Below are 57,671 nucleotides of genomic sequence, written 5' to 3' on the forward strand. Positions count from 1 at the left end.
GCGGTGGGGCTCACCTGTTCCCATTCCGAACACAGAAGTTAAGCCCACCAGCGCCGATGGTACTGCGACAAGCGGGAGAGTAGGTCGCCGCCAGTTTTTATTTAAAAGTCTCATACATTTATTTGTGTGAGACTTTTTTTGTTATATATACTATAGGTAATAGGTTGAAGGGATTAGGGATTAGGTTAAAAGGGATTAGGGAAGTACCTAGTTGGCTGTTAACCATCAACCATCAACAGACAACTATTTTCTGTTCTTTGCCTTATTAAATGTTATTATTTATCACTATAAAACCTTATCCCATAACATATAGACACAAACTCTCAACTTTCATCTGCGTTATCTGCTTAATCCGCGAGAGAGAATAAAACCATCAATAGAGGTGGGCTTTAGCCCGCCTTCAATAATAAGATCCCAAATCCAATCGGCTTTAGCCAAAACTTAAAGCTCTCCCTATACACTTTCAATTTTCCACTCTCAATTTTCCACTCTTACTCGTATTTATCAAACGACTTCTCCACAATTTCTTTCGCATTCTTTTCTACATTCTGATAAGAATAGAAACCATAGATCGTATCATAATTGATTTCTTGAAAACGCTTTTCAATTCTTCTAATTTCATGTAGGGGAAGAGGGATTCTGTTTGGATAGCTCCTCATGGTCGCAAAATGCTTCATTGAGGGTGACAAATACATTGTATCTCCTATTAAAAGTGTCCCATTTTCACTCATCCATGGTATTTCGATAATAGAGCTTCCTTCGAAATGCCCGCCTATATTGTGAAGTTTTAATTCATTCCACAGCTTAAGGTCATTACCATTCCAATATTCTACAAAATCTCCATGGTTTACAACCCATTCTTTGTCTTTTTCATGGATATAAATTTTACAATTAAAAGCATCTGCCCACATTTTCATATTTGAATAGTAATGAGGATGAGAAAATGCAACGGCTTTTAAACCACCTTTACCTTTAATAAATTCTATTGCAGCTTCATCCAGTACTGGAATGCAGTCCCATAAAATATTCCCATCTTTTGAAAGTACAAGTAGTGCTCTTTGCCCAATAGAGAATTTGGGATTGACTACCAATTCATATAGATTGTCATTGATCTTTTTAATTTTTACACTGTGATTTTCTAAAAGCTTTTCGTGCGTAGTCCACGACTGTCCACTTTGAGGGACTGCTTGTCTTTCGTCTTCACAAATAATGCAGATATTTTCAGTATAGTTTTGAGGATATTGGATGCCACACTCACTGCACATTTTAAGTTGATTATCGTTCATATAATAGTTTTCATTAAAGTTACATAGATAAAAACTTTCTTTTAATCTATTTTCTATAGATTTTAACTATTCATATTTCTGAGAAAGATTGTATTGTACTTAAAAGAAAAAACCTATTTAATTAATTAAATAGGTTTTTAAAAATGGTATTTTATATTTATTATTTTATAATTTTCATTTCATCAATTAGCCATTTTGAATCGGCAAATTTATCGATGATAAAAAGAATATATTTGGTATCTACCATAATGTTTCTACTGAAACGAGGGTCGTAATTAATATCACTCATTGTTCCTTCCCACTGTCTGTCGAAATTTAATCCAACCAAATTCCCGTAAGCATCCAGAGCTGGGCTTCCTGAGTTTCCTCCAGTTGTATGATTGGTTGCTGTGAATCCTACTGGAACATCACCACCTTTGTCTTTATAATTCCCAAAATCTTTTTTGTTATAAAGATCAATTAGCTTTTTAGGAACATCGAATTCATAATCACCTGGAACGTATTTTTCGATAACCCCTGCTAAATGGGTTTGATAACCATATGAAACAGCATCTCTTGGAGATGATCCTTTTACTTTACCATACGTTACACGAAGAGTAGAGTTGGCATCAGGGAAGAATTTTCTTTCCTTATCTGTCGTGATCTGCTGTTGCATGAATTTTTTCTGCAAAGCGTCAATTTTTGTCTGAAGAGATGAGAACTGAGGATCAGCTGTTTTGGTATACGTATCTTTTATGTTAGCAAATAGTTGGTAAACAGGATCTTTTTTAAGCGTTTTAACCAATTTATCCTGATTGGAAAATGCTTTATCAATATCAGCACTCAGAGATGCTCCATTTACAGCTGCTCTACCAGTGATCACAGAGTTTTTAGAAATTTCTTCTATATTCTGAATGTTCTGGGTTTCATTTTTAAATTTATCAAATCCTGCGGGCAAGAATTGAGGTGCTGTTTTGTTAGCATATAAAGCAAGCAATTTAGCTGTTACCTTTGCATCCAATTCAGGGCTATAATCTTTGTAGAAAGAGGTTAGTTTGCTTTTTAATGCAGCAATTCCTTTTTCATCCATCCTGCCAGCTTCTACAGCAGTAATATAATTAGAATAGATGTTTGCTAATGCCAGAGTTTCTGCATTTCTAATTACTTCAGAGTAATAAGCATTATTTAAAGCATAAGGAGCCTGCTCAGTATATAATTTATTCAACTGATCTAAAGTCGTTTTGATTTCAGAATTTTTGGCAACCAAAGAACCTTCATACATTACTTTTTTCTCAACGGCATTGGATTTTCTAAGACCTTCTACCTCACCAATCCACTTTTTCCAGTAATTGGCCACAGAAGCATATTTGGAAGCATATTTAATACGTGTTGCATTATCTACACGCATTTTTTCATCCAATGTTTTTAATGCAACATCACGAACAGCAATTTTTGCCGGGTCTATTTCAGTCATAATTTTCTCAACTGCAATGGCTGGAAGATATTCTGTTGTTTTTCCAGGGAACCCAAATACAAATGTGAAATCATTTTCATTTTTATCTTTAATTGAAACCGGGAGAAAATGTTTTGGTACATAAGGGACATTATCTTTTGAGTATTCAGCTGGTTTATTATTTTTATCAGCATAAATTCTAAACATAGAAAAATCTCCGGTGTGTCTAGGCCAAACCCAGTTGTCCGTGTCACTTCCAAATTTACCAATACTTTGAGGTGGAGCCCCTACCAAACGAATATCTTTGTAAGTCTCTATTGTATATGCATAATATTTATTACCATAATACATCGGTTTTACCGAAATGGATTGGTAGTTTTCTATTTTTTGAGAGTTTTTATAAACTTCAATATTGTTGCTTATTTTCTTTGAAAGTTCAGGCTCTGTGAGGTTGTCCGTTCCTTCTAAAATTTGATCTGTTGCTTCTTTAATATCCACTATGAAATCGACAGTGACTCCTGGATTAGGAAGTTCTGCGCTCATATTGGTAGCCCAGAAACCATTGGATAGTAAGTCATTCTGAACTGTAGAATGAGCTTGAATCTGCCCAAAGCCACAATGGTGATTGGTTAATAACAAACCTTTTGGAGAAATAATTTCCGCAGTACAACCACCGTTGAATTGAACAACGGCATCTTTAATACTAGCCTTTTGAGGATTGAAGATGTCTTTCGCAGAGATTTTCATTCCGAGGTCTTTCATTTCCTTTTCATTCAGCTCTGTTGGAATCCACATCCCTCCATATTGCTGAGCAAAAGCCATAGCCGCAGGCAGTAGAAATGCAGATAAAAGTATCTTTTTTATCATAATCAAAAATTTTGTCCAATTTACGAAGAAAAATAAAATTATTTACCACGAAATATGCTTAAAAGCTGTTGAAATTTAATTTAAAGCATATTTGATAATACCCTAATTAGGGAAATATTATTTTATTATCTTCGTTAAATAAGAACAATTATAAAATAACATTTTATGAAAAGTAACAAAGAATTGATAGCGGTTATGAGTATTATGTTTTTAGCTTCATGTTCTCCAAAAGAAACGCAAAAAGAAAAGTCTCCAGATACAAAATTGGATTCTGTTGAAATGAAAACAACTGTTGATTCTAGTGCTACACCTGTTGTCGTAGATGAGCATAATTCCCAAAATTCTTTAGATTGGAAAGGAACTTATGAGGCAATACTTCCTTGTGCAGATTGCCCGGGAATTAAAACTTCTCTGACCTTGAATAATGATAATACCTTTAATATAACCGAAGAATATATAGACAGAAAATCTAAGAGTGAAGATAAAGGGAATTTTGAGTGGGATTCCAAAGGAAGTATGATTACTTTAAAAGGAAAAACAGCTCACTATAAATATAAGGTAGGAGAGAATCAATTGATACAACTTGATCTGGAAGGTAAAGAAATTACCGGACCGAATGAAGATCTCTATGTTTTCAAGAAAAAGTAGAGGCTACAATCTCTTTTTTTTTATTTAAAATTGATATGACATAATTTTAGGGTCATTCATCATTTGCTTGATTAGAAGTTCATGCTGTTTGGTATTTCCGGTCAGTCTCCACGTAGTGGTCAAACTTTCCTGGGAATATTGTTGCCTCATAATAAGAAACTTTAAATGATTGTTTCTGAATAATTCTTCACAATGACTGATATGATCAGAAGCAGAAATGGATATTTTATATTCCCTTATTTTGTGATTGTTATCAATGAAATTTTGAAGATAGCTTAGTGAGCTTAGTACCAAAAGTACCAATGCGGTGCCTAACAAGGAAAAATAAACATATCCTGAACCTACAGCCATTCCTATTGATGCAGTTGCCCAGATGGTGGTGGCAGTTGTAATTCCATCTATTTTGTTGTCTCCCTTAAAGATAACTCCAGCCCCCAGAAAACCAATTCCGGTAATAATATTAGCAGCTAAACGATCCGGGTTCTGAACCCCTATTTTGATGGACAAAATAGTAAATAAACAGGAGCCAAAACAGACAAGGATGAACGTACGAAGTCCTGCAGATTTATTTCTGTATTCTCGTTCAGCACCTATAAAAAGCCCAAGTATTACTGAAATAAATATAAGTAACAGTTCATTTTGAACAGAGTAATGATCTTGCAGAAAGTCCATTTGTGTAAAATTAAAACATCAAATAAAAATACAATAAATTCTTATGCGATAATTAAAGCAAATGAAAAAAGACTGTTTGTTAAAACAATCTTTTAGTTTTATGTGAAATGTTTTTAATTTTAATGAATTTCTGAATCGTTATCTGATCTTTTGTAAACAGCTTTATGACTCTTTATTTGAAAGCAAAAGTAAACCATTGAATGAGGATATCAATGGTTTTTTACCGATTGTTTTTAAAAAATATAATACTTATTGTTTCTCTATCAAATCTAAAAACTGCTGTTCATCAAGAATCTCAATAGTTCCAATATCCTGAGCTTTTTTCAATTTACTTCCGGCCTTTTCTCCAACAACAAGGAAATTTAAATTTTTAGAAACGGCTGAAATATTCTTTCCACCATGTTTTTCTACCATGTCTTCTGCTGACTCTCTTGTAAATAAAGATAGTTTTCCAGTAAATAGAAATGTCTTTCCATCGAGAACATTAGATAAAACTTCATTAGTGTTTTCCCCTTTTTCCAGTTGAACACCATAAGATTTTAAACGTTCCAGCATTAAGATGTTTTCAGAATTATTAAAGAAAGCTTCAATACTGTAAGCTATTTTAGATCCGATATCTTCTACCTGACAAAGCTCTTCAGCAGTTGCATTTTTCAGGTCATCAATAGTAGGGAAGTTTTTGACTAGTTTTTTGGCAACAGTTTCCCCAACATGTTTAATTCCTATCCCATATAGTACCTTTTCGAAAGGAATCTCCTTTGACTTTTCGATTCCTGAGATAATATTCTGGGCAGATTTTTCAGCCATTCTTTCTAGAGGAAGTAATTGTTCTTTTGTCAAGGCGTAGAAATCGACCGGATTTTCAATCAGTTTTTCTCGATACAATTGCTCAATAGTTTCACTTCCCAGGTTTTCTATATTTAAAGCCTTTCTGGAAACATAATGAATCATTCTTCCGACTACCTGAGGTGGACAATGCAGCTCATTCGGGCAGAAATGGATTGCCTGATCTTCAACTTTTACAAGTTCAGTACCACATTCAGGGCAATGTTTGATGTATTCAATTTCTTTACTTTCCTTAGTTCTTTTATCGGTGTTGATTCCAACAATTTTAGGAATAATTTCACCTCCTTTTTCTACATACACAAAGTCATTTTCGTGAAGATCCAGTTTCTTAATGATGTCCTCGTTGTGAAGAGATGCTCTTTTCACAATGGTCCCGGCTAATAAAACAGGTTTCAGATTGGCAACTGGAGTAATGGCACCTGTTCTTCCTACCTGATAAGAAACACTTTGTAATTCTGTTTCTACCTTTTCGGCTTTAAATTTATAAGCCATGGCCCAACGGGGTGATTTTGCAGTATATCCAAGCTGTCTTTGCTGTTGCAGAGAATTAACTTTTAATACAATACCATCAATTTCAAAAGGTAGGTTGTGACGTTCCGTATCCCAGAAAGTAATAAAATCCTTTACTTCATCTAAGGTTCTGCAAAGCTTTGCCTGCTGAGATGTTTTAAAACCCCAAGTCTGAGCTTTTTGAAGCAATTCCCAATGGCTTTCTGCAGGGACTTCTTCAGAAATAAATTGATATAAAACAGAAGATAGTCCTCGTTTTCTAACCTCACCACTATCCTGCATTTTCAAACTTCCACTTGCTGTATTTCTTGGATTCATAAAAGGATCCAATCCTTCTTCTTCACGAAGCTTATTGATTTTATTGAAATTTTTTCGAGTCAAATAGATTTCACCACGCATAAAAAAACGATAAGGAAAATCTCCTTTTAAGGTTAAAGGAATATCTGAAATAGTACGTACATTTCCGGTGATCTCATCTCCCTGAAAGCCATCCCCACGAGTGACTCCCTGTACTAATTTACCATTTTCATAGAGTATAGAAATAGAAGCTCCATCATATTTTAATTCAGCAACGAATTCAACAGGATCATTGATCGTTTTAATGATACGTTTTTCCCAATCTTCAAGATCATCGAAATCATAAGAATTGTCTAAAGAATACATTCTGAACTGATGGAGAATTGTAGGGAAAACTTTGGTAATTCCACCACCTACACGCATAGTTGGAGAGTTGGCATCATGGAATTCCGGATGTTTTGCTTCAAGATCTTGTAGTTCCTTTAATAACAGATCAAATTCAAAATCTGAGATGGTAGGTTCATCCAGTAAATAGTAATTCTCATTATGCTGATGAAGCTCCTTGCGAAGCTGTTCTATCTTTTGTTGAATGTTTTCAGACATTGCTATTTTTTCTTTTAAGCAAAAATAGCTAAAACAAATCTCATTTAAAAAATAAGATAATTAAATAATATAGGAAAATTAAAACTTTGTAATATGGTTTAATTGTTTGATATTTAGTGTTTTGTGTAATTTGTTAGTGATTATTTAACATAACGTTCCAATTTAATTAAAGAAATGTTAAAAGTCTCTTAAATAGGAAGGTGCATAAGACCCAATACCTTTGCCCCTAGCTAATTTGAAAAGATGAGAAAAGTAAAGATTGTACTAGGATTATTGTTTTTGAGCTTTGGAACACTGGCTTATGCGCAGACTACACAGGCTTCTATTGTTGGTAAGATTACAAATACGGGGAACAATGCACAGGGGAAAATTAAAGTAACTATCGTTAATGAATCAACAGGTTTCAAAACAGAAACAGAAACCAATTCGAAGGGAGAGTATATTTTTAAAGAAATTCCTTTGGGTGGACCTTACACCGTTATCGTAAATGATGAAAAAAGAGAAGGTTACAATGTAAACTTTGGTGATCAGGTTACTGTCAATATGGATTTGGGCAGCGAAAAGACCATCGAAACAGTAGTGATAACCGGAAATCTAAAAAATAAAATCGGAAACTTAGGAGCTGCTACGGCTATCTCTGCTAAGAATATCGGGATCTTACCGGTAAATGGAAGAAACTTTGCCAGCCTTACAGAGTTATCTCCTTTAAGTGGAAAAGGGGGGAACCTTTCAGGACAATTAGGATCTTCTACCAACTTTACTATTGATGGGATGACAGCAAAAAATCCAACTTCTGCTGGATCTACCACAAGCCGAAGTGGGGCACCTTATTCTATTTCAATTGAGGCAGTACGTGAATTTAAAATTACAACAAACCAATATGATGTAACACTGGGTAGAAGTGGTGGTGGAACAGTAAGTGCTGTGACAAAATCAGGAACCAATACCTTTACGGGAAGTGCCTGGGAATATCTTAGAACAGGTTGGCTATCCAGTAAATACGATATTAGAGGAAATAAAAGAGTCAACGACTTTTCAACTTCGCAGTTCGGAGTATCGTTAGGAGGACCGATTATCAAAAATAAATTACACTTTTTTGCTGCATGGGATCACCAATTAGATTCCAGACCTTTGATTATTGCAGATGTAAGAACTAATGATGACGCTCTGAGATTTAATGTTACCAATGAAACACTTAATCAGGTTTTAAATATAGGAAGAGCTAAATATGGTGTTGGAAACACACCACAGTTTGGTAGTTTTGATAAGGTAAGAAATTCTGATGCAGGTTTTTTACGTTTGGACTGGCAGATTAATCCTAAAAACTTATTGACTTTAAGGAATAATTTCACGTATGACTTCAATAAAAATGGGTTAGCAGATAATACTGCGATCAATTTTTTTGAATCCTATGGAAATGACAAGAACTTAGATAACAGTTTATTGTTAACCTTAAGATCAAACCTAAAGCCTAATCTAACCAACGAATTAAAAGCACAATATCTATATACTTACCAAAATAGTTTTCAAAATAGTGAATTGGGGCATGCTGTTCCAAGAGCTATCGTAGAGCGTGTACCATCTACTATTGATGGAAAAGACCTTACCACTAATATTCAGATAGGCGGACATCGTTTTGGGCAGGAAAGTTTTAGAAACAATGTTTTCCAAATCGTTGATAATTTATACTATAATACAGATAAGATTAAATATACTGCTGGTATAGATTTAATGTATACCAAATCAAAATCTATTTATGGTAGTGAGGTGAACGGAAGGTTTCAATTCTTAGGAATTGATAATTTTAATAACCTTACGCCTTACAGGTTTTACAGAGAAGTTCCTTTAATGGATGATCCTTCAGTAAAATCAAATATCTGGAATATTGGGGTATATGGACAAATTCAAACAAAAATTGCCAAAGGACTTGACTTAATGGCAGGTTTAAGACTAGATTATGGCGGATACCCGAAAGCCGAGCTTAATCAAAAGCTATATGATCAAATGGGAATCAGAACCGATAATCGTATTAAGTCATTTGTTATTCAACCTAGATTTCAATTTGAATGGAATATCAATGAAGAAAGTAAAGACTTCTTGAAATTTGGTGCAGGAATCTTCTCTTCCGATATCAATAATTACATGGTGATCAATAACCTTGTATTTGACGGAAGACACTTGGCAACAGTAGATGTGACCGGTAAAGATGTTCCTACCCCGAACTTCAATAATTATAGAAATGATTATGGAACTGTTCCTACTTTATCACAATATCAGATTCCTACGATTAATTACACCGGTAAAGATGCTAAAATACCGATCGTTTATAAGGCAAATATCTCTTATACCCACTTCTTTAACGAAAGATTCAGAGCTGGGGTGGCTGCTTATGCTGCTTTAGGAAGAAATAATTATTTCTATTATGACAGAAACATGGTAGCTAATCCTTATTTTACATTGAATAATGAAGGGGGAAGAGGTGTTTTTGTTCCTTTGAATACAGTAAATGCCAACGGAACTGTTGATTGGAAAGCAGGCAGAATTAATAATAATTTCGGAAGGGTGCTTGAACTTGTAAGCGACGGGAAAGTAAATCAATTCTCGTTTGTATTTGATACAAGTTATCGTTATTACAAAGATGGAGAAATTACCGCAAGTTACACATGGTCTGATATCAAAGACAATACCTCTTACAATGGGAACGTAGCTAACTCAGCAACATTATCTACAATGGTAGAGAGTGATCCGAGAAATCTAAGAATGACATATTCAGATAACCAGTTCCGTAACAAAGTGGTGTTATACGGGAACTCTCCGACATTCTATGGATTTACAGTGGGGATAAGATATTCAGGAATAGGTGGAACGCGATTCTCCCTGACTTCTGGAGGTAACACGAATGGGGACTTTGTAGACACGAATGACCTTGCCTATATCTTCCCAAATCTTACTCAGACTTTAATTGATAACCCTGAAGTAGGAAAAGCATTAAAAAACTATATCACTGATTACAACAACAAGATTGCTGAACGTAATGGAGGTAAGAATGGTTTCTATGGAGTATGGGATATCCGTATTGCTAAGAAAATCAAGTTTGAAAAAATTGGTGGATTTGAGCTTTCTGTTGATATTTTTAACGTAGCTAATTTACTTAACAAAGAATGGGGTGTAAATAAATCTTATGGAAATACAGCACTCTACAGAATTACAGGATTTGACCCTGCGACACAGCAGTATCAATATAAATTGAATACAAGTGGTTTAGAGCCTTTATCAGGGAATCCTTACCAAATTCAATTAGGAGCAAAATATACTTTCTAAAATTTTAATACTACCTTTATGTCAAAGTCCTGGACTTTGACATTTTTAATTATCTAATTATATTATGAAAAAATTTATCTTAGGGTTAGCAGTTTTAAGTACAGTTGTAATGAAGGCACAAACTCAGATTATCGCACACAGAGGCTATTGGCAGACGCAACCTCCAACCACAGAAAATTCACTGAAATCATTGGAAAACGCACAGAAGCTGAAAATCTACGGTGCTGAATTCGATGTGAGAATGACTAAAGATGGTGTTTTGGTCGTTAACCATGACGAGCATCATGAAAAAATGGAAATTTCTGAAACGGATTTCAAAGAATTAGAAAAGGCAAAATTGTCAAATGGTGAAAATTTCCCAACATTAAAAGATTACCTGAAACAAGGGAAGAAAGATAAGTCTCTCAAACTAATTGTAGAGATCAAACCTGCAAAAACAAAAGAACTGGAAGATGAGTTGGTTCAAAAGACCATAAAAGAAATTAAAAGCATGAAGCTGGAATCTCAAAGTGAATTTATTTCATTTAGTTTAAACATTTGCAAAGAGATTAAAAAAGCGGAACCAAAATCTAAAGTTCAATATCTTAATGGAGAGTTGTCCCCTGAACAAATTAAAAGTGAGGGACTAGACGGAATGGATTATCATTACAGTGTTTTTGACAAAAATCCAACCTGGATTTCTGAAGCTAAAGTATTAGGCTTAATTACCAACTCATGGACGGTAAATGATGTTGCTGTATATGAAAAATTAAAAGGCCAGGGAATCGGATTTATTACAACCAATATTCCTGATCAGTTAAAGAATAAATAGCCGTTAAAATTATTTGAACGTAGATATTTTTAGCAGCTTGCACAAGGGGCAAGCTGTTTTTTTTATACTATTCAGATAAGAATGATTTTGTTGTTTAAGTAGTTGATTGTTAGTTTTTTGTCGTTGTGTGGAATTAATGTATCACAAAAAGACAATAAAGATAATGAAATAAGTTATGCATATCACATTAAATAATATTCATCAGTTTAATGTACTGTTAACCAGAAAAGTATAAATCCTTGTTGATAATGAGTTCACATTGTGTTTAATATTTTTTTAATAAATGTTAAAATAGTATTAAAACCTTCTTCACCAGTAGCTTTTACTTTTGCGCAAACAAAAAGATATGCGTAAACAGAAACAGAAACTATTGTTTTTATCATTTTTGGGATTAGTCAGTTCCAGCCTGACAGCCCAACAGAAAGCCAGGAAAGATACCATTAAAAATATTGATGAAGTGGTTGTTACTGCCTTAGGTATTAAAAGACACGATAAATCTTTAGGATATGTTGCTGAAACCATCAAATCTGAAGAACTGTTAAAAACCCAGAATAATAACTGGGCGCAAGCTCTTGAAGGTAAAGTTGCCGGTTTGAAGATCCAAACAGCAGGAGCGGGGCCTTTAGGGAGCTCACTGATCAAACTGAGAGGTGACATTTCAATGAATATGGATCAGAATAATGCACTTATTGTAGTGGATGGTGTTCCATTGAGCAATTCAACCACAGGTACCGGATTTTCAGCCTATGGAGCAGGAGCAAAAGCTGATTTACCCATTGATTACGGGAATGGAATCAACAGCATCAACCCTGATGATATTGAAACAATAACAGTTTTAAAGGGATCTACGGCAGCAGCTTTGTACGGATCAAGAGGTGCAGGTGGTGCAGTAATGATCACAACCAAATCCGGAAAGACCAAAAAAGGAAAAATACAAGTTACTTTAAATTCCTATTCAAGCTATGATACAGTCTTAAAATGGCCGGACTATCAATATGAGTATGGTCAGGGAACTATGCAAAAGGATTCAAAGGGAAATTATTTCTATTCGTATGGAGCTTCACCGGATGGAGTAAATACCGGTGGTACTAGTAGTGCATTCGGGCCGAAATTTGCAGATCAATATTATTTTCAATATGATCCAACATTGGAAGGTCAGAGTGCGGAACGACAATTATGGAGACCATACAAAGACAATATCAAAGGCTTCTGGCAAACGGGTAGCACATTTTCAAACAATATTGCTGTAGAGGCATCCAATGAAAATACTTCTTTCAGGTCCTCACTAACCTATCTTAAAAATGAATGGATGATGCCTAATACAGGTTTCGACAGATTTAATGCAGCGATTTCTTTTGACCATAAGATCAATGAAAAATTAAAAATAGGAGTTAAATTCAACTATAATAAAATGACAAGTGATAACCTGCCTGCGACAGGTTACAGCAATCAATCGATTTCCTATTTCATGATTTTCCAGAACCCGAATGTGGATCTTGCCTGGTATCAACCGATATGGAAAAAAGATAAATACCAGGTGGATCAGATCCACCCCTTCAGTTCCTATATTGATAATCCATACCTGATTGCCTACGAAATGTTAAACGGGGTGGATAAGAATTTTATCACAGGAAACATCAATCTTAATTATAAATTGGCTAAAAATTTTGAGGTCATGTTCAGGTCTGGTATGGAGCTGACCAATGAAGAACGTACTCAGCAAAGGCCATGGAGTTCTGCCAACTACCTTCAGGGAATGTACAGGGAACAGCATATTAAACAGATGGACCTTAATAACGATTTATTATTTACTTATAAAAATACATTTAAAGATTTTGATTTCAGTGCGTCAGTAGGAGGAAATATCCGTTATTCCGAATACACGATGTATGACTATCTCGCTGATGGTCTTTTGAAGCCGGGAGTTTATACACTACCAAATGGCATTGCCAACATTACAAAATTTGCAACTCCAAATGATAAGCAGGTCAATAGTGCCTATGGTTTGGTGACTCTGGGGTATCAGAATAAGATCTTCCTTGATCTTACGGCAAGAAATGATTGGAGCAGCACACTTCCTAAGAATAACAGATCCTATTTTTACCCTTCAGCGGGACTTTCTTTTATTCTTTCAGATATATTCAAACTAAGCTCAAACCAGTTTAATTACTGGAAATTAAGGGCTTCCTGGTCAAAGGTAGGAAATGACACAAGTCCTTATAAACTTATAAAATATTATAACAACAGTATGTTTTCCGGATCAGTAGAGGCTCCCTCTTTATTTCCTAATCCTAACCTGAGACCTGAAATGCTTACAAATATTGAAGCCGGAATGGATTTCAGTATTATTAAAAACAGGATCAGCTATTCCATTACCGCATACCAGAACAATTCTAAGGATCAGATCGTTGATATCCCGGCTCTGTATGAAACAGGATATAGTAAAAGAACCATCAACGCTGGGGAGGTACGAAACAGAGGATTGGAAATGACTTTAAATACCTTTCCCGTTAAAAATAAAAATTTCTCGTGGAGTGTAAATGCGAACTGGTCAATGAACAGAAATAAGATCCTTTCACTTCCGGATGAATTTCAGGGGCAGCCTTATACTTTAGGCAGTGTAGGTGGAGTGGTATACTACAATGCAGTAGTTGGTGGATCATTGGGAGATATGTATGGCTATGGACTCATGTATTCACCTGACGGACAGGTTGTATATGGAAGTGATGGATTAACAGCGAAGCCAACTGAGATGAAAAAGATAGGAAATGCATATCCGAAATGGAGGGCCGGTCTTCAAAACGAGTTCAGATACAAGAATTTTACCATTAGCTTTTCTTTTGACGGACAATACAAAGGAATGGCCTATTCCCAGTCGCATCACAAAATGACTGAACAGGGTAAATTAACGCATACCCTGATCGGAAGAGATAATCCGAATGGTCTTATCATAGGAGAAGGAGTGGTACAAAATCCTGACGGATCGTATTCACCAAATACCAAAGGTGTTGTTGTTTCCGCTTATTATGCTGATTATTATAGAAGAGCCAATGTAGAAACCAACTCATTTGATACCTCTTTTGTCAAATTAAGAGATGCAAGAATATCTTATACTTTTTCTAAAAGTGTAACGCAGCAGCTTAAGCTGACCGATCTTACAATAGCATTATTTGGAAGAAATCTTTGGATGTGGACAAAGTTCCCGTTATTCGATCCTGAAGCGGCGACTCTTAATGACAGTCAGATTACACCGGGAGTGGAAATGGGACAGCTGCCTACGGCCAGAACAGTGGGAATTCAGCTTAACGTTAAATTTTAAAATTGAAAATCATGAAAAAATTATTACTCAACATATTATTAATTTCGGGAATAGGTCTTATTCCTGTTTCCTGCAGCAGAAGTCTTGATGAAGTAAATATTGACGAAAGCAGGATAAGTGATCCGGTAGCGGCTAAATTACTTGTTCCTATTCAATATAACATGGCTTCCGTTAATTATATGCGGGCCAATGATTTTACGTTTGATATTATGCAGGTATCACTTGATTTTCCGAATGAGGGAAATTCGTTGAGCCGGTATTATCTTACCGAAAATACAGGAGCCGGATTCTGGAACAATTCCTATAAATGGCTGAAACAGGTAAAAGATCTGAAAGAGGCAGCAATAGTAGAAAAAGATCAGAATTATCAGGCTATTGCTATGGTATTAAATGCCTGGATTTATTCCAACCTTACGGATACCTATGGAGATATCCCCTTTACTGAAGCTTCAAGATTAGACGATGGGATATCACAGCCTAAATTTGATAAACAAAAAGACATTTATGTTCGACTGCTGGATGATCTGAAAGCAGCCAATGCACTTTTTATTACCAATAAGCCATTGACAGGGAATGATCTTTTTTATAAGGCAGAATCGGATGCCAATGGGATTATAAACTGGAAAAAGTTTTGTAATTCTTTGTCGTTGAGGTTGCTGACAAGAATTCTGAAGAAAAACGGAGAAGTAAATGTTCATCAGCGAATTCAGGAGATTGTAAATGATCCTGCCACATATCCTCTTTTTCAAAACAATAATGAGACAGCAAAGCTCAATATTACAGGGGTATCACCACTTCTTCCTCCCATTGCAAGACCTCAGGATTTTACTACAGGAAGAGCGGCTTCGGAGTTCTTTGTAGAAGCTCTGAAAGCTAATAACGATCCACGTCTGGCTATGTTTTTCGGCCAGGCTAAAGATATTGCCAGTCAGCAGAATATCGGGTATAAAGGTGCTCCATCGGGTTATGCGTATGGAACGATATTCAGTTATCAACCGTCCAATATGAATCAGAATTTAGCAAAAGCTCCCCTGAATATTCTGATTTATCCTTATGCAGAACTGCAGTTCATCCTTTCGGAATTAGCAAATAAAGGAATCATTCAGGGAAATGCCCAAACCTTTTATGAGAATGGGGTAAAAGCTGCAATAGAGCAATGGGGAGCTGTTGTACCCGCAAATTATTTTGCGAATCCGAATGTCGCTTATAATGGAAATATCGACAGGATTATGCTTCAGAAATATATTGCATTGTTCTTTGTAGATCAGCAACAATGGTTTGAAAAGAGAAGAACCGGTTTTCCTGTACTTCCCAATAATGGAGGTCTTCTTAACAATGGAAATCTGCCCCAAAGGTTGATGTATCCACCTAATCCAAAAGTTTTAAATACAGCAAATTATCAGGCTGCTGTTCAGCAGATGGGAGGAGATAATATCAATATTAAAACCTGGTGGAATAACTAATAAAAACCTGAAGTAATACATTTTAATAAAAATAAATCATCCTATGAATATTAAATTATTAATGCCATGCCTTCTGATTTCAGCAATGGCATTGTCACAAACTTCCGTATCCGGCTATGTGTACGAAGACATAAATAAAAATCAAAAAAAAGAAAGCCGTGAGAAAGGAATCGAGGGAGTTGCGGTATCTAACGGCGCCCAGGTTGTTTTAACAGATAAAAATGGAAGATATAGTTTACCGCTTAGTGAAAATCAAACCATTTTTGTGATCAAACAATCTGGCTATATGACACCTGTTAATAGTAATATTTTGCCTCAATATTACTATCAGTACAAACCAAAAGGATCTCCTTCGGATTTTAAATATAAAGGAACGCTACCGACAGGAGAGTTGCCAAAAGAACTCAACTTTGCATTGTACAGACAAAAGGAGGATAAAAACTTTGATATCCTGGTTTTCGGGGATCCTCAGCCTTATACGGAGAAAGAACTGGATTATTTCAAAAGAGGAATTGTAAATGAAGTAAAGAACACAAAAAAGAATGCTGTTCTGGGAATCAGTCTTGGAGATCTTGTGGGAGATAATCTGAGTCTTCAGAAACCGTATGCAGATGTCATGAAAGAGATTGGTTTACCATGGTATAATGTGATGGGAAATCACGATATGAATTATGATGCAAAGGAAGATCAGTTTTCAGACGAAACTTTTGAAGCTAATTTTGGCCCTGCCAATTATTCATTTAATTACGGGAATGTACATTTTATTATTTTAGACGATATTCTTTATCCGGATCCGAGAGACGGAAAAGGATATTGGGGAGGATTCCGAAATGATCAGCTGCAATTCATTGAAAATGACCTGAAGCTGGTGGATAAAAACAAACTGATTGTGATCTCTTTTCACATTCCGTTGGAACATACTAATGAAGATAATTTCAGAAATGCGGACCGTCAGAAATTGTTTGATTTTTTAAGTCCTTTCCCTAACGCGCTTCTTTTATCAGCACATACTCATATTCAACAGCAGATCTTTTATGGCAAAAAAGCAGGTTGGAATGGAGCCAAAGACCTTCATGAATATAATGTAGGAACAACCTGTGGTGACTGGTATTCCGGAACTCCTGATGAAATGGGATTGCCTACTTCTACGATGAGAGACGGAACAGCCAAAGGATATTCATTCATAAGCTTTACGGATAACCAATATAAAGTTAAATACAAAACAGCCGGTAAACCTGACGACTATCAGATCAAGTTGTATGTTCCGAAGGCTATTCCTTATCCATCAAAAACATCGGCTAAAATTCTTGCCAACTTCTTTATGGGGAGTAAAAAAGATAAAGTGGAGTACAGGATAGATAATGCGGAATGGAAAGATATGGAGTATGACGAAACGATCGATCCTAATTTTGCTTTGTCCGTATTCAAATGGGATACGACACAGAATCTTTTTCCGGGAAGAAGACCCTCAAATCCTGAAATGGCAAAACACATATGGATCGGTGGATTTACTAATAAATTGGCACTAGGGAAGCACAAGGTGGAAGTGAGAGCTATGGATATGTATGGAAACCAGTTTTCAGCTTCTGAAGAATTCGAAGTGAAAGAATCTGTGCTTATTCCTTAATTTATTCTTTTTTTATTATACTTTCTGAGAACCGGCTTCTATGAGCCGGTTTTATTTTAGAGAATGTCATGGAAAAACATTCACATGATTCATCTTTAAACAAAATATGCTTTCGTAGATTTGTATGACGAAAAAGTATTATTATGAATATAAAAGGAAAAAATGCCATTGTAACAGGTGGTGGAAGAGGCTTAGGAAAAGCGGTTGCTTTAGCTTTGGCGAATGAAGGAGTGAATGTTGCCATTACAGGCAGAAATGAAGCCAACTTAAAAGCGACTGTTGAAGAAATTAAAAATATAGGGGTAAATGCTGCGTATGCTATTTTCAGTGTTGATGATGAGTCAGCGGTAAAAGCAGGAATCGAATCATTAGCGAAAGAGCTTGGTGGTGTAGATATTTTGATTAATAATGCAGGGATCGGAGACTTTGGAACGATTGAAGAAATGCCTTCCGAAACCTGGGAGCAAGTAATCAAAACCAATCTTTTTGGAGTTTATTATGCAGCTAAAGCCGTACATCCGTTTTTGAAAGAAAAAGGTCAGGGAGATATTGTAAATGTAGCTTCAACAGCAGGTTTAAAAGGCGGTGGAAACATGTCTGCCTATGCTGCTTCTAAAGCTGCTGTAATTTCTTTATCGCAATCAATGATGGCTGAGTGGAGAAAACAAAATATCCGTGTGATTACTTTAACTCCTAGCACCATCGCCTCTGACATGAGTATTCAGGGAGGATTAACAGATGGAAACCCAGAGACTGTTTTACAACCAGAAGACTTTGCAGAATGGGTAAGAGATATTTTGAAAATGAATAGAAGAGCATTAATTGCGAATGGTTCGATATTTTCAACCAATCCTTAAGAGTATAGACTCTGGGATTTTATTTTAAATGATTTATTTTATATTAATAGAGGCGGGTTTTAACCCGCTTTTCTTTATTTTTGTACCAAATTGATCACATGCAAAATTATTTAGAATTCAACTTCAAAATTTCCCCACTTCAACCTTGGAACGAGATATTAATGGCAGAACTTATTGAAATAGGTTTTGACAGTTTCACAGAAGAATTGGAAGGAATATTAGGATATATTCAAAAGGACTTATTTAATGAAGAAGAACTTAAAGCATTACCTCTTTTTGAGAATGAAAATGTAAAAATCGAATATACCTTTGAAGAAATGCCGAATATCAATTGGAATGAGGAATGGGAAAAGAATTTCTCACCCATTAATATTGATGATAAAGTATTGATCAGAGCTGAATTTCACGATTCAGTACCAGGAATGCATGAAATTATCATTCAACCTAAAATGTCTTTTGGAACAGGGCATCACCCAACAACCCATTTGATGATCCAGCAGATGATGGATTTTGACTTCAATGGTAAGAAGGTTTTGGATATGGGTTGTGGAACATCTGTTTTGGCTATTTATGCAAAACAGCAGGGAGCTGGTGCAGTGAAAGCGATTGACATTGACGAATGGTCCGTTGAAAACTCTAAAGAAAATGCTGAAAGAAATGGTGTTACCCTTGATATTGAACAAGGAACTGCTGATAATTTAGGAAAAGAAAATTATGATATTATTTTGGCCAATATCAACCGAAATATTTTGATATCAGATATTCCTACTTATGTGTCTGTTTTAAATGATGGGGGGAAGCTATTGCTATCAGGATTGTGTTTTTTTGATGTTGATGATATTCTGGAAGTATGTAAAGAAAATAATCTTGAATTAAAGAAGCAGTTACAGAGAGAGGAATGGGTAAGCTTATTACTAGAAAAATAGAAATACAAAATTGTTCTATGAAATCTTTATTTACTATTTTATTCTTATTTGCACTCCAACTTTTTTCTGCGCAGGAAGAGGCTTATGCCAATGGAGTTTTTGGGTTTGAAGAAAATAAAGCGCAAAAAATATTCACCAACTGGACAAGGGTAAGACAAGAGCCTAAAGTGGATGCTCAAATAGTCGATTCATTACAAACGAATCAACAAATTCTGATTCTTCAAAAAGATGAAACTATTTTGAAATTGGGAGAGAGGCGCTCTAACTGGTACAAAATCTCCTGTCAGAAAGGAGAACAGACTGCAGAAGGTTATATATGGGGTGGAAATCTTTGTGTTGGATATAGAAATAAAAATGGAATCGATTTTCTTTTTGGTCTTTCAAAAACGGAGAAAAGAAAAGATAAAAAATCTGGAGAGAATCTTGAGCAAAACATAGCTAGTATAAAAGCACTTGAAGGAAACACTCTGATTGATGAAGTCTTTTTTGATACGGGACGAGGTGAGGAGCTTAGCTATGGAACATTTACTGTAGAAAGTAATCATAAGCTGCAAAATGTAGAATTGACCTTAAAAGCAATGGTTTCAGGAGAGGCCTGTGGGATTGCAAGCTATGATCAATATGTATTATTTAAGGATAGAAAATTAATTATACTGCCACAGCTCACGAATGTTGGAGATGCTGATGTGTACTATCATAGTGAAAGCTTTGTATTTCCAAATGATAAGGGTGGCATTCCTAATGCTTTTATTTTTAAAATGGAAGAAATGGAAAAGGATGATCATGATAAAGAAAAGAAGAAACACTCTTCCAAGACCTATCTCTGGAATGGAACTTCTTACCAATTAAAATAATAATCCCGCTGGTTTACAGCGGGATTTTTTGTTTTTTTATCCAAATATAGATAAAACTGTAAAAAGACTTTCTTATTTTTAAGGTGCAGTTTTTACTGCATTATACATCATTGAGTCTTTCTGCTGGTCAGTATAATCATATTTGTAGTGATAAAATGAAGATTCCCAATCACCATAACCAACATTTGGAATGATAATGAATTTTTTTCCGAAATCCTTTGCGGAATTCTTTACTGCGGCAGACCTTTCTGTTTCTGTTTTTTTGTCGAATATGCCGGAGAAATCAGAAAGATTATCTCCCAACAACAAAACAATATTATAATTTTTAGCAATATCAACTCTTCGGTTTTCTTTACTGCTTTCCTTTGAGCGGAGGATAAGGTTGGTATCATTTTGAAGCGGGAAATTGTATTTCTTCAAGTTTTTCACTGTTCCTGCGCGTTCCTGCTCCAGACGATTGGTTACATAAAATACCTGAACGCCCTTCTCAGCTGCATATTGGTAAAATTCCTGAGAGCCTGTAAGCGGTTTTGCAATTCCCTTAGCGGTCCATTCCTCCCAGGTGGTCTGATCATAACCCTTTCCCATCTTAGAACGTTCAACGGCATAATAAGAATTATCTAAAAAAGTCTCATCAATATCCGAAACAATGGCTAAAGGCTTTTCCGATTTTTGTACTAAAGCTTCATCCAAACGGAGCCTGGCTATATTGTAAGCCTGGAGGCAAAGTGCTTGGTATTCTGCTGCCCGTTGCTGATAAAAGGCAGCGTATATTTTTCCGTCACGCCCAAGATTTTGATAAGGACTATCCTGAACAGAAACTTTTGAAACCGGAACTGCTGTTTTGCAGGATAATACCAAAACAAATAAGCAGTTTGCGATAATGAATTTAAAATTTTTCATTGAATTAATATAGAGAAAACAAATTTAGGACTATTTGGTTCTTGCTGCAATTAAACAGATAGATTGCTCGAGAAATATCTGTCTCTTTGAAAATTTCAGAATGTTAAATAGTATGTAATCAGTGTTTTTCTTGGATAACCTGATATGTTATTCAATTACAACTTTGCTGTACGGGAGAAGATGTAGGTGAGCATACCTGGAACATTGATATGTGTATTTTTAAAATGGTCCGGAGCTATTCTGAATCCCAGTTTTTCAAGCAATCTCACAGAAGACATGTTTTCACTGGAAGGGAATGCAATTATTGTTTCAACATCCATGACTTCGAACGCGTATTTGAGTATTTGGACAATAACCTCTCCCATGATCCCTTTACCTTGAAATTCTTCGAGAAGTTCATATCCGATTTCTACGGTTCCTTTTGGTATATCAAAGTTCCAGAGACAGATTGCTCCAATCAAAGCAGACTCATCCCGAAGGGAAATCGCCCAAAATATACATTCATTTTTATTGATCAGGATATCAATCTTATCAATATACGCAATGGCCTCGTTGACATCTACAAATGGTGTCTTTCCTGTCAGCGTAGCAACTTCGACATTCGATCGCAGCTGATAAATTTCTTCTGCATCATTCTTTGAAAGCCTACGAAGAATCAATCTATCGGTTTCTAATTCGGGGAAATTTGAAAAGTCTGGTTGGTGCATCTGATATTCTCTACTGATTAGGGATTCGGTTTTTTATAAAGTTATTCAATAAAATCCGGATAACAAAAACAAAAAGAGGAGTTCAGCTTTTAATAATGTTATGTCCTAAATCAGCACTATGATCTTCAAATGGTCAGGCATGATCCATATTTTATAACATAAAAGTATTGTGAATATAGAGCACAATTATTTAAAAGTGAGCGCTAAAGGATTCGAACCTTTGACCGTTCCGATTAAAATCGGAATGCTCTATTCTTTGTTGTGTATTAATTGAAATTATAAGGCATAAAAAAACTCACAATAAAAATTGTGAGTTTTGAAGTGAGCGCGAAAGGATTCGAACCTTTGACCGTTCCGATTAAAAATCGGAATGCTCTATCCTTTGTTATGTATTAATTGAAGTTATAGGACACAAAAAAACTCACAATTTTCATTGTGAGTCTTAAAGTGAGCGCGAAAGGATTCGAACCTTTGACCGTCTGCTTAGAAGGCAGATGCTCTATCCAGCTGAGCTACGCACCCTTAAAAAAGTCGGGGCGGCAGGATTCGAACCTGCGACCTCCTGGTCCCAAACCAGGCGCGATGACCGGACTACGCTACGCCCCGATTAAAGGTCATCTGAAACGAATTTTACCTCGTTTTTTGTGGGTGCAAATATAGGATAGTTTTTTGAATTATGAAAATAAAAATTGAGAAAATATTTTTGAATTTAAAATTGGGGTTGTTAGAAGGCTTTTAATCATTATGTTAAATATTGAAAGAAATTTTTTAAGTAAGTATACTTGTTTATGGTCCGTATGTAAAATTGACACAACAATAATACAAGAAAGATAATAATGATTTGTGGAAATGATTATTTTTCCCCAGCTGTGTAAAGTTTAGAATATTATGACACCAAATTCATTATTAATAGTTCATCCTTTATAGTCAGAAAAAATAATTAGCGTAAATCGTTTAAATCGCTTCCTAAATTCCCCCTGGTATCCTTATTAATTCTGATCTGGTCCCTTAAGCAGGTTGTTATGTGTTCTAATTTTGATTTATCAAATTTTGCTAATCTTCTTAGTAAAGAAAATTAGATCGTAACATTTAAAAGAAATGAATATAAAACTATTGTCTAAATTATTATTGCTATGCAGTTTGTATGGAATAAGTGCTCAAGCCCAGTCTCAAAATAATGTAAAAGAACCAGTAAGTTCACATGCTGTTATTCTGGAACAAGCACTTAAAGAAAAAGGGTTTGATCATAAAGCTGTGGAGATTATGATTGTTGACTTTCCTCCATTAGGTGTCTCAGCAGCTCACAGGCACCCTTGTCCTACATTTGGATATGTGCTTTCCGGAGAATTAGTTTCGGTATTTGAAGGGAAGTCACATACTTATAAAGCTGGTGACAGTTTCTATGAAACACCGGAGGGATTACATAATAGCACGAGGAATCCAAGTAAAACAAAACCAGCTAAACTGTTAGCTTTCTTTATAAAGGATGATCCTGGAGTTACCATAATACCAGAGAAAAAGTAACAGTCATTTTTTAATATAAACATTAATTATTATGAAAAACTCACACGGAATTCCTCAGCTTTTCTTACGTATAGCCTTGGGCTTGGGCTTTATTATTCCGGTCATGGATAGATTAGGAATGATTGGTGCACCCGGTTCTGGGAAAGTTGCTTGGGGAGATTGGCAGCATTTTTCTGCTTATACAAATACTTTAATGCCTTTTTTGAATACAACAGGAGCTGATATTATGGGAATCTTAGCTACAGTAGCGGAGTTAATAATAGGCCTATGCTTAATAATTGGTTTGAAAACAAGAATAGCCGCATTAGGAGGTGCAATGATTACGTTTGTATTTGCGATCTGTATGATTGCTACGCTTGGAATTGGTGCACCTTTTAAATATCCGGTTTTTGTATTTACCGGAGCAGGGTTATTATTGTCAAGTTTACATCAATTCAATTGGAGTATAGACAGCATGCTTCCTGCAAAAGAAAATGAATCTTCAAAAAGTGTAGATTAATATATGTATTATTCTATTCAATTATAAGAATAATTTTTTCAATTTCGGTATTTCGGAAAATATCGATATATTTGCTCCATGGAATTAATTGCAGTTTTTAAAGCGCTTGGCAACCAAACTAGAATTAATATATTAATTTGGTTAAAGGAACCTCACCTTTATTTCCCGGCGGAAGAATTGCATAATTATGATGCAAACCTTGGTGTGTGTGTAAGTGATATTACCAAAAAAACGGGCTTGTCTCCGTCTACTACCTCAGACTATCTAAGTTTATTGCAAAAATGTGGGCTTATAGAAGCTACACGTGCCGGGCAATGGACATACTATAAACGTAATGAAGGAGCTATTGAGACATTGAATAAACTAATTCAGGAAGCCTTTTGATTTTTTTTAAATTAATATTTCGAAAATAAGCGAAATACCTAAATATGTAAATATGAAAGCGATTGTAATCGAAAATTATGGAGGACCCGAAGTTCTTCAGTTAACGCAAGTAGCTACTCCAACTATAACAAGTCCGTCTCAAGTCTTGGTGAAGGTGAGAGCTACTTCTATAAATCCACTTGACTATCAGGTAAGACGAGGAGATTATTCTTCAGTGTTTGACTTACCGATTATTACGGGCCACGATATTTCAGGGGATGTTATAGCAGTGGGTGAAGCAGTAGAAAAATGGCAGCCTGGTGATAAAGTTTATTATTCTCCGCGTTTTGGGAGTTCTGGCAGTTATGCTGAATATCACCTCACGGACGAATCTTCATTGTCCAGGATGCCGGATAATGTAAGCTATGAAGAAGCTGCCGCAATTCCGCTTATTGGAGGGACGGTATGGGAAATGCTTGTGGTACGGGCCCAATTAAAAAAAGGAGACAGTGTTCTAATTCTCGGCGGTGCAGGTGGTGTTGGAACATTAGCAATACAGGTGGCTAAGTCGTTAGGAGCTTTTGTATATACAACCGGACAAAGTGTTTTACATGAAAAACTTCAAAATCTAGGAGCAGATGTGGTTATTGACCATCATAAACAAAACTATATTGAAATGATACAGGCTCATACCAAGGGAAATGGAGTAGATGTGATTATTGATACAGTAGGAGGTAGTACACTCTCAGATAGTCCGCTTGCTTTGGCTAATTATGGAAGAATTGTAACGCTGGTTGATATTACCCAATCTCAGAACCTTATTCATGCCTGGGAAAAAAATGCAACCTATCATTTTGTTTTTACCCGACAAAGCAGAGATGAACTCCATCATATTACTCAGCTCATTGAAGCTGGAGATGTAAAGCCAGTTATAGATAGTATTTACGCTTTCGAAGATATTAAAAGTGCCCATCAAAGGATAGAGGATGTAAAGCGAAACAGGCCTTTATTTGGTAAAATTATATTGTCACTGTAAAATGTATTACCAATATATTGTTCCTGTCTATAAAATGATTGTATTTCAGAAAGCCATTATGCTTGGCATCCGGAATGAAACGTAGCGAAGTGAAGAATCTTATCAATCTAATGTCCAGAATAAAAAAATATAGATATTCGATAGCTAAGAGATTCCTCCTGTCGTCGGAATGACAGTGTTGGGAAAAGTCATGTTGCTTGTCATTCAGAATGAAGCGTAGCGAAGTGAAGAATCTCATTTGTCAATCTAATGCCCAATACATAGCAATAATATATAAACCCAATATAAACACAAAAAAACTCACAATTTTCATTGTGAGTTTTAAAATGAGCGCGAAAGGATTCGAACCTTTGACCGTCCCGATTAAAAATCGGGATGCTCTATCCTTTGTGAATCATTAATAATTTTTTGGATTTTGGATTTGCTTTTCCATGCTTTTATTTCTCGCTCCCTTCTGTATGCTTCAGATTTGGAATTGAACATTTCAAAATGAACAATAATCCAGTCTTTAACTTTTGCAGTAAACTCTTTGTGGTTCGAAAGATGTTTTCTTAATCTTTCCTGTAAATTTTCACAGGAATGTCCAATGTAATATTTGTCTAGAGATTTAGAATAAAGTATGTAGCAGTGACACATAAATCTAATATATGCAAAAAAAATAAAATTGTGAGTTTAAAAGTGAGCGCGAAAGGATTCGAACCTTTGACCGTTCCGATTAAAAATCGGAATGCTCTATCCTTTGTTATGTATTAATTGAATTTATAGGATACAAAAAAACTCACAATGAAAATTGTGAGTTTAAAAGTGAGCGCGAAAGGATTCGAACCTTTGACCGTTCCGATTAAAAATCGGAATGCTCTATCCTTTGTTATGTATTAATTGAATTTATAGGATACAAAAAAACTCACAATGAAAATTGTGAGTTTTAAAGTGAGCGCGAAAGGATTCGAACCTTTGACCGTCTGCTTAGAAGGCAGATGCTCTATCCAGCTGAGCTACGCACCCATTGGCAATTTTGAGAAAATTACTAAAACAGTCGGGGCGGCAGGATTCGAACCTGCGACCTCCTGGTCCCAAACCAGGCGCGATGACCGGACTACGCTACGCCCCGAATTATAGTTAAGAAAAAGAAAGCGGAGGGTAAGGGATTCGAACCCTTGCGACACTTTCGCGTCGACAGTTTAGCAAACTGCTCCATTAACCACTCTGGCAACCCTCCTTTTATCTTTATTTTTAAATGATCGTTATTCCGTTATTGCGAGTGCAAATATAGAATAGATTTCTTTATTTACCAAATAAATTTCAAGAAAATTTTACGTATTTTTGAGCTAATAAATGATTAAAAAATAAGACTAATGCGTAAAACATTATATATCATCGGATTAAGCGCTTTTGTGTTTTCTTGCGCCCCTCAGAAGAAAGTTGTAAAAACAACCTATAAGCCAAAAAATCCAGTGACACAGCCAAAAACAGTAGTGAAAACTCCTATGGCTGAGAAACCAAAACCTCAGATTACAAATGATCACGGAGTCGAATTTTTTACAACGAATATAGCAGATCCGACAAAAAATGATAATACCGCAAGTTATGGTTCTATCGTCTCTGCAAAACCTTCAGGATATAAGGTCGTAAAAACATACTTCCCGGCAGTTGCTCAGAATTTCAGACAGAAATATTTAATACTCCATTATACTGCTATACCAGATGATAAATCAATCACAGTTCTTACACAACAAGCTGTAAGTGCTCATTATTTGGTTAATAATTTGGGTGATAACGAGATTTATCAGTTGGTGGATGAAAATAAACGTGCTTACCACGCTGGAATCAGTTCGTGGAGAAGTGACAAAAATCTTAATGATAACTCTATAGGAATTGAAATCGTAAATGCAGGGTATACAACAGATGCCACAGGGAAAAGAATTTTTGCTCCATTTAGTGATGATCAGGTGAAAAAAGTAGCTGCTCTTGCAAAAGATATTGCAACCAGATATCAGATTCCTGCAACCAATGTGTTGGCACATTCTGATATTGCACCCACCAGAAAGCAGGATCCCGGACCTATGTTTCCATGGAAAAAATTATATGACGAATATCAGATAGGAATGTGGTATGATGAAGCAGCAAAACAGAGTATCTTTGAACTGGCACAAACCGATTTCCAAACCCGATATAATGAAGCGTCGTTTATCTTTTTAATTCAAACAGCACTTCAGAAGTTTGGATACGGAATAGAGCCAAGTGGCGCGTGGGATGATGCTACGAAAAAGACCATTGAGGCTTTTCAGTATCACTTCCGCCCGCAAAACTATGATGGAATCATGGATGCTGAGACGTGGGCCATATTGCAAGCTTTGAATCAGAAGTATCCTGTAAAATAAAATTTAAAGCGCATCTGTTAACGATGCGTTTTTGCTATATTTAAACGATTAAAAAAATAAAAAATCTGTAATGGAAAATTTCAGAAAAGAAAGCGATTTGCTGGGTGAACTTAATGTACCGGTAGATGCTTATTATGGAGTGCAAACCCAAAGAGCGATCGATAACTTCAAAATTTCGGGACAGCTTCTTTCCTCATATCCTGATTTTATTAAAGGATTGGCTTTTGTAAAAAAGGCTGCTGCCAAAACAAATTACGAATTAGGACTATTAGAAGAAGATCTGTATTTTAAAATAGCAGAAACATGCGATGAGATTATCGATGGAAAATTACATGATCAATTTCCTGTAGACATGATTCAGGGTGGAGCAGGTACTTCGATCAACATGAATGCGAATGAAGTAATTGCAAACAGAGTTTTAGAGAAATTAGGTAAAAATAAAGGAGAGTATCAATTCTGCTCGCCAAATGATCATATCAACCTTTCACAGTCTACTAATGATGCTTATCCTACAGCAATCAAAATGGGACTTTTAAGAATGAATGTAGGATTGGTTGAAAGACTTGAAAGAATAGTAGATGCATTTCGTGCAAAAGGACAGGAATTTCAGGATGTTATTAAAATGGGTAGAACACAGTTACAAGATGCTGTTCCTATGACTTTAGGGCAGGAGTTTGAAGCTTTTGCTGCCAATCTTGAAGAAGATATTTCCAAATTAAATAATAACGCCGACCTTTTTGTTGAGGTTAATATGGGAGCAACAGCAATTGGAACAGGAATTAATGCTCCGATCGGATACGCTGCACTTTGCGCAAAAAATCTGGCTCAGATTACTGGGTTTCCAATTGTTTCCGCACCAAACTTAGTAGAGGCAACACCAGATACGGGTTCTTATGTGATCTATTCATCAGCAATGAAACGTCTTGCAGTAAAATTATCGAAGATCTGTAATGATTTGAGATTGCTTGCTTCAGGTCCAAGAGCGGGTCTTTTTGAGATTAATCTTCCGCCAATGCAGCCAGGATCATCTATTATGCCAGGAAAAGTAAATCCTGTAATTCCTGAAGTGGTTAATCAGGTATGCTTTAAAGTAATTGGAAATGATCTTACCGTAACCTTTGCCGCTGAGGCAGGACAATTACAGTTAAATGTAATGGAACCAGTGCTTTCTCATGCCATTATGGAGAATATCAACTTCCTATCGAATGCATTGGATACCCTTCGTACTAAATGTATCGTTGGAATTACAGCCAATAAAGACGTGTGTCTGAATATGGTAAAACATAGCATTGGTATTGTAACCGCTCTTAACCCCTACATTGGATATAAGCAATCTACACAAATTGCTAAAGAAGCATTGGAGACCGGAAAAAGCGTGTATAATTTGGTATTAGAAAAAGGAGTTCTTACCCAGGAGAAGCTGGATGAGATCCTTGATCCCAAAAACATGCTGATGCCTCATAACAAATAATTTTTTGTTATTTTACACTAATAATACAAAGATCTTCACTTGAATTAAAATGATTTAAGTGAAGATTTTTTAAATACATCATAGAAAATTGAGGTTTTTAATCGTAATTCCTGCCCACAATGAAGAAGATCATCTCTCATTCACTTTAGATTCTTTACAACAACAACGTTATAAGGATTTCAAAGTTGTGATCAGTAACGATGGTTCTACGGATCAGACCGCTGAGGTTATTAAAAAATATACCGATAGTGATCCGAGATTTGAAACCATCAATCTACAGAAATCCCAACATCAACCTGGTTCAAAAGTAGTCAATGCGTTTAAGAAAGGGCTTGATACTCAAAATATGGGTGCTTTTGATATCATTTGTAAATTTGATGCGGACATCATTTTGTCTGAAGATTATCTTGAAACGATAGAAAAAGCTTTCCGGAATAATCCCGATTATGGATTAGTAGGAGGTCTGCTGTATGTAGAAAAAGATGGAGATTGGGTATATGAAGGAAATTCAAACAAACATCATGTAAGAGGCCCAATGAAAGCCTATCGAAAAGAATGTTTTCTTGAGATGGGAGGACTGCGTGAGACTTTGGGTTGGGATAATATAGATTCTATATTGCTGGAGAATTTAGGATGGAAAGAAGTTGTTTTAGCAGATTTAAAAGTGAAATTAATCAAGGTAAAAGGTGCTGATTATACTGTAAGAGAATCTGATTACTACGGAAGATATTTTTACTTTTTGGGGTTGAATAGATTTCTAGCTTATATCGCATCCTCAAAAGAAGCTATGAAAAGTAAATCCGTTTCATTTTTCTTCAAGATCATCAAAACATATGAAGCTTGCAGATCAAAAAAGCTTGAATTAAAAATCAGTAAAGATGAGCAGAAGGTGATCAATGCCCAACGATGGAAAGCTTTAAAAAAGAAATGGTTAAGGATTTAATCCTAGCTTACAGTAACTAATCTTTGCTAAGTGCTAACGCCTTTGCGATCTTAAAAAAAAGAAAGCTATCAAAAAAACTTAGCGGACCTTGCGTTAAAAAAACATATCATACATATTTTGAAAAATATAGCTTACATAGAAATTGATACCCACGCCGAAATTGCACAGGCTTTCATGGATATTATGAAAGACTCGGAAAAATTCAGAGTAGATTATTATTTTTCGAAAAAGATCAAAGATCAGGTGAGGGAGGAAGGAGAGACTGTTTTTTTATCTGATAGCTCGATGATTACTGATCAACTGAAAACAAAAGACTATGATCTTATTGTCATAGGAACGGTTCATCGTTATTTTAATACATTTCTTACCATTGTTCAAAAATATAACACTGCAGTTATTACACATAATCTCAACTTTCCTCAGTCTTCAAAATTCAATTTGGTAAAAAGTATTTTCAAAGAAGATCTCATTTATAGACTCAAATTATGGTGGAAAGAAGGACTATTTTATTCCTCAAAGGTGTACAGACAAACCAGAAGTCTTTTGGTTTTGGATGATGAGCTGTCTACAGAGAAATATAAATTTCTACCTCTTTTTTATACTTTGAATTTTGAAAAGACAGAGAAGACTCATACAGTGATTGTTATTCCTGGTGGTGTTTCACAGAAAAGAAGGGATTATCAATATATTTTTAAAACAATTCAAAATCTTACAACTTCCGAAAAGTTTTCTTTTGTTTTTCTGGGAAAAGCTAAGGGCAAAGAATTAGATACACTGGATAAGCTATCTGAAAACTTATCGAAAAATATAACAATACACTATTTTAAAGAAAGAGTTTCTGCTGACGATTACGATCATTGGATGCAAAAAGCAGATATACTATGGTGCCCTATTCAGCAGAAAACAGAGTTCTTTAGCCAAAGGGAAACTTATGGAAAAACTAAAATGACCGGAAATGTAGGAGATGCTATCAAATACGGAAAGCTGGCTGTTTTTCCTAAAGATTATCCTTCAAAATTAGATTTTATCATTCCTGAAAAGGAAGATATTTTAGCACAGTTTGAACAGCTTACGGTGCAAAATTTTGATTTTCAAAAATCGTATGGAAAAACAAATGTCCTTGCAAGGCTCGAACAAGTATTAAACAGCCTTATTTAAATTTAAAAATACCTTTGATAAAAGTTAGGTTGAGATAATTTTCAATCGGAAATATTTTTGTGAAATAATTTCCAATATAAATCAGGATTAAAACAACAGCCGGCTTGTAAACCAGGTTGATGAAATTATTGTTAAAGGTTGGTAGAACAATCGCCACAGTAATTGCTAAAGTACAGATGATAGAAACAAAAATCATTTCAATACTCAAAGGTGAAACCTTAAATACAAAATAATTGAAAGCAATTTTTATCACATTATAAGTGGTTAATGAAATGGCAGTAGATAAAGCAATTCCAATTAACTTTAAATCAGTGTGCTTGATGAAATAGTAATTAAGTCCAATCGTTAAACCAGCTAATAAAAGCATAACAAGGATATTGAAACGGTAATATTTTGAAAGAGAGATAATATTTCCATTGAATCCTGTTGCTAAGTCTACTAAAACGGCAGATCCCCAGATCCATACTACAGGTTCATACTCTCTCAGCATTGTTCCGTTTTTAGGCATAAATTGAGTAAGAAAAGGGAAACCCACCATAATACATGAGAACAAAACAGCTCCTAAGAAATACAATGACAGAGAAGTTTTCTTATGAAATCTATCCAATTCCTCCATATCTCCTTCCGCAAGTGTTTTACTGATAATGGGCGCCGAAATATTGAATAGTCCTAATTGTGGAATAGATATTAGAGAGATTAAAGCATAAAGAACAGCGTAGATCCCGTTTTCTTCCATTCCCATAAATTCACCGATCATGAAACTGTTAATGGCCAGATAATTTCCAAAAGTCCCTAAGAATCCAAAGAAACTGTAATTCGAAAACTCCTTCCAGAAATTATTTTTTTTGAAATAATCCGTACTGAAATCCAACTGAATTTTTTCTAATTTATTGGTATAATAGACATATCCCAAAAGCATCAGCGCAAACATTCCAAAGAAAAAAACAAAGGCAATTTGCTGAGATAAAAGTAAATAGGAGAAAAGACAGAATGCCCCCAGATTCGCTATTTTAGGGAAGATGTTGTCAAAAATATTGGAAACAACAATTCTTTTATAATTTGAAGTGTATTTATTGAATAAGGCACAAAGCGATAGTATTAAAACCATTGGCAGGATAATTTCCTTACTCTTCCAGGCTTCCAGCTTTGTGAATTTTGGATAAAATAGGGGCAGAATAAAGAAAATAATACTAAATATCACAAAATTGATCAATATGGTGAGAAGTGATAAAGAGAGCATGTTTTGCTTCTTACCATCTTTTTCTACCCTATGGAAAAATTTAACGTTAGAATAAGATATACCCAATACAACTAATGGAACAAGCATTTCCGCAGTTGGCAAAATGTAGCGTAGCTTTCCGTAAAATTCAAAATTACTCGGAAAGATAAATATGGCTGAAATGGTACCCAACAAGAAACCCATATAACCAATAATGGAATATTTGAATCCCTGTCTTGCTACTACACTCATAAAGATATTTTAAAAAGGTTTTGGTATAAAAATAATATTGTTGATGTATTCGGTTTTATTTTTTTCGTCACTTGTATTGCGAACTAAAATTTCTTCAGTAAGCTTTTCAAGTTTAAAAAGGTTGCGGTTCAAATAATGTGCTTCATAGCCCCAGCCTTCAACCTTAGAAATTTCTCCCCAAATTGGTTTATCGTGATGTCTCTGTTCCATTTCCACCATAAGGGTTGGAAGAAATTGTATGATGGTCTTCTTTCCACCCAAAAGGGTTTTCATTTCGTTTCCTTCAACATCAATCTTAATGAAATCCAGTTTTTGAAGTTTTTCCTTTTCTGCCCAGTCGTCAAGTTTGGTTACAGTTACCGTTTCAGTATAGCTTTTCTCTTCTCCCTTTTCTTTGTATGAAGTATTTAGCGTTCCCCTTGAGGCAACCATTTTACCGTTGATAATAGGAACTTTAAATTCTGCGATTGTATTTTCATCTGAAAGCGCTAAAGAAAGGACTCTCATAGAAGGAAACAATCTTTTTAAACGGGCGTATAATTTTTTGTTAGGTTCAAAACCATAAATATTTTTATGATTAAGCTTACTTTCTAATTGGTACAAAAAAGTTCCGACATTAGCTCCAATATCAAAAATCACAGCGTCTTCCGATAAATATTCCTTGATCCACACAAGTTCCGGTTCTACATTACGCACCGAAAAATTATCTTTTGAAAGATGATGTAAAGCTTTGAAATATCTACTTTTATAAAAACTTGGACTTATATATTGTAAGTTTTCTGCAATTCTTTGGTATAAAGACATCCTTGATTATTTGACAGAGAGCAAAGATAATCAAAAATGTTAAACTCATGTTAATTTTGTTTAAATGTAATCCGTTGATTTTCAGTGAAATTTCACCTTGCTGTTTTATAATAAAATAATGACTTAATTCATTGATTTCAGAGGGATTATTTCATAAGTGAATTAAGTGCTGAAAAGACTGGGTATCACATTCTTTACTGAAAAGGAGTGTTCAGAAAATCGTTGAATGGTTTCATGAGTTTAAAAATTTTTGTAAGCTCCTTTGCTGCATTTTTATCTAAAACGATTTCATCTTTTACTTTATAAACGACAATGAAATTTTTCAATTTTAAATATTCTCCCATTGGATCTTCCTTTTCAAATCCCTGAGGGATTTTTTTTAATTTATCTTCCTGATCTAATTCCGGAAAATACTTTTTGAAATCTTTATTATTGACTATTTTAATGAAATCATCTCCATACAAAGAGATTTCTTTTCTGACTTCTTTTAACACGGATGACTCAGGCATGTAGATCCCACCTGCCACAAAAGATTTACCAGGTTCAAGATGAAGATAGTAGCCTCCTTTTTGGCTTCCTTTACCCATCCCTAATGAAGCGCCAAAATTAGTTTTATATGGAATTTTGTCTTTTGAAAATCGGGTGTCCCTGTAAATTCTGAAAAGTGCTTTTTTTGCATCGATCTTCGCCAACTCTCCATCAAATCCAGACATTTCTTTAATTAAATCCTCCAGAAAGGCAATTACATTTTCCTGTGATTCAGTAAAAATACTTTTGTTTTCATTAAACCATTCACGGTTGTTGTTTTTGGATAATTTCTTTAGAAAGTCAAAGGTTTTTGTAGAAATGGTAGCTGACATGTTTTTTTTATTTTAATCAAATTTAAATAAATCTATTCATATCTCAATGCTTCAATGGGGTCAAGTTTGGATGCTTTTAAAGCTGGATAATATCCGAAAAATACACCGGTTATAGCACAGACAACAAATGAAATAAGAATAGATGATTCTGTAATAAAGGTAGGCCACGACAGAAATGTAGTAACCAACTTGGAAGTCAATATACCTAGTATCACACCTATAATACCACCTGTTATACTGATAAGGATAGCTTCGATTAGAAATTGATATAAAATATCTTTGCCTCTTGCTCCGATGGACATTCGGAGACCGATTTCTTTTGTCCTTTCCGTAACAGAAACATACATGATATTCATAATTCCGATTCCTCCTACAATTAAAGAAATTCCTGCTATTGCTGATAATAATACGGTCAGAAGCTGGCTTGTCGAACTCATTGTGGAAATAAGCTCAGCTTGTGTCCGTACAGAAAAATCATCATTATTTCCATCTGCAGATAGTTTATGCTGTTTTCTTAAGATCTCAGAAACTTCATCAGTAGCTTTTTGAGAAGTGTTTTCATTCGTTGATGAAGCGTAAATGGTCTGTACATAAGTAATCCCCAGAAATCTTCTTTGAACGGTACCAAATGGAGCAATAATAACATCATCCTGATCCTGTCCAAAAGCATTAGATCCTTTTGAGGCTAAAACTCCGATTACTTTCATCGGGACTTTATTAAATCTGATAATACTGCCAATCGGATCTTCGCCATTAGGAAATAGGTTGGTAACAACAGTTTGGCCGAGCAGACAAACTTTATTAGAAGTAGTGACGTCTTTTGCTGTAAATAATGTACCATCTGAAACAGCCCAATCCCGAATACTGAAATAATCTGCATTCACTCCCTGTAATTGAGTAGGCCAGTTATTAGGACCGTTAATAGATTGTCCATTGGTCTGGACAGCAGGTGAAACATACGAAACATCAGGAGCATTCTTTGAGATAGCATCTACATCCTGTGGTTTTAGTGTTTGAAGTCCTGAGGCTCCAATTCTTGCTCCTCCGGAAACATTCACATTGCTTGATGGCCGGATGGTGATCATATTGGATCCCATTGAAGAAAGCTGATCGCTAATGCTTTTTTTTGAACCTTCACCTATTGCTGTCATTGCTATCACAGAGGCTACCCCTATAATGATCCCAAGCATTGTGAGGAATGCCCGGAGCTTATTTCTTAAAAGTGCCCGCCAGGCAATTCTAAAGAGATTAGAGGTGTTCATCTTTTTTATTTTTTATGTTCAGATTATTTGTAATCATCATTTATCGGAAGTTGTTCAAGTGCCTCTTTTGCGGATTTTATATTTTCGTTAGCAACATCCTTAATAACTTTTCCATCTCTTAAGGTAACTGTTCTGCTGCTGAAAGTAGCGATATCAGGTTCGTGGGTAACAAAAACAATAGTTCTTCCTTGTTGATATAAATCCTGCATGAGTGCCATGATTTCATAAGAAGTTCTGGTATCCAGATTTCCCGTTGCTTCATCTGCTAAAATCATCACTGGCTCATTGACTAGAGCCCTTGCAATGGCAACCCTTTGCTGTTGCCCACCTGACATTTGGTTGGGAAGATGGTCAATTCTGTTTTCCAGTTTTACAGCCGTAAGGGCTTTTAAAGCTCTTTCATGGCGTTCATCCGTAGATACTTTTGAATTATAGAGTAGTGGTAACTCTACATTTTCTTTAGCAGTTGTTCTTGGTAAAAGATTATAAGACTGAAATACAAAGCCAATTTTCTGATTTCTTAAAACGGCTAATTCATCCCGATCCAGATTTTTAATGTTAACACCATCCAAAATATAATCTCCGCTTGTAGGTTTGTCTAAACATCCCAGGATATTAAGCAATGTAGATTTTCCTGATCCACTGCTTCCCATAATCGTTACAAATTCGCCACGTTCTACAGAAAAAGTAACGCCCTTTAAGGCATGTACTATTTCATCCCCCATTTTAAAATCTCTTTTCAAATCGGTTATTTCCAGAATTTTTTCGGCCATGACTTTTTAGCTTTTAAATTTGAATTTATCTTGGTCCACCACCGCCACTGCTTCCGTTATTTTTATTTCCTCCTCTTGATCTTTGAGGTAAAAACGGGCTTTTCGCTGCATTTCCCGAAGACTTTTTAGATACGGCTTTATATCCTGTAATTACCTGATCATTATTGGTAAGCCCTGAAACAACCTGGATTTCGGTGTCATTGTCTAGTCCTGTTTTTATTTTTTTTCGGGTGATAATACTATCTTTGCCAATAACCCAAACGCCTGCTTCATTTTTATTAGTGTTGGGAAGTGCGTTTTTTTGTTTTCTTTTTCCGCTTTTTTTACCTTTTGTAAAAGGAGAATTAACTTTATAATTTTTTACAACCAAGCTGTCGGGCCAGAAACTGGTAGCTGCCACAGGAATTTTCATGACATTATTTAAGACATTGGTGTAAATAGTGATATTAGCTGTCATTCCGGGTTTTAGTTGTAAGCTGGAATTATCGGCATTGATGATGGTGGTGTAATTGACTACGTTCGAAGAAACAGTCGGATGGAGGCGTACATCAGAAACCTGTCCATTAAAGACTTCATCAGGAAAAGCATCCACAGTGAAGGTTGCTTTCTGTCCCACTTTCACATTTCCTATATCCGCTTCATCCACAGAGGCGCGGACCTGCATTTTGGTTAGGTCTTTTGCAATGCTAAACAGAGTAGGAGTACTGAAGCTCGATGCGACTGTTTGTCCTTCACTCACATTTCTGTTCAGAACAGTTCCGTCTATTGGTGAGTAAATATTGGTTAATGATAAATTTTTATTAGCTGCGGCAAGCTGAGCATTTACAGAATTGACCTGTGCTTTTGCTGCATTAAACTGGTTTAAAGAATTGTCATAATCGGCTTTACTGATTGCTCCTACTTCATAAAGTTGGGTTTGTCGGTGGAAGTTGGTGTTATTATAAGCCAGATTGCTTTTTGCGTTTTGCAAATTGGCATTGATCTGTAACATCTGATCATGAAGCAACTCGGGATCTAATGTAGCTAAAAGTTGCCCCTTTTTTACCTGTGAATTAAAATCAACGTAAAGGTTTTTGATGATCCCTGAAACCTGGGTTCCTACTGCAATGGTGTCTACAGGTTGGATAGTTCCCGTTGCAGTTATAGAATTTGAAATTTCACCCATTTCCGGTTTTACAGTTTCAAGGCGGATTTTCACCTGTTCTTCTTTGAGAAAAAAATACCAGATAACTCCAATGGCAACAATACCACTGATGATCCAAATAACCCATTTTTTATTTTTTGATTTCATAATTATTTGAGTGTTATAGGATTGCCTTCGTAGAATTCGTAGATCTGTTTATTAAGCACGGCTGAGTATTTTGCCTGCAGGTAATTTTGGATTGCCTGAATATAAACTAATCTTTGTTGTTGAAGCTGAACATAATCAATACTTCCTATTTTCATTTGAGCGTTGACTATATTGTAACTCTCCTTACTGATATTCATTTGTTGTAATGCAGAATCATATTGAGCAAGGGAATTTTGTAAGTTGATATAAGACTGTTCGATCTGCTGATTAAGTATGGTTCTGGTATTTTGTAAATCGAGGTCAGCCTGTTTGATAGCAATTTTTGACTTTTCAATTTCAGTTTTGTAAATTCTGTTGTTGTAGATGGGTATTCCCAGACTTAATCCAACAGGCAGATAAAAATTATTTCGAAGTTGATTAAAATAATTCCCATTTCCATTGGAATAATTTGTAGAGACACTTCCTACAAGATTTAAAGTAGGCTGTACAGAAGCCTTTGTCATCTTTAGATTAGTTGTTGAGTTTTGTAGATTGAGCTCACTGTATTTTATTTCAGGACGTTGATTTTGGGCTGAATTTTGAACATCCTGCAAAGGTTTTAGGTTGTCGTCAACCATTATACTGTCGGGTTTTACAATTTGGAAATCGTAGGAAGAAGGCAACTGAAGAAGTTGTTTTAAATTAACAATATTCGTTCTGAGATTATTTTGAACCGAAACTAAGTTGTATTGATCCTGAGCTACCTGAGCCTGAATCTGGAGATAATTTAATTTTGAAATATTTCCTGCTTTATAAAACTGATCCCCTTGTTTTAGTTGAGTCTGCGTTGTTTTCAAAACATTTTGAAAAGAAATAATATTTTCTTCAGTCATCAGGATATTTAAATAGGCCTGGGTAATGTTCAGAGTAATGTTATTTTCTGCTTCCTGTACAGATAAGTCAGCCATTTTTACCTGGAGATCTTTTGAGATTTCATTGTTTTTAATATAATTAGCATGATAAAGAGTCATGGAAGAATTGGCGCTGATATTTTGAGATGGGGCACCATTCAGCTGAAGTCCATTGGATCCATTTACGGCAAAAAGTCCTTGAGAAACAGAAGCACTCAGATTAGGATATTTAGCATCCTTTGCCTGTAATAGGTCTTGCTCTGCTGAAGTTTTTGAAAGGCGTAGAGAATTAATGGATATATTATTTTCTTTTGCATATTCGATGCAGTTTTCCAAGGTCCATTTGTCGGGATAGGCAGATGTTTGGGAAAAAATAACAAGTGTTTTGAAAAAGAATATCAAAAAGAAAAATTTGTGTTTCATGATATTATTTTTGAAAATTCATTAATACCAAAGAAAAAATCAATCCAATTTAACAAAAAAAAATATTGTTTAATAGTTTTTTAACATAAAGGTTGATTTTTTGCGTTTAATTTTTTAAAAATTAAAAATATATTAAAGGATTCTGAAATTAAGATTCGTTATTTAACACTTTATTCAAAATAAAGTCAAATATTAATTGTATCTTTGCAAAAATTTTAAAATATTTAATGAATTTATTTACGGAGTCCAATTTAAGTCCTGACATCCTTAAGGCAATTGGCGAAATGGGTTATGAAAGCCCGACAGAAATCCAAAAACAGACTATCCCTTTTATTCTTTCAGATATACGCGACTTGATCGCACTTGCGCAGACTGGGACAGGCAAAACTGCAGCGTTTTCGCTTCCGATTTTGGATATGATTGACGAAACGAGTCGCAAAATCCAGTTATTGGTGCTTTGTCCGACACGCGAATTATGTCTTCAGATTTCTAAGGACATAAAAAATTACTCTAAGTACATGCAGAATGTTAAAACTACAGCAGTATACGGAGGTAGCAGTATTATGGATCAGATACGTTCTTTAAAGGATAAACCACAGATCATCGTGGGAACTCCGGGAAGAGTTATCGATTTGATCAACAGAAAAGCTCTTGATTTTTCTGCAATTCATTGGTTGGTTTTAGACGAAGCTGATGAGATGCTTTCAATGGGTTTCAAAGATGAATTGGAAACAATTTTAAGCGAAACTCCTGAAACAAAACAAACTTTCTTATTCTCAGCAACGATGAATAAAGAAGTAGAGAGAATTTCTAAAAACTATCTTACAAAGCCACATCGTATTTCGGTGGGTTCTATTAACGAGGTTAAAAAGAACATTAAACACGAATATTATGTTGTAGGCTATCGTAACAAAAAAGAAGCTCTTAAGAGATTAATTGATGCGAACCCTAATCAGTATTCCATTATTTTCTGTAGAACAAGAATGGAAACTCAGGAGGTTGCAGACTTCTTAATGCAGAATGGTTATGCAGCTGATGCTCTTCATGGTGATCTTTCTCAAGCGCAGAGAGATACAGTAATGAAGAAGTTCAGATTGAAGAATATTGATATTTTGGTAGCAACTGACGTTGCAGCAAGAGGTTTAGATGTAAACTCTCTTACTCACGTAATCCATTATTCTTTACCGGATGATCCTGAAGTATTTGTTCACAGAAGTGGTAGAACAGGTAGAGCAGGAAAGGACGGTATTTCAATGGCGTTGATAAAGCCTGAAGAAAGCAGAAAGCTGAAGCAGATCAGATCAACAACTAAAATTGATATTGTTGAAAAAACAATTCCAACAGGAGAGGATATTATCAAAGCTCAGGTTGGTGGAGTTTTTGAAAAGCTATTAACGGAACACGAAGATATCTTTACATTTGATGATAGTTTAATTCCGGATCTAAGCAACTTTACTAAAGAAGAATTAGTTCACCAGTTATTGCAGTTCCAACTGAAAGATCTTGCATTGTACTACAAAGACAAGCATGATCTTATGGAGCAGAAATTAAGCAGTAGAGATGATGACTATTCAAGAAGAGATCGGGGTCGCGACAGAGATAGAGACAGAGGAAGAGATCGTGATAACAGAGGAGGAGATAGAGATAGAGGAAGAGATCGTGGTGGAAAACCTAGAAGAAAAAATGAAGATATGGTAAGATTCTTCTTCAATCTTGGTAAAAAAGACCAATTGAAGAAACTTGATGTCTTAGATATTATCAATAAAGCGACTGCTGGAAACAGTAAAAAAAGAGCTGAAATTGGAGATATTGAAATTCTTGAGAAATTTTCATTCTTTGAAATTGAGAAATCATTTAAAGGAGAGCTTTTGAACAATATTTCTTCAATGAAATTCAGAGGTAAAGATATGAGAGCTGAAGAGGCTAATTAAAACTCATTCTATATTATATAAACCGGCTTTAAAGCCGGTTTTTTTGTTTGATAATCAGCACTTAAACCAATGTTAACAAAACTTAACGTTATATACTTTTGGGTAAGGTGCTTTTTTAGGAAATTTGCAGACGAAATTATAAATACTTATAAAATGGGAATTGGAAATATTTTCCACGCTTTTCAGCCTAAAGATAAAATTTTCTTCGTACTTTTTGAAAAAGTAACTGAAAACCTGGTTGCAATGTCTGAGGAATTCAACAACGGAATCAAAGATTTTGATCTTAATGATGACTCTATGTTGAAGAAAATGAGCGACTACGAACATAAAAATGATGAGCTTACTCATGAAATTTTTATTGAACTTGGAAAAAACTTCATAACTCCTTTTGACCGTGAAGATATTCATACACTCGCTACAGGTTTAGATGATATCGCAGATTATATCTACGCTTCTACAAAATATATTTTCTTGTATAAATCGCCTTTAATGAAGGCTTATGCAGACTTTTCATTATTGATCCATAAAGCATGTCTTGAAATTCAGAATGCAATGAAAAATTTGAAAGGATTTAAGAATATGGATCAGGTGAAAGAAGCTTGTATCAAAGTAAATTCTATTGAGAATATTGCTGATGATTTACTTTCCAATTCAATGGTAGAGTTATTTGAAACGAATGATGCTATCAACATTATCAAAGTTTCATCTGTACTTAATTACCTTGAAATAGTAACTGACAAGGCAGAAGATGTTGCCAATACTATTGAAAATATCATGATCAAATACGCATAAACAATATAACATAAAAATGGAATTTCCGATTTTACTTACGGTTATTATTGCTTTAGCTCTAATTTTCGATTATATTAATGGTTTTCATGATGCAGCCAATTCAATTGCTACTATTGTTTCTACAAAAGTTTTAACGCCATTTCAGGCTGTACTTTGGGCAGCACTTTGGAATTTTGCGGCATTTTTCTTAGCAGCCTATGTGATAGGTGAATTTAGAATTGGAAATACCATTGCGAAAACAGTTAATGAAAACTTTATTACCCTTGAGGTAATATTTTCAGGTCTTGTGGCAGCTATTGCCTGGAACCTTTTAACATGGTGGTTTGGTATACCGTCATCTTCTTCTCACACGCTGATTGGAGGATTTTTAGGAGCTGCACTAATGCATGCTTTTATGTTGGATTATCATGATGTTGTAGCATCACAACCCAATCTGGGATCATTTGAAACATTAAAACAGGCATTTCATCAATTGACAACACAGAGTGTGGTGAAATTTGATAAAGTAATTCCTATTTTCCTGTTTATTTTTATGGCACCGGTTATAGGGATGGTGATCTCGATCATTATTACATTAATTATTGTTCATCTTTATAAAAAATCAAACCCATATAAAGCAGATAAATCTTTCAAAAGATTACAGCTTGTATCTTCCGCTTTATTCAGTGTAGGACATGGTTTGAATGATGCACAGAAAGTAATGGGGATTATTGGGGCGGCGTTGATCTATTATCACGTAGAGATGTTACATGACCCTGTATATCTTAATATACCTTCTGCAGGACGTTTTGACTATTTTGCTCAACACTATCTTTGGGTTCCGTTGGTTTCTTTCTTAGCGATCGGTTTAGGGACAATGAGTGGCGGTTGGAAAATCATCAAAACGATGGGAACAAAGATCACAAAAGTAACTCCATTAGAAGGGGTAAGTGCTGAAACGGCTGGAGCTATCACGCTTTTCATTACAGATCAATTAAGTATTCCTGTATCTACAACACACACGATTACAGGTTCTATTATCGGTGTTGGATTAACAAAAAGAGTTTCTGCAGTACGATGGGGAATTACAGTAAGCTTACTTTGGGCTTGGGTGTTAACCATTCCTATTTCAGCAATTGTTGCAGGGATTACTTATCTTTTAGTAAGTGTTCTATCCTAGGTAGAAATTTAAATAATAATACAAAACTTTGTCCAAATGGGCGAAGTTTTTTGTTTTATAAAGACTTGAAAAATTGTATTTTTGTTGGAAATTATAGGATTTTATGGAATTTTTAGACAAGTACCAACAGCTGGTTGCTGACGCCATTACTAAGTATACTTTTAAAGACAAACCTACGGAATTATACGACCCGATGAACTACATCATCTCTCATGGTGGGAAACGACTTCGTCCCATTATGGTGTTAATGGCTTGTGACTTGTTCGGGGGCGATCTTAAAGAAGCAATTAAGCCTGCTTTGGCGATTGAGTTTTTCCATAATTTTACCCTGATCCATGATGATATTATGGATGAAGCTCCATTAAGAAGAAATAAACCTACTATCCATACTTTGCATGGCTTAAATGTGGGGATTCTTTCCGGTGATGGATTATTACTGAAAGCATACAAATTTTTTGAAGATCTGGAACCTGAAATATTTAAGGCTTGTATCAGAATATTTACGCATACGGGACTTCTATTATGTGAAGGTCAACAATATGATATTAATTTCGAAACACAGGAGGATGTAACTTTTGATGATTATATCAGAATGATCACCTATAAAACAGGGGTTTTAAGTGCCTCTTCTTTTGAAATTGGTGCTCTAATAGCTAAAGCTAATTTTAAAGATGCTAAATCTATTTTCAATTTTGGGAAACATATTGGAATTGCTTTCCAGATCATGGATGATTACCTAGATGTTTTTGGAGACCAGGCTCAGTTTGGTAAAAAACATGCGGGAGATATTTATGAAAATAAAAAAACAGTTCTATATCTGATGGCCAGAGAGCATGCAACTGATGAAGAAAGAAAAGAATTGGACCATTGGTATGCTAAGAAAACGGATAATATTGATAAAGTATATGGAGTTGAGAAAATTTTCAGGAGAACTAAAGTTGATGAGAAAGCGTTGCGTCTCATTGAAAAACACAATGAAATAGGTCAGAGCTATCTTAAAAAAATAAATATTCCTGAGGAAAGGAAAAAACCATTTATCGAACTGGCTAATTATCTTTTAAGCAGAGAGAGTTAAATAGTTTGTAGGTGGCAGGTAGCAGGTAAAAGGTATGCCCAATTCAACCTTCGGCTACCTAAAACCTAATAGCTGCAACCTCATACCTATACAATGAAATTCAGAACTGAAGTAGACATCCAGGCGTCAGAAATAAAAATAGAAGTTGAAGATAAAATATTTTCAATAGGTTCTTGTTTTGCCTCAGAAATGTCAGATTTGTTTCAGCAGGGGCAACTTCAGACTGTAAATAATCCATTTGGAACTATTTTTAACCCATTCTCCATTGATAATGCGATACAAAGGCTCCATGACTCAGAGTTTTATATTGAAGAGGATTTAATCACCTTTAATGAAGAATATATTTCTCTCGATCACCATACGAGTTTTGATACAAGGTATGTTCATCAGACACTGGAGAAAATTAATACCAAATTAGAAGAAGGAAATCTTTTCCTGCAGGATACTAATTGGGTGATAATAACTTACGGAACTTCTTTTATATATGAATTTGAACCCAAGGAAAAATTAGTAGCTAACTGTCATAAGATTCCACAGAAGTTTTTTAAAAAAAGGCTGTTATGTCATCAGGAAATTACAGATTCAATTTATAAAACGATTTTAAATCTTAAAGACATTTGCAAAGAGAATGTTCAGATTTTGTTTACGGTTTCCCCGGTTCGTCATACCAAAGATGGTATGATTGAGAATCAGTTAAGCAAATCAAAATTAATCACAGCGATTCATGATGCCATTTCAATTTTTGAGAACTGCCATTATCTTCCAATTTATGAGATTCTAATGGATGATTTACGGGATTATCGTTTTTATAAAGAGGATATGATCCATCCAAGTTCTCAGGCTGTTCAATATATTTTTGACAAATTTGGAGCTGCATATTTTTCCGAAGAAACAAAGGATTTTATTAAAGAAAATTTTAAAATCAATAAAGCCCTTCAACATAAGACTGAGGATAAAAAAGATCCTAAATATCTTGATTTTAAAGAGAAACTAAAGCAAAAGATTGAAAATCAGCAAAAGAAGGTAAAGCATAAAATATTTTAGTTGGAGATGATAGACTTTACAAAAATAGATTATTTGAAAAGTGGCAATCAAAAACAACAAAGGGTCTATGAGGTTCTTACCCAATATCAGGTTTTTGAAAAACTGGAAAACTTTTCTCCGATTTTAGCAGGAACAATTCCTATTGAAATTGATATTGAAGGAAGTGACTTGGATATCATCTGTGAGGTAAATCTTAAATTTGAAGAAGATTTTTTAGATGAAATCATGTTCAGTCAGCTTATACCTTTTGAAGCTGATGTAAAGGTTGAACGAATAATTATCAGTGGTGAAAAGAGTATTGTCCTAAACTTTATGCTTGATGAGTTTCCTGTCGAAATTTTCGGACAAAATAAACCGACTGTAAAACAGAATGCCTACCGACACATGATTGCTGAATATAAAATATTACAGGAAAGAGGAGAGGAATTTAAACAACAAATAATAGAATTAAAAAAGAAAGGAATCAAGACAGAGCCTGCTTTCGGGATGTTACTGAACTTAGAAGATCCTTACGAAGATCTATTAAAATTTTAAAATAATGATTGACACACATACACATTTATATGCAGAAGAATTTGATGAAGACAGAAAAGAAGCAATTCAGAGAGCTTTAGATAAGGGCATTACTGAATTCTATCTTCCCGCTATCGATTCTGAATCACATGAAAGAATGCTTCAATTGGAAAATGAATATCCAGGGTATGTATTTTCAATGATGGGACTACATCCTTGCTATGTAAAACCTGAATCATGGGAAAAAGAATTGGGTATTGTGAAAAATTATCTTGATCAAAGAGCATTTCCTGCCATTGGGGAAATTGGTATAGATCTGTACTGGGATCAATCAACTTTAGATATTCAGGTTAAAGCTTTTGAACAACAAATCGATTGGGCCATTGAGAAGGATATGCCAATTGTAATTCATACACGTGAAAGTTTTGATGAAACATTTGAAGTATTAGAGCGAAAAAAGCATCCAAAACTTCGTGGAATATTTCATTGTTTTTCAGGTAATCTTGAACAGGCAAAAAAAGCCATTGAATTGAATTTCGTGTTAGGAATTGGTGGAGCAGTGACCTTTAAAAATGGAAAGATCGATCAGTTTTTACAAGAGATTCCTCTTGATAAAATTGTTTTGGAAACAGATTCTCCTTATCTGGCTCCGGTTCCTCACAGAGGAAAGAGAAATGAAAGCTCTTACCTTGATCTGGTGGTAGGAAAGCTGGTTAATATTTATAATAAAGATTTTGCTGAGATTGACAGGATTACGACTCAGAATGCAAAACACATGTTTAAAATATAATCTACAAAAAGAAAAGCCTTCTCATTGAGAAGGCTTTTTTATTATTATTTTTTTCTAAAAAACCCTTTATTTTTAGGCTTCTTAGTTCCAATATCACTTCTTTGAGCATTGGGCCTTGATGGTCTTCCGGAGCTCGCATTGGCATTCATTGGTTTATTATTAGAATCCCTCTTTTGTGCTACTAGATTATCTGTATGAAAAGGATGGTCTTTAACCACAGGGATTTTGAGACCAATCAATTTCTCAGTGTTTCTTAGATTTAACAGATCCAGACCGTCTACGAAAGATAGAGAAGTACCTTGAGCACCTGCTCTTCCGGTTCTTCCAATTCTGTGAACATATGTTTCAGAAACGTCAGATAGCTCGTAGTTGATAACGTATTTCAATTCATCTATATCAATTCCTCTTGCTGCGATATCTGTAGCAACCAAAACTCTCGTTTTTCCGGATTTGAAATTATTCAGAGCGTTTTGACGCGCATTCTGAGATTTATTTCCATGGATAGCTTCTGCTAAGATACCATTTTTATGAAGGGTTCTTGCAATTTTATCCGCTCCATGCTTTGTTCTTGAGAAAACCAAAACGGATTCAGAGATATGATCCTTTAAAATATGGGTAAGTAATCCTAACTTATCTTCTTTCTGAACAAAGTAAACCGATTGTTTAATAGTCTCTGCCGTTGAAGAAACAGGAGTTACTTCTACTTGTACAGGATTGTTAAGAATAGAACTTGCCAGTTTCTGTATTTCAGGTGGCATTGTTGCAGAGAAAAATAAGGTTTGTCTCCTTTGAGGTAAAAGCTTAATAATTCGTTTTACATCATGTACAAATCCCATATCCAGCATCCTGTCAGCTTCATCCAGAACAAAGATCTCAAGATTTTTAAGACTGATGATTCCCTGAGCGATAAAATCCAGTAATCTTCCTGGTGTTGCAACCAGAATATCTACTCCTTTTCTTAGGGCAGCTTCCTGAGAGCCTTGTTTTACACCTCCGAAAATCACTAATTTCCTTAAAGGAAGATTTCTTCCGTATGCATTGAAACTTTCTTCAATCTGAATAGCTAATTCTCTTGTAGGAGTAAGAATTAAAGCTTTGATCTGATTGGTCTTTGGACGTTCTGATAAATTTTGAAGAATAGGAATAGCAAATGCTGCTGTTTTACCTGTTCCCGTTTGTGCTGTTCCTAATAGATCTTTTTTTTCTAAAATAGAAGGAATAGCTTTTTGTTGTATTGGAGTAGGTTTTTCATAACCTTCCTTTTGAAGCGCATCTAAAATGGGCTTGATAATTTTTAAGTCTGTAAATAACAAAATATATTGTGTATTAAAAATAATGCGGTCGAAGTAGTATACTTCATCATTTTTAGCGAATCTGCTAAAATTGATTAACAGAATTTTTAAGTAAAATTAATTACCGAAAGGGCTGAGAATGCCGCGAAATATGATGCAAAGGTAGGGAAAATAATTGAAGAACATCATTTTACCTTTATATCCTTTGCAGATAATGGGTGATTTATCTAAATCTATAGCCAACACCCGCTTGTAAAAATCCAGCTTTTATAGGAATCCCGTTACCTTCGGTCATATTGATAAAATTAAAATTATATCGGGCGTCCATAAAGAACTTTTCATTGAATTTAAATTCTGCGCCTAGAAAAGGGTATAGGTTCAATGTTTTTAAGCCTTCAAAATCGTGAGTATTCTCCTCCATGAATGTTGTTTTTACTTTTGAAGATAAGTTGAATGCGAAATTCATCCCAACGGAAGCCGAAAGCTTTGGAATGAAACTATATTTTATCGAAATAGGAATTTGAAGCTGCGAAAATTGATAGTTATAATACGTAGTTCCCATATTAACGACCTCGTTTCCAACAAGCTGAACGAGCTCGGTGCCCATTTTTCCTCCAATCTGCGTGTAAAGTAATTCTCCTTGTAAGGCAACTTTAGGAGATAGAGGATATTCTACAAGTCCTCCAGCATAGAAGAAGGATTTTGAATCAAGCTTTTCATTAGCAAATTTTACAGTTGAAAGATTATATCCGGCCTTTACGCCAAAGTTGATCTGTGCTTTTACAACAGTTGAAGCACCAATAAATAATAAAATGAAAAGAAAGCTCTTTTTCATGAGAATTTAAGTTTAGGTTATTGTTTTTTTATAAAGTGTATAATGATATAAGAATAGAGTATACCGGAGTATACTCTATCGTTTTTATATTGCATCGTAAAATTACTTATCCATGAAGTTTCTTCCAGATCGCATCCTTCAACTCCATAAGTCCTTCTCCTGTAACTCCGGAGAAGAATAGAGGTTGCCTGTTTTCAGGGAATTCAGCAGCAATTTCTTTTTTCAGCTCATCGTCGAGAAGGTCTGATTTAGAAACAGAAATAATGAAGTCTTTATCTAGTAATTCCGGATTATATTCTTTCAATTCATTTTCCAGAATCTTAAATTCCTGAAAATGATCTTCAGAGTCTGCCGGAATAAGGAATAATAATATTGAATTTCTTTCGATATGTCTTAAGAATCTGTGTCCAAGACCTTTTCCTTCTGCAGCACCTTCAATGATTCCCGGAATATCGGCCATTACAAAAGATTTGTAATTTCTGTAATCTACGATTCCCAGGTTAGGTGTTAAGGTAGTGAAGGCGTAATTGGCAATTTTTGGTTTAGCGGCGGAAACAGATGATAAAAGCGTAGATTTTCCTGCATTAGGGAAACCTACCAAACCTACATCAGCTAAGATTTTAAGTTCGAAAACTACAAAACCTTCCTGTCCATCCATTCCTGGCTGTGCATAACGTGGAGTCTGATTGGTTGAAGATTTGAAATGTTCATTTCCAAGACCTCCTTTTCCTCCTTCCATCAGGATAATTTCCTGGCCATCTTCCATGATTTCTCCAATGATCTCGCCATCTTCATTTTTGGCAATGGTTCCAATAGGAACTTCCAGATAAACATCGGCTCCATAAGCTCCTGTTAACTGGTTTTTTCCTCCGTTTTCACCACGCTCTGCTTTTACATGACGGGTATAACGAAGAGGAAGTAAAGTCCATTCATTGGAGTTTCCTTTCATAATAACGTGACCGCCTCGACCTCCGTCTCCACCATCAGGTCCACCCTTAGGAATATATTTTTCACGACGAAGATGGGCAGAACCTGCTCCACCATGGCCGCTTTTACAATGAATCTTTACGTAATCTACAAAATTAGACATATAGTATTTGTTACGAGTTATGAGTTATGAATTATGAGTTATGAATTGTAAAAAAACTTATAACCCATTACTCATAACTTTTAACTATTTTATTTTTTCTACTTCAGCAAATAGTTTTTCAGAAATTTCGTTGATTTCACCAACTCCATTTACTTCTACATATTTACCTTGCTGTTTGTATAGTTCAGCCACTTCAGCTGTTTTTGTGTAGTATTCTTTAATTCTATTTTGGATGATTTCTTCATTGCTGTCATCAGATCTGCCACTGGTTTCTCCTCTTTTCAACAGTCTTTCAACCAAAATTTTATCCTCTACGATTAATGAAAGACAAACATCAATCTCATCATTCAGTTCCTCTTTAACGATTTTTTCTAAAGCTTCTGTTTGTACAGCAGTTCTCGGGTACCCATCGAAAATAAATCCTGCCGCATCAGTTGGCTTTCTTAATTCGTCTATCAGCATATCGATTGTTACCTGATCCGGAACCAATTCTCCCTTATCAATATAAGATTTAGCTAATTTCCCCAATTCAGTATCATTCTTCATATTGAATCTGAAAAGATCTCCTGTTGAGATTTGTTTTAGGTTAAATCTTTCGATTAGATTTTGAGCTTGTGTTCCTTTTCCACTTCCTGGAGGCCCGAACAGAACAATGTTTATCATAATGTAGCTTCGCTTCTGGCAATTGCCAATTGGCTTCTTGCTTTTAGCTTTGTTTAGTTAATATTTTACTTTATTTCGATTTAATATTTAAGCTAAAAGCCAGTAGCTCATAGCTATCGGCAATCTAATGATTGATTTTTCCTTCTTCTAATTGATACAAATCTGAAAGATTTCTTCCCAATTCATCGTAATCTAAACCATAACCAAGAACAAACTTGTTTGGAATTTCCTTTCCAATATAATCCAGCTTAAAATCTTTTTTATAAACCTCAGGTTTTAATAAGAAAGAAGCCAGTTTTACAGACTTTGGACGTTGTGTTTCTTTGAAATATTTGAAAAGACTTTCAACTGTATTTCCTGTATCCACGATGTCTTCAACAAGAATAATATGGCGGTCTTTAACGTCTTTTGTCAGTTCCATTTTCTGATAAACGATCCCTGTAGATTCTGTTCCTGCGTAAGAACTCATTTGAATAAAAGCAATCTCACAGTTTCCCGGATAATGCTTTAAAAGATCAGAGAAGAACATGATAACTCCGTTCAAAACCCCTATGAAGACAGGAACTTCATCTTTGTAATCTTCATAAATTTTAAGCGCTGTTGCTTTTACTATTTCCTGAATTTCGGCGTCCTTTAGATAAGGAACAAAAGTTTTGTCGTGAACTTTAATGCTTTCCATAAAAATTTTTAGTAGTTGGCAAAGTTACGTATTTTTGATTTTTGATTAAAATGTTTTTCTGTTTAATCCACTATTTGCATTATATTTGCATTCACAAAACCTAGAAATACGCTCATGTAGGATATAATTTCTTTCAGATTTAATTTACAATAACCGTTCGGCTTATTGATGTTTAACTTTAATTAGAAAGAAATCATGATTTTTCTACAAAATATATCCTATAGGTTTCCTAACAGAGACCTGCTTTTTAATCATATCAACTTAACGATACCTACACATTCAAAATCGGCTTTGGTCGGAAGTAATGGTATGGGAAAATCCACTTTGTTAAAATTAATTGCAAACGAAATTCAACCTTTAGAGGGAAATTTAAATATTCAGGGAGACTTGTATTATGTTCCACAAATGTTTGGGAATTTTAATCATCTTACTATTGCTGAGTGCTTAAAAATTGACCAAAAACTCCATGCTTTGCATAAAATTACCAATGGAGAGGTAGACGAAGTGTATTTTGAAATTTTAAATGATGACTGGGACATCGAAGTACGTTCTCAGTTAGCATTACAATATTGGGGGCTTGATCCATTAGATTTAGATCAAAAATTGGAAAGTCTGAGTGGTGGACAAAAAACCAAAGTCTTTCTTGCGGGCTTACAAATCAATCATCCTGATATCATATTATTGGACGAGCCGACCAATCACCTCGATCTAGAAGGAAGGAATTTATTATACGATTATATTCATAAAACAAATTCTACTGTAGTTATTGTAAGTCACGATAGAAGTCTATTGAATCTTGTTGATGCCATCTTTGAATTGAGTAATCAGGGAATCTCTACCTATGGAGGTAATTTTGACTTTTATATAGAACAAAAGGAAATCGAGACTGAGGCTTTGCATAATGATATCCACTCTAAGGAGCGTGCTCTGAAAAAGGCAAAAGAAAAAGAACGCGAAACGATTGAAAGAAAGCAAAAGCTTGATGCAAGAGGAAAGCAAAAGCAAGAAAAATCCGGTGTAGCCAGAATTATGATGAATACTCTTCGGAATAACGCTGAAAAAAATACTTCCAAATTAAAGAATGTTCATGCCGAAAAGATCAATGATATTTCCGGGGACCTTCGGGAATTGCGTTCATCAGTTAAAAATACGGGGCAGATGAAAGTGAATTTTGATGACTCTAACCTTCATTTAGGGAAAATTCTTATTGTAGCAGAGGATATTAATTTTAAATACAATGAAAAATTTCTTTGGCTACAAGACCTTACGGTTGAAATCAGAAGTGGAGATCGTATTTCTATCAAAGGTTCTAATGGCTCTGGAAAAACAACATTGATAAAACTTTTACTTGGAAGTTTAGAACCGACGGCTGGAACTATCACAAGAACAGATTTTAATTCTATTTATATTGATCAGGAATATTCAATAATTAATAGAAAAGCTACAGTTTATGAATTTGCTCAAAAATTTAATGATAATGCATTACAGGAATCCGAAGTGAAAACCATATTATCCAGATTTTTATTTGGAAAAGAAACCTGGGATAAAAAAGGAGAAATGTTGAGTGGTGGAGAACGGTTAAGGCTTTTATTGTGCGTGCTTTCAATCAGTAAAAGAGTTCCTGATGTAATTATCCTGGATGAACCAACGAATAATTTAGATCTGCAAAATGTGGAGATTCTCACTCATTCCATTAAAGATTATAAGGGGACATTGCTGGTGATTTCACATGATGAAATTTTCCTGGATGAGATAGGTGTGGAAAAAGAGATTGTGCTGGATTAATTAAATGTTTTAAGAAATATGCGTTTTTAAAGCACAAGGATTTTATCTGTGATAAAATTTTTTAATCCTCTTTTTGTCATTCTGTAAGAATCTAAAAGGTCAATATAAAAATGAACGCCTAGATTCTTACGGAATGACAATATTCCTTTTTTTAATAATCCAGGTGGCTGAGGCTCTCGAAGCCACCTGGATTATTCTGGCAGATCCATACATAAATATCATTCAGCACCTTTTCCCTGATCTCTTCATTCATAATTTCATGACGCATATCAGGATAGATTTTAGAAGTTATATGCGTAAATCCATCGTCTTTTAAATTATTGACAGTCTGCATAACTCCTTTTCCGAAATTTCCAATTGGGTCATCCTTTCCACTAATGAATAGAAATGGTAAAGATTTTGAAATAGGACTTGCCCAGTTCTTTTTCGTTGCCTGCTTATACAATTTAAATAAAGTATAAAACGCATTATTGGTAAAGGGAATTCCTGACAGTTCATCCTGAGTAAAAGCATCTCTGTTCGCTTGATTGATGCTCAACCAGCTTGTATCACTGAAGTTTTTATCTTTTCTAAAGTGATTATTGTTCACAAAATTAAAAAGAGAATTGAAGAACGTTTTTTGATGGGGTGCTATTTTGTTGGCTATTGAGAAATAGGTATTTAATAGAGTAATGCCTGCTAAAGAGCCTCCGGTGCCAACGATGATGGCTCCTGTAAACTGATTGCCAATTCTCTGAAGAAGGCAGCGGGTAATAAAAGAACCCATCGAATGACCAAGGATAAAATGAGGAACATCCGGGTGTTTACTGGTCAAATGATCACTCATCATTTCTGCATCATCAATCAGCTTTTTATCAGGTTGGTTGAGTTGAAAGAATCCAATATCTTTTTTTTCGTTTACTGATTGGCCATGTCCTAAATGATCATAAGTTAATACAGCTAATCCTCGGTTTGCAAAGTATTCTGCTATTTCAGAATATCTTCCACCGTGTTCCTGCATTCCGTGAATAATCAGGAGGGTTGCCTTTACCTCATTTGTTTCAGGACTGAATATGTTGTAGAAAATTTTGGGCTGATCGTTGGTGTTTTTTGATAAGAACCCTGATTGTTGTGCTATTCTCATATGCTAGACTGCTTTTATTATTTCAGAGGATATTCAAATATACATAATAAATAAAAGAAAGTCGGGATGAGTACCTACGATAAATAATAATCTCTGCATTTTGAAAATCCTCATAAATCCATGATTTTAAACAAGAATGAAAATAAATTTCACCCATAATTTGCCCACCCTATTTTTTCAGAGTAATTTTGCATGAATCTAAAAACAAAAGGAAAATATGTCAACTTACGTAGTTGTAGGTCTTCAATATGGAGATGAAGGTAAAGGAAAAATCACAGATGTTTTATCTGCAAAATCGGATTATGTAGTACGTTTCCAGGGTGGAGACAATGCTGGTCACACGGTTTATGTGGGTGAAGAGAAATTTGTTTTACACCTTCTTCCTTCAGGAGTTCTTCAGTGCAAAGGCAAATGTATTATTGCAAACGGAGTAGTGGTAAACCCTAAATCTTTTATTAAAGAAGTGAATCAGATCGAAAGCAAAGGCTTAAGAACTGATCACATTTTTATCAGCAGAAGAGCGCATGTGATCATGCCTTACCACATTCTTTTGGATACTTACCGTGAAGAAGAACACGGAGGAACTCAGATTGGAACAACGAAAAAAGGAATTGGACCTTGTTATGAGGATAAAATTGCAAGAGTTGGGATCAGAATGATCGACCTTTTAAATCCAGAAATTTTAAGAGAAAAAATTGAGAAAAACCTTAAGATCAAGAATTCTCTTTTTGAAAAATATTATGGAAAGCCTACTTTAGATGTAGAAGAAATTTACAACGAATTTTTAGAGATAGGAAAACAGCTTCAGGACAGAATTGTAGATACAGAAGTTGAATTGAATGAAGCGATCAGAGATGGTAAAAACGTTTTGTTTGAAGGAGCTCAGGCTTTGATGTTGGATATTGATTTCGGAACATACCCATACGTTACTTCATCTTCTCCGTCTACAGGAGGAGTTTGTTCAGGGGCAGGTGTTCCACCAACTTCACTTCAAAATTTAATTGGTGTTGCTAAAGCATATTGTACAAGAGTAGGAAACGGACCTTTTCCTTCAGAATTAGATAATGAATTAGGAGAAAAGATCAGACAGATCGGTGGTGAATTTGGAGCTACAACAGGTAGACCAAGAAGAACAGGCTGGTTGGATCTTGTTTCTTTGAAACACGCTTGTATGATCAATGGTATCAACAATCTTGTAATCACTAAGCTTGATGTTCTTACAGGAATTGAAAACTTAAAGATTGTAACTCAGTACAAAACTGAAGATGGAAAAATCATCGACTACTTTACTTCTTCTACTGAAAAATTATACAACTATGAGCCAATCTATCAGGATTTGCCAGGTTGGAGTGAGGATCTTACAAAAGTAAGAAGCTATGACGAACTTCCTGATAATGCTCAAAAATATATTGAATTTATCGAGCAGTATTTAGGAATCAACGTATACTTAGTTTCTGTAGGCCCTGAAAGAAGCCAGAATATTATCAGAAAAGAATTATTCTAACATTAGAATATTAAAATAAAAAAAGAGACTATCAACCTGATAGTCTCTTTTTTTGTCTTATACAATACGTTCATCCCTTGTCATTGTGAGGAGCGAAGCGACGAAGCAATCTATAAATCATCATGAAATAAACCTGTTAACTAAAGTCATCAGTTAATCGTGATATTTGTGAAATTATTAGTGTCATTTGTGGTTAAATAGATTCTTCATTGCACTACGTTCCATTCAGAATGACAAACCTTATGTATGGTTAGGTAAAAATTCCCACAGATTTCACAGATCCCACAGAAAAAAACCTGTGTAAATCTGCGAAATCCGTGGGAACTACAATTGCAGTTCAAAGAGAACTTTTAAAATCAATGAACTACCTATTTAATCATTTAATTACTTGAGTATTTTGCATAGGCTTTCGCCAGTTTTTCATCATATCTATTTTGCTTATATCCGCCACCATTATATCCTTTAGCGAAATTAGCCCAATTTTTATTTCTCAAATGAATCAAAAGTCCGTTTTTCTCCAGGAATTTCCCAAATGCTTTCAAATGCTCTCCTTCATTGATTTCCATTTTTGAAACAAAATCATTTACATCTGCATAATCCAGACTTTTAGCATTAAATCCCATAATCTGAAAACTTCCCCACGAAGCTGATGATAAGGCTGCTTCCTTAAATGTAGAATCGTTTCCCAGACCAATAGCTTCATTTAACCTGTCGTATTCCCTTATGCCTCCCTGATAGTAGATTTTCGTCCATTTAGGATAAAGAATATCTTTGCTTGAAGCATTATAATAATTATTAGGATCGATTCCTCTTTTTTTGAGTTCATTCCAGAAGATATGTCCTTCAAAAAGAATTTTGGGTTTATTGTTAATTAAAAATCCTTTTCCACTGCTTTCAACCTCATTCACTGCTTTTACTGCAGCTAATTCGAGTGCATATTGATTGGCAAAGGCGATAAGGTCAGTTTCTTTTAAAAACTTATCTGTTGAATTAATTGGAGATGAATTTTTATTGAGTAAAACTGTCCAGGTTTTTACGCCAACAATTCCATCTACAACTAAAGAATTTTTACTTTGAAAATCCTTAACAGCTGCATCTACTTCCAGAGTAAACGAGTCAGAAATTTTAATTGGATATCCGGATTTATAGAGAAGCTCACAAAGGGTGAGTACCTCTGGTGCTTTGGTGTTATATTTTAAAAGTTTCATGGTGGGTTTTGTTTAAGATTAAAAGATTAAAAGATTAAAAGATTAAAAGATTAAAAGATTAAAAGATTAAAAGATTAAAAGATTAAAAGATTAAAAGATTAAAAGATTAAAAGATTAAAAGATTAAAAGATTAAAAGAACTTGATAAACACTAACTTTGCACTATCAATTATCAACTATCAACTATCAACTTCTCATTTTCAACTTTCAATTTTCAACTCCCCAACACCGGTATCCTCGGCATTTTCTCACAAATCATCCCGATCAAAAAGAATGACTTGAACTTCACTTCTTCTCTCTGAAGTTTGTATTCCAGGTTCAATGGATTCACTGTAGTAATACTGAAATTCTGGTTGAGAATGGCATAATCATCAATTCGTAGTTCAATACTATACTCACCAATCGGGATCATCTGGTTGATCATTCCTATTTCATTGGTTTCTATTTCGTAGATTCTGCTATTGTTGGTTCCTTTAATGGAAATAGCACATTTATAAATAGGGTCATTGTTTATTTTATCCGAAACTTTAAATTGGACATTAGCTCCTGCTGATGGAATTTGGATCGGATATTTTATAGGAACAAAGATGCCTGTATTTCTTATCGGAATTACTGGTTTTATAGGTTGGATAGGTGCAATTGGTTGTGGTGGCACAACCGTTGTTACAGGTCTTAAATTTCTGACATTATTAAGAATGTTCATATTCATTTTATTATTGAATGCTAGATTAGGACTTGCTTTTGTTGCTTCTGCAACAGGTTCAGTAACAGGCTTCGCTATAGATTCTGTAGCAGAGATTTTTGAACTTTCAATATCAACTGTTTTTCTCGTTAAGCTGTTTAATTGATCAGATTTTATTGTTTTGACATTAGTTATAGCTTTCAGGAACTTTTGATTGTTGTTTTTATTCACAAACAGTTGTTGCTTCATAATTAAAGGACCAAAATAAATAAGCTGATTAGGATTGTTAATGGTATCATTTGTAATGGATGGATCTAAAACTATTTTTAAATTTTTAATTAAGATCATTGTTTTTGGAAAAGCAGGGAGTTTGAAATCATTTGAGATGGTTTCTCCATCAGATATTTTT

General features: G+C 34.9%; 48 protein-coding genes, 5 tRNA genes and 1 rRNA gene (1 of these 54 running past the window's edge). 27 read left to right on the forward strand and 27 right to left on the reverse strand.

Annotated elements, in window-relative coordinates:
* Positions 1–96: ribosomal RNA gene (gene rrf / locus JHL15_RS06915) — 5S ribosomal RNA — on the forward strand; the annotation flags it as partial.
* 395 nt (positions 97–491) lie between these two features.
* Here rrf and JHL15_RS06920 read toward each other — a convergent pair.
* Together JHL15_RS06920 and JHL15_RS06925 are read right to left on the reverse strand one after the other, a co-directional pair.
* Positions 492–1,286 carry an MBL fold metallo-hydrolase gene (locus tag JHL15_RS06920; protein WP_200244494.1) on the reverse strand — a complete coding sequence of 265 codons (795 nt, stop codon included), beginning with the start codon at positions 1,284–1,286 and terminating at the stop codon, positions 492–494.
* Between the two features lie 160 nt (positions 1,287–1,446).
* Entirely contained in the window at positions 1,447–3,585 is a 2,139-nt protein-coding gene (locus tag JHL15_RS06925; protein ID WP_200244495.1) for a S46 family peptidase, read from the reverse strand.
* A 165-nt stretch (positions 3,586–3,750) separates the two neighbouring features.
* Between JHL15_RS06925 and JHL15_RS06930 the strand changes: the two genes are divergently transcribed.
* A complete protein-coding gene (locus JHL15_RS06930) occupies positions 3,751–4,233 on the forward strand; it encodes a copper resistance protein NlpE (protein ID WP_200244497.1) in 483 nt (160 codons plus the stop codon).
* A gap of 24 nt (positions 4,234–4,257) precedes the next feature.
* On the opposite strand, the gene JHL15_RS06935 is transcribed toward JHL15_RS06930, so the two are convergent.
* Both JHL15_RS06935 and ligA read right to left on the reverse strand, forming a co-directional pair.
* Positions 4,258–4,905 (reverse strand): MgtC/SapB family protein, encoded by a 648-nt coding sequence (locus JHL15_RS06935; RefSeq protein ID WP_200244498.1) that lies wholly within the window; start codon positions 4,903–4,905, stop codon positions 4,258–4,260.
* A 249-nt stretch (positions 4,906–5,154) separates the two neighbouring features.
* The gene (gene ligA, locus JHL15_RS06940) at positions 5,155–7,161 is read right to left on the reverse strand and encodes an NAD-dependent DNA ligase LigA (protein WP_200244499.1); all 2,007 of its coding nucleotides are present in this window, start codon (positions 7,159–7,161) and stop codon (positions 5,155–5,157) included.
* Between the two features lie 243 nt (positions 7,162–7,404).
* Between ligA and JHL15_RS06945 the strand changes: the two genes are divergently transcribed.
* From JHL15_RS06945 to JHL15_RS06980, 8 genes are all read left to right on the forward strand, one after another.
* A complete protein-coding gene (locus JHL15_RS06945) occupies positions 7,405–10,482 on the forward strand; it encodes a TonB-dependent receptor (protein ID WP_200244500.1) in 3,078 nt (1,025 codons plus the stop codon).
* A gap of 64 nt (positions 10,483–10,546) precedes the next feature.
* A complete protein-coding gene (locus tag JHL15_RS06950) occupies positions 10,547–11,293 on the forward strand; it encodes a glycerophosphodiester phosphodiesterase family protein (protein WP_200244501.1) in 747 nt (248 codons plus the stop codon).
* Positions 11,294–11,639: 346 nt separating this feature from the next.
* Positions 11,640–14,612, forward strand: a complete 2,973-nt coding sequence (locus tag JHL15_RS06955) for a SusC/RagA family TonB-linked outer membrane protein (protein ID WP_200244509.1) — start codon at positions 11,640–11,642, stop codon at positions 14,610–14,612.
* An 11-nt stretch (positions 14,613–14,623) separates the two neighbouring features.
* Positions 14,624–16,075: a SusD/RagB family nutrient-binding outer membrane lipoprotein gene (locus tag JHL15_RS06960; RefSeq protein ID WP_200244518.1), complete on the forward strand. Its 1,452-nt coding sequence runs from the start codon at positions 14,624–14,626 to the stop codon at positions 16,073–16,075.
* Between the two features lie 43 nt (positions 16,076–16,118).
* Positions 16,119–17,702: a calcineurin-like phosphoesterase C-terminal domain-containing protein gene (locus tag JHL15_RS06965; protein WP_234047708.1), complete on the forward strand. Its 1,584-nt coding sequence runs from the start codon at positions 16,119–16,121 to the stop codon at positions 17,700–17,702.
* A gap of 143 nt (positions 17,703–17,845) precedes the next feature.
* Entirely contained in the window at positions 17,846–18,559 is a 714-nt protein-coding gene (locus JHL15_RS06970; protein ID WP_200244520.1) for a 3-ketoacyl-ACP reductase, read from the forward strand.
* Positions 18,560–18,657: 98 nt separating this feature from the next.
* Entirely contained in the window at positions 18,658–19,485 is an 828-nt protein-coding gene (prmA, locus tag JHL15_RS06975; RefSeq protein WP_200244522.1) for a 50S ribosomal protein L11 methyltransferase, read from the forward strand.
* A gap of 17 nt (positions 19,486–19,502) precedes the next feature.
* Positions 19,503–20,339: an SH3 domain-containing protein gene (locus JHL15_RS06980; protein ID WP_200244524.1), complete on the forward strand. Its 837-nt coding sequence runs from the start codon at positions 19,503–19,505 to the stop codon at positions 20,337–20,339.
* A gap of 78 nt (positions 20,340–20,417) precedes the next feature.
* On the opposite strand, the gene JHL15_RS06985 is transcribed toward JHL15_RS06980, so the two are convergent.
* The 4 genes from JHL15_RS06985 to JHL15_RS07000 form a co-directional block, all read right to left on the reverse strand.
* A complete protein-coding gene (locus JHL15_RS06985) occupies positions 20,418–21,242 on the reverse strand; it encodes a 5'-nucleotidase, lipoprotein e(P4) family (RefSeq protein WP_200244528.1) in 825 nt (274 codons plus the stop codon).
* A gap of 155 nt (positions 21,243–21,397) precedes the next feature.
* Positions 21,398–21,949, reverse strand: coding sequence for a GNAT family N-acetyltransferase (locus JHL15_RS06990; protein WP_200244529.1), 552 nt, complete (start codon positions 21,947–21,949; stop codon positions 21,398–21,400).
* A gap of 448 nt (positions 21,950–22,397) precedes the next feature.
* A tRNA-Arg gene (locus JHL15_RS06995) sits at positions 22,398–22,471 on the reverse strand.
* Between the two features lie 9 nt (positions 22,472–22,480).
* Positions 22,481–22,555 (reverse strand) — tRNA-Pro (locus JHL15_RS07000).
* A gap of 492 nt (positions 22,556–23,047) precedes the next feature.
* Here JHL15_RS07000 and JHL15_RS07005 point away from each other — a divergent pair.
* The 4 genes from JHL15_RS07005 (at position 23,048) to JHL15_RS07020 (ending at position 25,371) form a co-directional block, all read left to right on the forward strand.
* Entirely contained in the window at positions 23,048–23,473 is a 426-nt protein-coding gene (locus tag JHL15_RS07005; protein ID WP_200244530.1) for a cupin domain-containing protein, read from the forward strand.
* Positions 23,474–23,504: 31 nt separating this feature from the next.
* Positions 23,505–23,972, forward strand: a complete 468-nt coding sequence (locus JHL15_RS07010) for a DoxX family protein (RefSeq protein ID WP_200244532.1) — start codon at positions 23,505–23,507, stop codon at positions 23,970–23,972.
* A 78-nt stretch (positions 23,973–24,050) separates the two neighbouring features.
* Positions 24,051–24,356 (forward strand): ArsR/SmtB family transcription factor, encoded by a 306-nt coding sequence (locus JHL15_RS07015; RefSeq protein ID WP_200244533.1) that lies wholly within the window; start codon positions 24,051–24,053, stop codon positions 24,354–24,356.
* 52 nt (positions 24,357–24,408) lie between these two features.
* Entirely contained in the window at positions 24,409–25,371 is a 963-nt protein-coding gene (locus tag JHL15_RS07020) for a zinc-binding dehydrogenase (RefSeq protein ID WP_200244535.1), read from the forward strand.
* Between the two features lie 363 nt (positions 25,372–25,734).
* Here the strand turns inward: JHL15_RS07020 and JHL15_RS07025 are convergent, their stop codons facing one another.
* From JHL15_RS07025 to JHL15_RS07040, 4 genes are all read right to left on the reverse strand, one after another.
* Positions 25,735–26,007 carry a GIY-YIG nuclease family protein gene (locus tag JHL15_RS07025; RefSeq protein ID WP_200244537.1) on the reverse strand — a complete coding sequence of 91 codons (273 nt, stop codon included), beginning with the start codon at positions 26,005–26,007 and terminating at the stop codon, positions 25,735–25,737.
* A gap of 295 nt (positions 26,008–26,302) precedes the next feature.
* A tRNA-Arg gene (locus JHL15_RS07030) sits at positions 26,303–26,376 on the reverse strand.
* Positions 26,377–26,407: 31 nt separating this feature from the next.
* Positions 26,408–26,482: transfer RNA gene (locus tag JHL15_RS07035), tRNA-Pro, on the reverse strand.
* Between the two features lie 23 nt (positions 26,483–26,505).
* Positions 26,506–26,590: transfer RNA gene (locus JHL15_RS07040), tRNA-Ser, on the reverse strand.
* A gap of 136 nt (positions 26,591–26,726) precedes the next feature.
* On the opposite strand from JHL15_RS07040, the gene JHL15_RS07045 reads away from it, so the two are divergent.
* From JHL15_RS07045 to JHL15_RS07060, 4 genes are all read left to right on the forward strand, one after another.
* Complete coding sequence (locus tag JHL15_RS07045; RefSeq protein ID WP_200244539.1) at positions 26,727–27,752, forward strand: N-acetylmuramoyl-L-alanine amidase; 1,026 nt, start codon at positions 26,727–26,729, stop codon at positions 27,750–27,752.
* Between the two features lie 70 nt (positions 27,753–27,822).
* Positions 27,823–29,223 carry an aspartate ammonia-lyase gene (gene aspA / locus JHL15_RS07050; protein WP_200244541.1) on the forward strand — a complete coding sequence of 467 codons (1,401 nt, stop codon included), beginning with the start codon at positions 27,823–27,825 and terminating at the stop codon, positions 29,221–29,223.
* 88 nt (positions 29,224–29,311) lie between these two features.
* A complete protein-coding gene (locus JHL15_RS07055; RefSeq protein WP_200244542.1) occupies positions 29,312–30,166 on the forward strand; it encodes a glycosyltransferase family 2 protein in 855 nt (284 codons plus the stop codon).
* Positions 30,167–30,283: 117 nt separating this feature from the next.
* Positions 30,284–31,324: a hypothetical protein gene (locus JHL15_RS07060; RefSeq protein WP_200244544.1), complete on the forward strand. Its 1,041-nt coding sequence runs from the start codon at positions 30,284–30,286 to the stop codon at positions 31,322–31,324.
* Here JHL15_RS07060 and JHL15_RS07065 read toward each other — a convergent pair.
* The 7 genes from JHL15_RS07065 to JHL15_RS07095 form a co-directional block, all read right to left on the reverse strand.
* Entirely contained in the window at positions 31,317–32,795 is a 1,479-nt protein-coding gene (locus JHL15_RS07065) for a lipopolysaccharide biosynthesis protein (protein WP_200244547.1), read from the reverse strand. The two genes, JHL15_RS07060 and JHL15_RS07065, sit on opposite strands and share 8 nt — an antisense overlap.
* A gap of 9 nt (positions 32,796–32,804) precedes the next feature.
* On the reverse strand, positions 32,805–33,599 hold the full coding sequence (locus JHL15_RS07070; RefSeq protein WP_200244549.1) for an FkbM family methyltransferase: 795 nt from the start codon (positions 33,597–33,599) through the stop codon (positions 32,805–32,807).
* A 194-nt stretch (positions 33,600–33,793) separates the two neighbouring features.
* Positions 33,794–34,459, reverse strand: coding sequence for a DUF2461 domain-containing protein (locus tag JHL15_RS07075; protein WP_200244551.1), 666 nt, complete (start codon positions 34,457–34,459; stop codon positions 33,794–33,796).
* 32 nt (positions 34,460–34,491) lie between these two features.
* Positions 34,492–35,721 (reverse strand): ABC transporter permease, encoded by a 1,230-nt coding sequence (locus JHL15_RS07080; RefSeq protein ID WP_200244553.1) that lies wholly within the window; start codon positions 35,719–35,721, stop codon positions 34,492–34,494.
* A 23-nt stretch (positions 35,722–35,744) separates the two neighbouring features.
* Entirely contained in the window at positions 35,745–36,494 is a 750-nt protein-coding gene (locus JHL15_RS07085) for an ABC transporter ATP-binding protein (RefSeq protein ID WP_200244555.1), read from the reverse strand.
* Between the two features lie 25 nt (positions 36,495–36,519).
* Positions 36,520–37,785: an efflux RND transporter periplasmic adaptor subunit gene (locus tag JHL15_RS07090; RefSeq protein ID WP_200244557.1), complete on the reverse strand. Its 1,266-nt coding sequence runs from the start codon at positions 37,783–37,785 to the stop codon at positions 36,520–36,522.
* Between the two features lie 2 nt (positions 37,786–37,787).
* Positions 37,788–39,098 (reverse strand): TolC family protein, encoded by a 1,311-nt coding sequence (locus JHL15_RS07095; protein WP_200244558.1) that lies wholly within the window; start codon positions 39,096–39,098, stop codon positions 37,788–37,790.
* A gap of 227 nt (positions 39,099–39,325) precedes the next feature.
* Here JHL15_RS07095 and JHL15_RS07100 point away from each other — a divergent pair, with 227 nt between their 5' ends.
* The 7 genes from JHL15_RS07100 (at position 39,326) to JHL15_RS07130 (ending at position 46,402) form a co-directional block, all read left to right on the forward strand.
* Complete coding sequence (locus JHL15_RS07100) at positions 39,326–41,029, forward strand: DEAD/DEAH box helicase (RefSeq protein WP_200244559.1); 1,704 nt, start codon at positions 39,326–39,328, stop codon at positions 41,027–41,029.
* A gap of 153 nt (positions 41,030–41,182) precedes the next feature.
* The gene (locus JHL15_RS07105) at positions 41,183–41,821 is read left to right on the forward strand and encodes a DUF47 domain-containing protein (RefSeq protein ID WP_089029303.1); all 639 of its coding nucleotides are present in this window, start codon (positions 41,183–41,185) and stop codon (positions 41,819–41,821) included.
* Positions 41,822–41,837: 16 nt separating this feature from the next.
* Positions 41,838–42,980: an inorganic phosphate transporter gene (locus tag JHL15_RS07110; RefSeq protein ID WP_200244561.1), complete on the forward strand. Its 1,143-nt coding sequence runs from the start codon at positions 41,838–41,840 to the stop codon at positions 42,978–42,980.
* Positions 42,981–43,083: 103 nt separating this feature from the next.
* A complete protein-coding gene (locus JHL15_RS07115) occupies positions 43,084–44,055 on the forward strand; it encodes a polyprenyl synthetase family protein (protein ID WP_200244562.1) in 972 nt (323 codons plus the stop codon).
* A gap of 93 nt (positions 44,056–44,148) precedes the next feature.
* The gene (locus tag JHL15_RS07120) at positions 44,149–45,099 is read left to right on the forward strand and encodes a GSCFA domain-containing protein (protein ID WP_200244563.1); all 951 of its coding nucleotides are present in this window, start codon (positions 44,149–44,151) and stop codon (positions 45,097–45,099) included.
* A gap of 6 nt (positions 45,100–45,105) precedes the next feature.
* A complete protein-coding gene (locus JHL15_RS07125) occupies positions 45,106–45,633 on the forward strand; it encodes a DUF4269 domain-containing protein (RefSeq protein ID WP_200244564.1) in 528 nt (175 codons plus the stop codon).
* Between the two features lie 4 nt (positions 45,634–45,637).
* Positions 45,638–46,402, forward strand: a complete 765-nt coding sequence (locus tag JHL15_RS07130) for a TatD family hydrolase (RefSeq protein ID WP_200244566.1) — start codon at positions 45,638–45,640, stop codon at positions 46,400–46,402.
* A 44-nt stretch (positions 46,403–46,446) separates the two neighbouring features.
* Here the strand turns inward: JHL15_RS07130 and JHL15_RS07135 are convergent, their stop codons facing one another.
* The 5 genes from JHL15_RS07135 to JHL15_RS07155 form a co-directional block, all read right to left on the reverse strand.
* Complete coding sequence (locus JHL15_RS07135; protein ID WP_200244568.1) at positions 46,447–47,715, reverse strand: DEAD/DEAH box helicase; 1,269 nt, start codon at positions 47,713–47,715, stop codon at positions 46,447–46,449.
* A gap of 202 nt (positions 47,716–47,917) precedes the next feature.
* Entirely contained in the window at positions 47,918–48,529 is a 612-nt protein-coding gene (locus JHL15_RS07140; RefSeq protein WP_200244570.1) for a porin family protein, read from the reverse strand.
* Between the two features lie 106 nt (positions 48,530–48,635).
* Positions 48,636–49,619: a GTPase ObgE gene (gene obgE, locus JHL15_RS07145; protein ID WP_200244571.1), complete on the reverse strand. Its 984-nt coding sequence runs from the start codon at positions 49,617–49,619 to the stop codon at positions 48,636–48,638.
* Between the two features lie 84 nt (positions 49,620–49,703).
* A complete protein-coding gene (locus JHL15_RS07150; RefSeq protein WP_200244572.1) occupies positions 49,704–50,282 on the reverse strand; it encodes an adenylate kinase in 579 nt (192 codons plus the stop codon).
* A 124-nt stretch (positions 50,283–50,406) separates the two neighbouring features.
* A complete protein-coding gene (locus JHL15_RS07155) occupies positions 50,407–50,961 on the reverse strand; it encodes a phosphoribosyltransferase (protein WP_089029315.1) in 555 nt (184 codons plus the stop codon).
* Between the two features lie 195 nt (positions 50,962–51,156).
* On the opposite strand from JHL15_RS07155, the gene JHL15_RS07160 reads away from it, so the two are divergent.
* Positions 51,157–52,746, forward strand: coding sequence for an ABC-F family ATP-binding cassette domain-containing protein (locus JHL15_RS07160; protein ID WP_200244573.1), 1,590 nt, complete (start codon positions 51,157–51,159; stop codon positions 52,744–52,746).
* Positions 52,747–52,897: 151 nt separating this feature from the next.
* On the opposite strand, the gene JHL15_RS07165 is transcribed toward JHL15_RS07160, so the two are convergent.
* Positions 52,898–53,869 (reverse strand): alpha/beta fold hydrolase, encoded by a 972-nt coding sequence (locus JHL15_RS07165; RefSeq protein ID WP_200244574.1) that lies wholly within the window; start codon positions 53,867–53,869, stop codon positions 52,898–52,900.
* Between the two features lie 217 nt (positions 53,870–54,086).
* Between JHL15_RS07165 and JHL15_RS07170 the strand changes: the two genes are divergently transcribed.
* Positions 54,087–55,373, forward strand: coding sequence for an adenylosuccinate synthase (locus tag JHL15_RS07170; protein ID WP_200244575.1), 1,287 nt, complete (start codon positions 54,087–54,089; stop codon positions 55,371–55,373).
* A gap of 380 nt (positions 55,374–55,753) precedes the next feature.
* Here the strand turns inward: JHL15_RS07170 and JHL15_RS07175 are convergent, their stop codons facing one another.
* Both JHL15_RS07175 and JHL15_RS07180 read right to left on the reverse strand, forming a co-directional pair.
* Positions 55,754–56,581, reverse strand: a complete 828-nt coding sequence (locus tag JHL15_RS07175; RefSeq protein ID WP_200244576.1) for an N-acetylmuramidase domain-containing protein — start codon at positions 56,579–56,581, stop codon at positions 55,754–55,756.
* A 213-nt stretch (positions 56,582–56,794) separates the two neighbouring features.
* Positions 56,795–57,671, reverse strand: partial view of a hypothetical protein gene (locus tag JHL15_RS07180; protein ID WP_200244578.1) — the final stretch only. 962 nt of this gene lie beyond the right edge of the window; only the last 877 of its 1,839 coding nucleotides appear in the window; the start codon falls outside the window, past its right edge; its stop codon occupies positions 56,795–56,797.

This window comes from Chryseobacterium paridis, assembly GCF_016595215.1.
GTDB classification, from domain to species: domain Bacteria; phylum Bacteroidota; class Bacteroidia; order Flavobacteriales; family Weeksellaceae; genus Chryseobacterium; species Chryseobacterium paridis.

Coding starts and splice junctions, on each gene's coding strand:
- JHL15_RS06920 (WP_200244494.1), bottom strand. CDS start 1,286: ATGAACGATAATCAACTTAAAATGTGCAGTGAGTGTGGCATCCAATAT.
- JHL15_RS06925 (WP_200244495.1), bottom strand. CDS start 3,585: ATGATAAAAAAGATACTTTTATCTGCATTTCTACTGCCTGCGGCTATG.
- JHL15_RS06930 (WP_200244497.1), top strand. CDS start 3,751: ATGAAAAGTAACAAAGAATTGATAGCGGTTATGAGTATTATGTTTTTA.
- JHL15_RS06935 (WP_200244498.1), bottom strand. CDS start 4,905: ATGGACTTTCTGCAAGATCATTACTCTGTTCAAAATGAACTGTTACTT.
- ligA (WP_200244499.1), bottom strand. CDS start 7,161: ATGTCTGAAAACATTCAACAAAAGATAGAACAGCTTCGCAAGGAGCTT.
- JHL15_RS06945 (WP_200244500.1), top strand. CDS start 7,405: ATGAGAAAAGTAAAGATTGTACTAGGATTATTGTTTTTGAGCTTTGGA.
- JHL15_RS06950 (WP_200244501.1), top strand. CDS start 10,547: ATGAAAAAATTTATCTTAGGGTTAGCAGTTTTAAGTACAGTTGTAATG.
- JHL15_RS06955 (WP_200244509.1), top strand. CDS start 11,640: ATGCGTAAACAGAAACAGAAACTATTGTTTTTATCATTTTTGGGATTA.
- JHL15_RS06960 (WP_200244518.1), top strand. CDS start 14,624: ATGAAAAAATTATTACTCAACATATTATTAATTTCGGGAATAGGTCTT.
- JHL15_RS06965 (WP_234047708.1), top strand. CDS start 16,119: ATGAATATTAAATTATTAATGCCATGCCTTCTGATTTCAGCAATGGCA.
- JHL15_RS06970 (WP_200244520.1), top strand. CDS start 17,846: ATGAATATAAAAGGAAAAAATGCCATTGTAACAGGTGGTGGAAGAGGC.
- prmA (WP_200244522.1), top strand. CDS start 18,658: ATGCAAAATTATTTAGAATTCAACTTCAAAATTTCCCCACTTCAACCT.
- JHL15_RS06980 (WP_200244524.1), top strand. CDS start 19,503: ATGAAATCTTTATTTACTATTTTATTCTTATTTGCACTCCAACTTTTT.
- JHL15_RS06985 (WP_200244528.1), bottom strand. CDS start 21,242: ATGAAAAATTTTAAATTCATTATCGCAAACTGCTTATTTGTTTTGGTA.
- JHL15_RS06990 (WP_200244529.1), bottom strand. CDS start 21,949: ATGCACCAACCAGACTTTTCAAATTTCCCCGAATTAGAAACCGATAGA.
- JHL15_RS07005 (WP_200244530.1), top strand. CDS start 23,048: ATGAATATAAAACTATTGTCTAAATTATTATTGCTATGCAGTTTGTAT.
- JHL15_RS07010 (WP_200244532.1), top strand. CDS start 23,505: ATGAAAAACTCACACGGAATTCCTCAGCTTTTCTTACGTATAGCCTTG.
- JHL15_RS07015 (WP_200244533.1), top strand. CDS start 24,051: ATGGAATTAATTGCAGTTTTTAAAGCGCTTGGCAACCAAACTAGAATT.
- JHL15_RS07020 (WP_200244535.1), top strand. CDS start 24,409: ATGAAAGCGATTGTAATCGAAAATTATGGAGGACCCGAAGTTCTTCAG.
- JHL15_RS07025 (WP_200244537.1), bottom strand. CDS start 26,007: ATGTGTCACTGCTACATACTTTATTCTAAATCTCTAGACAAATATTAC.
- JHL15_RS07045 (WP_200244539.1), top strand. CDS start 26,727: ATGCGTAAAACATTATATATCATCGGATTAAGCGCTTTTGTGTTTTCT.
- aspA (WP_200244541.1), top strand. CDS start 27,823: ATGGAAAATTTCAGAAAAGAAAGCGATTTGCTGGGTGAACTTAATGTA.
- JHL15_RS07065 (WP_200244547.1), bottom strand. CDS start 32,795: ATGAGTGTAGTAGCAAGACAGGGATTCAAATATTCCATTATTGGTTAT.
- JHL15_RS07070 (WP_200244549.1), bottom strand. CDS start 33,599: ATGTCTTTATACCAAAGAATTGCAGAAAACTTACAATATATAAGTCCA.
- JHL15_RS07075 (WP_200244551.1), bottom strand. CDS start 34,459: ATGTCAGCTACCATTTCTACAAAAACCTTTGACTTTCTAAAGAAATTA.
- JHL15_RS07080 (WP_200244553.1), bottom strand. CDS start 35,721: ATGAACACCTCTAATCTCTTTAGAATTGCCTGGCGGGCACTTTTAAGA.
- JHL15_RS07085 (WP_200244555.1), bottom strand. CDS start 36,494: ATGGCCGAAAAAATTCTGGAAATAACCGATTTGAAAAGAGATTTTAAA.
- JHL15_RS07090 (WP_200244557.1), bottom strand. CDS start 37,785: ATGAAATCAAAAAATAAAAAATGGGTTATTTGGATCATCAGTGGTATT.
- JHL15_RS07095 (WP_200244558.1), bottom strand. CDS start 39,098: ATGAAACACAAATTTTTCTTTTTGATATTCTTTTTCAAAACACTTGTT.
- JHL15_RS07100 (WP_200244559.1), top strand. CDS start 39,326: ATGAATTTATTTACGGAGTCCAATTTAAGTCCTGACATCCTTAAGGCA.
- JHL15_RS07105 (WP_089029303.1), top strand. CDS start 41,183: ATGGGAATTGGAAATATTTTCCACGCTTTTCAGCCTAAAGATAAAATT.
- JHL15_RS07110 (WP_200244561.1), top strand. CDS start 41,838: ATGGAATTTCCGATTTTACTTACGGTTATTATTGCTTTAGCTCTAATT.
- JHL15_RS07115 (WP_200244562.1), top strand. CDS start 43,084: ATGGAATTTTTAGACAAGTACCAACAGCTGGTTGCTGACGCCATTACT.
- JHL15_RS07120 (WP_200244563.1), top strand. CDS start 44,149: ATGAAATTCAGAACTGAAGTAGACATCCAGGCGTCAGAAATAAAAATA.
- JHL15_RS07125 (WP_200244564.1), top strand. CDS start 45,106: ATGATAGACTTTACAAAAATAGATTATTTGAAAAGTGGCAATCAAAAA.
- JHL15_RS07130 (WP_200244566.1), top strand. CDS start 45,638: ATGATTGACACACATACACATTTATATGCAGAAGAATTTGATGAAGAC.
- JHL15_RS07140 (WP_200244570.1), bottom strand. CDS start 48,529: ATGAAAAAGAGCTTTCTTTTCATTTTATTATTTATTGGTGCTTCAACT.
- obgE (WP_200244571.1), bottom strand. CDS start 49,619: ATGTCTAATTTTGTAGATTACGTAAAGATTCATTGTAAAAGCGGCCAT.
- JHL15_RS07150 (WP_200244572.1), bottom strand. CDS start 50,282: ATGATAAACATTGTTCTGTTCGGGCCTCCAGGAAGTGGAAAAGGAACA.
- JHL15_RS07155 (WP_089029315.1), bottom strand. CDS start 50,961: ATGGAAAGCATTAAAGTTCACGACAAAACTTTTGTTCCTTATCTAAAG.
- JHL15_RS07160 (WP_200244573.1), top strand. CDS start 51,157: ATGATTTTTCTACAAAATATATCCTATAGGTTTCCTAACAGAGACCTG.
- JHL15_RS07165 (WP_200244574.1), bottom strand. CDS start 53,869: ATGAGAATAGCACAACAATCAGGGTTCTTATCAAAAAACACCAACGAT.
- JHL15_RS07170 (WP_200244575.1), top strand. CDS start 54,087: ATGTCAACTTACGTAGTTGTAGGTCTTCAATATGGAGATGAAGGTAAA.
- JHL15_RS07175 (WP_200244576.1), bottom strand. CDS start 56,581: ATGAAACTTTTAAAATATAACACCAAAGCACCAGAGGTACTCACCCTT.